This window comes from Pseudomonas sp. ANT_H4 (assembly GCF_008369295.1).
Taxonomy (GTDB): Bacteria; Pseudomonadota; Gammaproteobacteria; order Pseudomonadales; family Pseudomonadaceae; genus Aquipseudomonas.
Window position 1 is genome coordinate 1 of the sequence record NZ_VOBG01000025.1, and the last position, 56326, is coordinate 56326.

Annotated in this window: 54 protein-coding genes and 12 pseudogenes (1 of these 66 cut by a window edge); 33 read left to right on the forward strand and 33 right to left on the reverse strand. The window is 55.9% G+C overall.

What is annotated here, in order from left to right; all coding sequences use genetic code 11:
- Together tnpB and FQ182_RS31050 are read right to left on the reverse strand one after the other, a co-directional pair.
- On the reverse strand, positions 1-262 hold a 262-nt coding region (gene tnpB / locus FQ182_RS23775; RefSeq protein ID WP_149494042.1), incomplete at its 3' end, for an IS66 family insertion sequence element accessory protein TnpB.
- On the reverse strand, positions 259-636 hold the full coding sequence (locus tag FQ182_RS31050) for a transposase (RefSeq protein WP_158636783.1): 378 nt from the start codon (positions 634-636) through the stop codon (positions 259-261). The genes tnpB and FQ182_RS31050, both read right to left, overlap by 4 nt.
- 66 nt (positions 637-702) lie before the next feature.
- On the opposite strand from FQ182_RS31050, the pseudogene FQ182_RS23785 reads away from it, so the two are divergent.
- Positions 703-1081 (forward strand): annotated as a pseudogene (locus FQ182_RS23785) (integrase); the annotation flags it as partial.
- Positions 1082-1375: 294 nt separating this feature from the next.
- Complete coding sequence (tnpC, locus tag FQ182_RS23790; RefSeq protein ID WP_115128413.1) at positions 1376-1732, forward strand: Tn3 family transposase post-transcriptional regulator TnpC; 357 nt, start codon at positions 1376-1378, stop codon at positions 1730-1732.
- A gap of 165 nt (positions 1733-1897) precedes the next feature.
- On the opposite strand, the gene copD is transcribed toward tnpC, so the two are convergent.
- From copD to FQ182_RS23810, 4 genes are all read right to left on the reverse strand, one after another.
- On the reverse strand, positions 1898-2842 hold the full coding sequence (gene copD / locus FQ182_RS23795) for a copper homeostasis membrane protein CopD (RefSeq protein WP_115128414.1): 945 nt from the start codon (positions 2840-2842) through the stop codon (positions 1898-1900).
- Between the two features lie 3 nt (positions 2843-2845).
- Positions 2846-3229, reverse strand: coding sequence for a copper homeostasis periplasmic binding protein CopC (gene copC / locus FQ182_RS23800; RefSeq protein ID WP_048388142.1), 384 nt, complete (start codon positions 3227-3229; stop codon positions 2846-2848).
- Between the two features lie 360 nt (positions 3230-3589).
- Positions 3590-4978: a heavy metal sensor histidine kinase gene (locus tag FQ182_RS23805; RefSeq protein ID WP_115128415.1), complete on the reverse strand. Its 1389-nt coding sequence runs from the start codon at positions 4976-4978 to the stop codon at positions 3590-3592.
- Complete coding sequence (locus FQ182_RS23810) at positions 4975-5664, reverse strand: heavy metal response regulator transcription factor (protein ID WP_115128416.1); 690 nt, start codon at positions 5662-5664, stop codon at positions 4975-4977. The genes FQ182_RS23805 and FQ182_RS23810 overlap by 4 nt, the downstream gene beginning before the upstream one ends.
- A gap of 209 nt (positions 5665-5873) precedes the next feature.
- Here FQ182_RS23810 and FQ182_RS23815 point away from each other — a divergent pair, with 209 nt between their 5' ends.
- The 5 genes from FQ182_RS23815 (at position 5874) to FQ182_RS23835 (ending at position 10824) form a co-directional block, all read left to right on the forward strand.
- The gene (locus tag FQ182_RS23815) at positions 5874-6227 is read left to right on the forward strand and encodes a co-regulatory protein PtrA N-terminal domain-containing protein (protein ID WP_092239348.1); all 354 of its coding nucleotides are present in this window, start codon (positions 5874-5876) and stop codon (positions 6225-6227) included.
- A 169-nt stretch (positions 6228-6396) separates the two neighbouring features.
- On the forward strand, positions 6397-6933 hold the full coding sequence (locus tag FQ182_RS23820) for a plastocyanin/azurin family copper-binding protein (RefSeq protein ID WP_092239346.1): 537 nt from the start codon (positions 6397-6399) through the stop codon (positions 6931-6933).
- A gap of 97 nt (positions 6934-7030) precedes the next feature.
- A complete protein-coding gene (locus tag FQ182_RS23825) occupies positions 7031-7285 on the forward strand; it encodes a DUF2933 domain-containing protein (RefSeq protein ID WP_092239429.1) in 255 nt (84 codons plus the stop codon).
- A 2-nt stretch (positions 7286-7287) separates the two neighbouring features.
- Positions 7288-9624: a heavy metal translocating P-type ATPase gene (locus FQ182_RS23830; protein WP_115128418.1), complete on the forward strand. Its 2337-nt coding sequence runs from the start codon at positions 7288-7290 to the stop codon at positions 9622-9624.
- Between the two features lie 156 nt (positions 9625-9780).
- On the forward strand, positions 9781-10824 hold the full coding sequence (locus FQ182_RS23835; RefSeq protein ID WP_092239342.1) for a cytochrome D1 domain-containing protein: 1044 nt from the start codon (positions 9781-9783) through the stop codon (positions 10822-10824).
- 592 nt (positions 10825-11416) lie between these two features.
- On the opposite strand, the gene FQ182_RS23840 is transcribed toward FQ182_RS23835, so the two are convergent.
- The 5 genes from FQ182_RS23840 to FQ182_RS23860 form a co-directional block, all read right to left on the reverse strand.
- Positions 11417-11599 carry a DUF1289 domain-containing protein gene (locus FQ182_RS23840; protein ID WP_092239337.1) on the reverse strand — a complete coding sequence of 61 codons (183 nt, stop codon included), beginning with the start codon at positions 11597-11599 and terminating at the stop codon, positions 11417-11419.
- A gap of 2 nt (positions 11600-11601) precedes the next feature.
- A complete protein-coding gene (locus FQ182_RS23845; protein ID WP_092239335.1) occupies positions 11602-11976 on the reverse strand; it encodes a hypothetical protein in 375 nt (124 codons plus the stop codon).
- 113 nt (positions 11977-12089) lie between these two features.
- Complete coding sequence (gene dmeF, locus FQ182_RS23850) at positions 12090-12998, reverse strand: CDF family Co(II)/Ni(II) efflux transporter DmeF (protein WP_092239333.1); 909 nt, start codon at positions 12996-12998, stop codon at positions 12090-12092.
- A 19-nt stretch (positions 12999-13017) separates the two neighbouring features.
- The gene (locus FQ182_RS23855) at positions 13018-13293 is read right to left on the reverse strand and encodes a metal/formaldehyde-sensitive transcriptional repressor (protein WP_092239330.1); all 276 of its coding nucleotides are present in this window, start codon (positions 13291-13293) and stop codon (positions 13018-13020) included.
- Positions 13294-13703: 410 nt separating this feature from the next.
- Positions 13704-13943, reverse strand: a complete 240-nt coding sequence (locus tag FQ182_RS23860; protein ID WP_092237208.1) for a hypothetical protein — start codon at positions 13941-13943, stop codon at positions 13704-13706.
- Positions 13944-14570: 627 nt separating this feature from the next.
- Between FQ182_RS23860 and FQ182_RS23865 the strand changes: the two genes are divergently transcribed.
- Positions 14571-14771 carry a heavy-metal-associated domain-containing protein gene (locus FQ182_RS23865; RefSeq protein ID WP_034114911.1) on the forward strand — a complete coding sequence of 67 codons (201 nt, stop codon included), beginning with the start codon at positions 14571-14573 and terminating at the stop codon, positions 14769-14771.
- Positions 14772-15040: 269 nt separating this feature from the next.
- Here FQ182_RS23865 and flgB read toward each other — a convergent pair whose 3' ends face one another.
- The gene (gene flgB / locus FQ182_RS23870; protein WP_092237211.1) at positions 15041-15454 is read right to left on the reverse strand and encodes a flagellar basal body rod protein FlgB; all 414 of its coding nucleotides are present in this window, start codon (positions 15452-15454) and stop codon (positions 15041-15043) included.
- A 399-nt stretch (positions 15455-15853) separates the two neighbouring features.
- Between flgB and FQ182_RS23875 the strand changes: the two genes are divergently transcribed.
- From FQ182_RS23875 to FQ182_RS23890, 4 genes are all read left to right on the forward strand, one after another.
- Positions 15854-16060, forward strand: a complete 207-nt coding sequence (locus FQ182_RS23875; protein WP_034114927.1) for a co-regulatory protein PtrA N-terminal domain-containing protein — start codon at positions 15854-15856, stop codon at positions 16058-16060.
- 218 nt (positions 16061-16278) lie between these two features.
- Positions 16279-18150, forward strand: a complete 1872-nt coding sequence (locus FQ182_RS23880) for a copper resistance system multicopper oxidase (protein ID WP_115128420.1) — start codon at positions 16279-16281, stop codon at positions 18148-18150.
- Between the two features lie 12 nt (positions 18151-18162).
- Complete coding sequence (locus FQ182_RS23885) at positions 18163-18435, forward strand: hypothetical protein (protein WP_139273583.1); 273 nt, start codon at positions 18163-18165, stop codon at positions 18433-18435.
- On the forward strand, positions 18407-19507 hold the full coding sequence (locus FQ182_RS23890; RefSeq protein ID WP_169850847.1) for a copper resistance protein B: 1101 nt from the start codon (positions 18407-18409) through the stop codon (positions 19505-19507). The genes FQ182_RS23885 and FQ182_RS23890 overlap by 29 nt, the downstream gene beginning before the upstream one ends.
- Before the next feature lie 198 nt (positions 19508-19705).
- Here FQ182_RS23890 and FQ182_RS23900 read toward each other — a convergent pair.
- Positions 19706-20559, reverse strand: a pseudogene (locus FQ182_RS23900) (IS5 family transposase).
- An 18-nt stretch (positions 20560-20577) separates the two neighbouring features.
- On the opposite strand from FQ182_RS23900, the gene FQ182_RS23905 reads away from it, so the two are divergent.
- Together FQ182_RS23905 and FQ182_RS23910 are read left to right on the forward strand one after the other, a co-directional pair.
- Positions 20578-21234: a cytochrome c gene (locus tag FQ182_RS23905; protein WP_083272243.1), complete on the forward strand. Its 657-nt coding sequence runs from the start codon at positions 20578-20580 to the stop codon at positions 21232-21234.
- Positions 21224-21691 (forward strand): DUF411 domain-containing protein, encoded by a 468-nt coding sequence (locus FQ182_RS23910; RefSeq protein ID WP_069553036.1) that lies wholly within the window; start codon positions 21224-21226, stop codon positions 21689-21691. The genes FQ182_RS23905 and FQ182_RS23910 overlap by 11 nt, the downstream gene beginning before the upstream one ends.
- Before the next feature lie 29 nt (positions 21692-21720).
- Here FQ182_RS23910 and FQ182_RS23915 read toward each other — a convergent pair.
- A pseudogene (locus tag FQ182_RS23915) lies at positions 21721-22857 on the reverse strand (MFS transporter).
- A gap of 350 nt (positions 22858-23207) precedes the next feature.
- Between FQ182_RS23915 and FQ182_RS30485 the strand changes: the two are divergent.
- The 5 genes and pseudogenes from FQ182_RS30485 to FQ182_RS23940 form a co-directional block, all read left to right on the forward strand.
- Positions 23208-23549: a hypothetical protein gene (locus FQ182_RS30485; protein ID WP_080758782.1), complete on the forward strand. Its 342-nt coding sequence runs from the start codon at positions 23208-23210 to the stop codon at positions 23547-23549.
- Between the two features lie 100 nt (positions 23550-23649).
- A complete protein-coding gene (locus tag FQ182_RS23925; protein WP_034114905.1) occupies positions 23650-24906 on the forward strand; it encodes a TolC family protein in 1257 nt (418 codons plus the stop codon).
- Positions 24903-26378 carry an efflux RND transporter periplasmic adaptor subunit gene (locus FQ182_RS23930; RefSeq protein WP_034114904.1) on the forward strand — a complete coding sequence of 492 codons (1476 nt, stop codon included), beginning with the start codon at positions 24903-24905 and terminating at the stop codon, positions 26376-26378. The genes FQ182_RS23925 and FQ182_RS23930 overlap by 4 nt, the downstream gene beginning before the upstream one ends.
- The gene (locus FQ182_RS23935) at positions 26375-29533 is read left to right on the forward strand and encodes an efflux RND transporter permease subunit (protein ID WP_149414636.1); all 3159 of its coding nucleotides are present in this window, start codon (positions 26375-26377) and stop codon (positions 29531-29533) included. Before FQ182_RS23930 ends, FQ182_RS23935 begins: the two co-directional genes overlap by 4 nt.
- Positions 29534-29745: 212 nt before the next feature.
- A pseudogene (locus FQ182_RS23940) lies at positions 29746-30099 on the forward strand (ATP-binding protein); the annotation flags it as partial.
- Between the two features lie 595 nt (positions 30100-30694).
- Here the strand turns inward: FQ182_RS23940 and FQ182_RS23945 are convergent.
- Together FQ182_RS23945 and FQ182_RS23950 are read right to left on the reverse strand one after the other, a co-directional pair.
- A complete protein-coding gene (locus FQ182_RS23945; protein ID WP_034114902.1) occupies positions 30695-32023 on the reverse strand; it encodes an OprD family porin in 1329 nt (442 codons plus the stop codon).
- 215 nt (positions 32024-32238) lie between these two features.
- Positions 32239-32577, reverse strand: a complete 339-nt coding sequence (locus FQ182_RS23950) for a DUF2790 domain-containing protein (protein ID WP_034114901.1) — start codon at positions 32575-32577, stop codon at positions 32239-32241.
- 935 nt (positions 32578-33512) lie between these two features.
- On the opposite strand from FQ182_RS23950, the gene FQ182_RS23960 reads away from it, so the two are divergent.
- The 3 genes from FQ182_RS23960 to FQ182_RS23975 all read left to right on the forward strand — a co-directional run bounded on the left by FQ182_RS23960 (position 33513) and on the right by FQ182_RS23975 (position 37091).
- Complete coding sequence (locus FQ182_RS23960; protein ID WP_226926058.1) at positions 33513-33902, forward strand: DUF305 domain-containing protein; 390 nt, start codon at positions 33513-33515, stop codon at positions 33900-33902.
- 839 nt (positions 33903-34741) lie between these two features.
- Complete coding sequence (locus FQ182_RS23965) at positions 34742-35665, forward strand: NAD(P)/FAD-dependent oxidoreductase (protein ID WP_092230476.1); 924 nt, start codon at positions 34742-34744, stop codon at positions 35663-35665.
- A gap of 445 nt (positions 35666-36110) precedes the next feature.
- Positions 36111-37091: a hypothetical protein gene (locus tag FQ182_RS23975; protein ID WP_146427313.1), complete on the forward strand. Its 981-nt coding sequence runs from the start codon at positions 36111-36113 to the stop codon at positions 37089-37091.
- Here the strand turns inward: FQ182_RS23975 and FQ182_RS23980 are convergent.
- Positions 37090-37221 (reverse strand): annotated as a pseudogene (locus FQ182_RS23980) (OprD family outer membrane porin); the annotation flags it as partial. The gene FQ182_RS23975 and the pseudogene FQ182_RS23980 sit on opposite strands and share 2 nt — an antisense overlap.
- A 264-nt stretch (positions 37222-37485) precedes the next feature.
- A complete protein-coding gene (locus tag FQ182_RS23985) occupies positions 37486-37818 on the reverse strand; it encodes a DUF2790 domain-containing protein (protein ID WP_092230483.1) in 333 nt (110 codons plus the stop codon).
- Positions 37819-38066: 248 nt separating this feature from the next.
- Between FQ182_RS23985 and FQ182_RS23990 the strand changes: the two are divergent.
- Positions 38067-38617 (forward strand): annotated as a pseudogene (locus tag FQ182_RS23990) (IS5 family transposase); the annotation flags it as partial.
- A gap of 222 nt (positions 38618-38839) precedes the next feature.
- Positions 38840-38968, forward strand: a complete 129-nt coding sequence (locus tag FQ182_RS30490; RefSeq protein WP_256666354.1) for a hypothetical protein — start codon at positions 38840-38842, stop codon at positions 38966-38968.
- 35 nt (positions 38969-39003) lie between these two features.
- On the opposite strand, the gene FQ182_RS30495 is transcribed toward FQ182_RS30490, so the two are convergent.
- The 8 genes and pseudogenes from FQ182_RS30495 to FQ182_RS24025 all read right to left on the reverse strand — a co-directional run.
- Positions 39004-39291 (reverse strand): transporter, encoded by a 288-nt coding sequence (locus FQ182_RS30495; RefSeq protein ID WP_226926060.1) that lies wholly within the window; start codon positions 39289-39291, stop codon positions 39004-39006.
- Positions 39292-39316: 25 nt separating this feature from the next.
- Positions 39317-39640 carry a hypothetical protein gene (locus FQ182_RS30500; RefSeq protein ID WP_226926062.1) on the reverse strand — a complete coding sequence of 108 codons (324 nt, stop codon included), beginning with the start codon at positions 39638-39640 and terminating at the stop codon, positions 39317-39319.
- A 484-nt stretch (positions 39641-40124) separates the two neighbouring features.
- Positions 40125-40334, reverse strand: coding sequence for a hypothetical protein (locus tag FQ182_RS24000; protein WP_069553013.1), 210 nt, complete (start codon positions 40332-40334; stop codon positions 40125-40127).
- Between the two features lie 464 nt (positions 40335-40798).
- Positions 40799-40891 (reverse strand): annotated as a pseudogene (locus FQ182_RS30505) (peptidase S24); the annotation flags it as partial.
- A 509-nt stretch (positions 40892-41400) separates the two neighbouring features.
- Positions 41401-41484, reverse strand: a pseudogene (locus tag FQ182_RS30510) (DUF2514 family protein); the annotation flags it as partial.
- Complete coding sequence (locus FQ182_RS24015) at positions 41451-41771, reverse strand: hypothetical protein (protein WP_256666355.1); 321 nt, start codon at positions 41769-41771, stop codon at positions 41451-41453. The pseudogene FQ182_RS30510 and the gene FQ182_RS24015, both read right to left, overlap by 34 nt.
- The gene (locus tag FQ182_RS24020; RefSeq protein ID WP_149414638.1) at positions 41768-42061 is read right to left on the reverse strand and encodes a hypothetical protein; all 294 of its coding nucleotides are present in this window, start codon (positions 42059-42061) and stop codon (positions 41768-41770) included. Before FQ182_RS24020 ends, FQ182_RS24015 begins: the two co-directional genes overlap by 4 nt.
- Positions 42058-42264 (reverse strand): annotated as a pseudogene (locus FQ182_RS24025) (cell wall hydrolase); the annotation flags it as partial. The pseudogene FQ182_RS24025 and the gene FQ182_RS24020, both read right to left, overlap by 4 nt.
- Here FQ182_RS24025 and FQ182_RS24030 point away from each other — a divergent pair.
- Together FQ182_RS24030 and FQ182_RS24035 are read left to right on the forward strand one after the other, a co-directional pair.
- Complete coding sequence (locus tag FQ182_RS24030; protein WP_149414660.1) at positions 42210-43376, forward strand: cbb3-type cytochrome c oxidase subunit I; 1167 nt, start codon at positions 42210-42212, stop codon at positions 43374-43376. The pseudogene FQ182_RS24025 and the gene FQ182_RS24030 sit on opposite strands and share 55 nt — an antisense overlap.
- A gap of 14 nt (positions 43377-43390) precedes the next feature.
- Positions 43391-43611: pseudogene (locus FQ182_RS24035) on the forward strand (cbb3-type cytochrome c oxidase subunit 3).
- Positions 43612-43660: 49 nt separating this feature from the next.
- Here the strand turns inward: FQ182_RS24035 and FQ182_RS24040 are convergent.
- A complete protein-coding gene (locus tag FQ182_RS24040) occupies positions 43661-44155 on the reverse strand; it encodes a hypothetical protein (RefSeq protein ID WP_149414639.1) in 495 nt (164 codons plus the stop codon).
- A 126-nt stretch (positions 44156-44281) separates the two neighbouring features.
- Here FQ182_RS24040 and FQ182_RS24045 point away from each other — a divergent pair, with 126 nt between their 5' ends.
- Positions 44282-44974 (forward strand): aspartate/glutamate racemase family protein, encoded by a 693-nt coding sequence (locus tag FQ182_RS24045; protein ID WP_149414640.1) that lies wholly within the window; start codon positions 44282-44284, stop codon positions 44972-44974.
- On the opposite strand, the gene FQ182_RS24050 is transcribed toward FQ182_RS24045, so the two are convergent.
- The 3 genes from FQ182_RS24050 to FQ182_RS24060 all read right to left on the reverse strand — a co-directional run bounded on the left by FQ182_RS24050 (position 44971) and on the right by FQ182_RS24060 (position 47919).
- Positions 44971-45483 carry a GNAT family N-acetyltransferase gene (locus tag FQ182_RS24050; RefSeq protein ID WP_149414641.1) on the reverse strand — a complete coding sequence of 171 codons (513 nt, stop codon included), beginning with the start codon at positions 45481-45483 and terminating at the stop codon, positions 44971-44973. The two genes, FQ182_RS24045 and FQ182_RS24050, sit on opposite strands and share 4 nt — an antisense overlap.
- A 78-nt stretch (positions 45484-45561) precedes the next feature.
- Positions 45562-46707 (reverse strand): glycerate kinase, encoded by a 1146-nt coding sequence (locus tag FQ182_RS24055; protein WP_149494043.1) that lies wholly within the window; start codon positions 46705-46707, stop codon positions 45562-45564.
- A gap of 111 nt (positions 46708-46818) precedes the next feature.
- Positions 46819-47919: a sugar diacid recognition domain-containing protein gene (locus FQ182_RS24060; RefSeq protein WP_149414643.1), complete on the reverse strand. Its 1101-nt coding sequence runs from the start codon at positions 47917-47919 to the stop codon at positions 46819-46821.
- Between the two features lie 171 nt (positions 47920-48090).
- Here FQ182_RS24060 and FQ182_RS24065 point away from each other — a divergent pair, with 171 nt between their 5' ends.
- Together FQ182_RS24065 and FQ182_RS24070 are read left to right on the forward strand one after the other, a co-directional pair.
- The gene (locus tag FQ182_RS24065; protein WP_149414644.1) at positions 48091-49401 is read left to right on the forward strand and encodes an MFS transporter; all 1311 of its coding nucleotides are present in this window, start codon (positions 48091-48093) and stop codon (positions 49399-49401) included.
- Between the two features lie 120 nt (positions 49402-49521).
- Entirely contained in the window at positions 49522-50532 is a 1011-nt protein-coding gene (locus tag FQ182_RS24070) for an aldo/keto reductase (RefSeq protein WP_149414645.1), read from the forward strand.
- A 79-nt stretch (positions 50533-50611) separates the two neighbouring features.
- On the opposite strand, the gene FQ182_RS24075 is transcribed toward FQ182_RS24070, so the two are convergent.
- The gene (locus FQ182_RS24075) at positions 50612-51088 is read right to left on the reverse strand and encodes an Lrp/AsnC family transcriptional regulator (protein WP_149414646.1); all 477 of its coding nucleotides are present in this window, start codon (positions 51086-51088) and stop codon (positions 50612-50614) included.
- A 132-nt stretch (positions 51089-51220) separates the two neighbouring features.
- On the opposite strand from FQ182_RS24075, the gene rarD reads away from it, so the two are divergent.
- A complete protein-coding gene (gene rarD, locus FQ182_RS24080; RefSeq protein ID WP_149414647.1) occupies positions 51221-52102 on the forward strand; it encodes an EamA family transporter RarD in 882 nt (293 codons plus the stop codon).
- A gap of 66 nt (positions 52103-52168) precedes the next feature.
- On the opposite strand, the gene hppD is transcribed toward rarD, so the two are convergent.
- Positions 52169-53245: a 4-hydroxyphenylpyruvate dioxygenase gene (hppD, locus tag FQ182_RS24085; protein WP_149414648.1), complete on the reverse strand. Its 1077-nt coding sequence runs from the start codon at positions 53243-53245 to the stop codon at positions 52169-52171.
- Between the two features lie 273 nt (positions 53246-53518).
- Positions 53519-53839: pseudogene (locus tag FQ182_RS24090) on the reverse strand (EamA family transporter); the annotation flags it as partial.
- On the opposite strand from FQ182_RS24090, the pseudogene FQ182_RS24095 reads away from it, so the two are divergent.
- The 3 genes and pseudogenes from FQ182_RS24095 to FQ182_RS24105 form a co-directional block, all read left to right on the forward strand.
- Positions 53832-54170: pseudogene (locus FQ182_RS24095) on the forward strand (LysR family transcriptional regulator substrate-binding protein); the annotation flags it as partial. The pseudogenes FQ182_RS24090 and FQ182_RS24095 overlap by 8 nt on opposite strands.
- 122 nt (positions 54171-54292) lie before the next feature.
- Positions 54293-55834, forward strand: a complete 1542-nt coding sequence (locus FQ182_RS24100; RefSeq protein ID WP_149414649.1) for an EAL domain-containing protein — start codon at positions 54293-54295, stop codon at positions 55832-55834.
- Between the two features lie 197 nt (positions 55835-56031).
- A protein-coding gene (locus FQ182_RS24105; protein WP_149414650.1) for a histone-like nucleoid-structuring protein, MvaT/MvaU family crosses the window boundary here: on the forward strand, positions 56032-56326 show its 5' portion. It continues 71 nt past the right edge of the window; 295 of the gene's 366 nt are visible here — the first part of the coding sequence; the start codon lies at positions 56032-56034; its stop codon lies off the right edge, out of view.

The following is a 56326-nucleotide window of genomic DNA, read 5'->3' on the forward strand; positions in this document are numbered from 1 at the left end:
GCGACACGCTGCCGCTGGTTGCTTGCGGCCAGACGAAGCGCCCTTGTTCCAACCGTTTGCAAAACAGACACAAGCCGTCGCCATCCCACCACAACAGCTTGATCCGGTCACCGCGCCGTCCGCGAAAGGCAAATATCTGACCGGAAAACGGGTCGGCTTCCAACTGTGTCTGCACCAGTGCCGCTAAACCATCGAAGCCACGGCGCATATCCGTGACGCCGGCGGCGATCCAGATACGGGTTCCAGCGGGCGGGGCAATCATCGCAGCAACTGCTGCAAGACGAATTGCAGCGTCTGCGGATCGGGTGCGCCCATGATACGCAACTTGGCTTTTCCGACCTCAACTGCGATCTCGGAATGACACTCCGCCTGTGGCTGGACGACGTGCGGCAGATCGATTGGCGCCTCCATCACCTGGACGGGCAAAAGCGTTGCGCTCTGGCTGACGGCGCCGAATACCCCTTCCTGATATTGATGCCGCCAGCGAAACACTAGGTTGGCATTGACGTCATGCTCACGAGCGATCAACGACACGGAGGCGCCAGGCTGGAGGGTCGCCTCGACGACTTGGCGTTTGAACGCCAGCGGGAAGTTGGGGCGGCGGCCGGTTCGACGGGCTAGGGCAACGGTATCCAAGATAGTGTCCACTAAAAAATGGTGTCCACTATCTTGGCTAATTTGGAGGGCTGTCAGGAGAGGGTGCTGGCCGGACGGTTACCATACAGCCATCAGCCTTGGAACAAGGGTAAGCTTGTCGGGCAGAAAGCCCCGCTCCGAGTCAGAGATATCTGGCAGGCTCCAGCTCGCGGAGAAGACACGGGATCTGGCCCTCTTCAACTTGGCCATCGACAGCAAGCTGCGCGCCTGTGACTTAACCAAGCTGCGAGTACGAGACATAGCCCATGGGGAACATGTGTCGTCACGGGCCATCGTGATGCAGCAGAAAACTCAGCACCCAGTCCAGTTTGAAATCACTGAGCAAACCCGAACGGTTCTGGAGGCTTGGATGCATCAGGCCCTCCTCCGCAGTGAGGACTTCTTGTTTCCGACCCGGTTGCACGGCTCAGATCATCTCTCCACGGGGTTATGCCGAGATAAAGGAAAATCAGGACATTCGCTCTGTAATATTATGATATTGCTATGATTTAAATTTTTTCTGCGTTTCCTTTCCTCGTCCCAAGTTTAGCCGTCTATGCTGAAGGTTTTGCTTTTCCTTGAGGGACGAACTCCATGGCCTCTCTGGAGCGGACAGCCTATCCGAAGCTGCCGGCGAATCTGTCGTCGAAAGAGCTTCATCAGAGCTATTCGCTCTCAGAGTCTGAGCTCCAATGCGTGCGAAACAGATGCCCAATAGCAAAGTTGAGGAGGCGAACTAATGCACATCCCGCCGGTTTCGTTTCGAGTGACACCCTATGGGGACGTCGATGCCAAGGCACTCGATTCTCTGCGCGCGAGCTACGACATCTCTCAATTACTTAACTTGGTGGACCGGCTAGATGCCTGTCTTGCTGAAATTGGTGGGATCGGCTGCATTAAGGACGACTTTTTACATCTACATGCCATGGCCATGACGATATTGGAAGGCTCCCCTCTCGCCGTAGCTACCGCTGATGTTGACAGTATTTGGGAGAAGGCGATCGCCCTTCAAGGGGATATTTCTGCCTTATGTTTTTGCTTGCAAACAGGCTCTAAACACTTGGCTCCTTTGGTAGCACTTGCTCCTGACTATTAGCGGCAAGGGTGCGGATTTTACCCCCCGGAGTCAACATGCTGGTGACAAACGAGTTGTGGCTTGAGAACCGTAGCGTTACGACAACATGGACGTTTGGCTCAACGCTCACAAAATTTGCGTTTGGAGCGTAGGCGCTCCAGGTAGCTGTGGACATTATGCGGATTATTAATGCTGCACCGTGCTCATATCCATCCCCGGGCTCAGGGTTCCTAGCCAAGCGACAAGGCATACTATGACTACTGCAACGGAGAATTCAAGGATCATACTACGTCGTAAAGCATTGACGGCGACGGCATGGTCCCCTTCCTTGATTGAGCGTTCTAACAGTGGACTCAAATGGAATCGATTTAGCGTCGCTAATATAATCATCCCTGCGAAGAGCAAGACTTTCAAAAATAGCAGAGTGCCATAAGTAGTCATCATCACTTCGTCCAGGGTTGGGCCCACGATAAAGAGATAATTCACTACGCCAGTAATGCTTAAAGTCACAACAATTAGCGCGCCAGCTGATTCAAACCCAGTCAGGACTCGGGAGAGAACCCGTATTTCTTGTCCGCCATTTAGTCTTTTCGCACGCAGCAGTAAAGCGAATGCGGCCAGAGCTCCCATCCAACCGCCGGCTGCCAGAAGGTGAAGAATATCGCTAATGAAATGTATATAACGACGATTGCCTTCGTCCATTGCGCCATGCCCTGTCCACGCTAGGGTAGCGAGAGCAATAGCACCGAAGACGGTAACCGCCCAAAGACTGAGGGTTGGGAGGCGCTTGTTAAGTGTGATGGCGATACCTGCCAGCACCAGGGCTGCTATTCGGACCATCCAGGTGAGCCCGACGTCGGTACCAGTTAGAACCATTTCGAAGATGTGATGGTGAAGCTCCATAAATTCTGAAACGCCGCTCATTGCTTTCGCAAGTAACAACATAGCGGCAAGAGACAGAAGTACACCAACAACTGCGGTGCCGAAAAGGAGCGACTCAAAGTTTAAGACAGCGCCGGACACTCGCTCTTTCCCCCGTAGGCTATACAAACCAAAAATGGCCAATCCAAACAGCAGCATGAGGTCCATATAAAGAGCGAAACGAACGGCGATGTTGATTGAGTCGCTCATGGATCATTTCACTTTAAAAGAAAAATTGCCGGTAATGGGATGAGTGTCGGAAGAGACTGCCCGCCATTCGACCTTATAAGTACCTGTGGTTAGCGGAGCGGCGGGCGTGATAACCATCATTTTCGGATCGTCGCCGCCGGCGACACCAGCCTTAACACCCATAGGTGAATTCGGCATACCCGGCATGTCAGTCATGATCAGTTTCGCTCCCGAGAACTGAGTCGTGAGGTTCTCCGAGAAGTGCAGCTCGATCTTGGAAGGTGCCGCAGACGTCGAGCCTTCCACTGGGGTAGAAGACACCAGTTTTGGATGCGCCTGGGCGATAGCGCTCACGAGCAAACCGACGGTAAGTGCAACAGCTACGGTAGTAGTTTTAAAGAATGACATGCAAGACTCCTCACAGCATAAGCTGTTGGTTCGAGGTTGGGTTGGGGAGATCTAGTTTTTACTTCTCAATTCCGATTAAAACCACAGGCAAATACCAAGCGTATGCCGCGTACTTAACCCAGGTTCTGGATCAGAATGATCCGCGTTATAGAGCTAGGACACGATGCCACATGACTGCCGACCATTCGATTACATTTCAGTAAGCTTTACGCATGCCCTCTGGTCCATAATTGAGGGTTGTCGTCGTGGCTTTTTATTTTCCCGATGTGCACTACATTGGCTTTCTCTCTGAAGCCTGTCGGTCAATCCGTCTTGGAGCAAAGGCCGCGCCCCTTGCTCCAAGACGGCGCCTCAGCGAGGCTAGGCCCGTTTCGATCCGGCATTAGGAAATTCCATATGGAAGGCTGTTTTTCGATTGGATGAGGTACACCAGATCTTGCCTTCATGGGCTTCTACGATCGACCGCGTAATTGAGAGCCCCAGTCCAGCATTGCTGGGGCTCCCTTCACGCCGTGCCGGATCCGCGCGATAAAATCGATCGAAGAGCTTTTCAAGGTGCTCGGGTGCAATGGTTTCTCCTGGATTTTCCACGACCACAAATGTCGAGGTATTTCTCTGTTGGATATCGACATTGATGGTCCTCCCCTCCGGGGTGTACCGCAGCGCATTAGAAAGCAGATTCGAGACAGCTCTGTGCAGCATTAGTACGTCGCCCCGAACACTCCCTCCCCCTGAAACCGTCAGGTTGATGCCGCGCTCATCTGCCAGCAGGCGGTAGTATTCGAGCAGTTTCTCCACGACCTCCAATAGGTCTATCGGTTTGTTCTCATGGGGGATCAGGCCGTTGTCAGATTTAGCCAGAAAGAGCATGTCGTCGATCATCCGAGACATACGCTTCAAGTCATCCAGATTCGAATACAGATTGTCTTCGTAGTCCTCAATATCCCTTTTTCTAGAGAGCACCACTTCGGTATGGATCATCAGATTACTGACCGGTGTGCGCAGTTCGTGAGCAATGTCCGCAGAGAAATTTGATAACCGGACAAAAGCATCATCCAGACGTGACAACATCGCGTTGAACGACGACACCATCTGTTGAAGCTCTTTTGGAACAGACGCTAATGGAATGCGCTCTTTAAGTGATTTGGCCGACATCGACGCAGCGACCATGGTCACCTGCCGAATCGGACGCATGCCACTGCGGGCAACCAACCAACCCAGCCCCACACTGACGAGCGCGCTGATCACCAGCCCTATCCAGAACCATCGCTGGAGCGTCTCGAAGAAAAACATGTGCTCAGTAACATCAAAAACCAAGATCACGGTCAGCGGCTTGTCCCGACCGGTCACCATCGCTTGAGCAGTCAAACCACGGAACATCTGCTCTTGGTTCTGCCATTCCCAAAAATTATTGTTGGTGGTCGTGAGGAACTCCTCCGGAACATTGACTGGCCCTGGGTCAGCGAAAAGTAGCCTCCCGTCATCGCCTAGGATGACGGCTGTCAAATTACGGTGAGCCCCGAGCAGAGCCTGTAACTCGGGCTTTAACTCGCCGAATTGATCGGTGCTCTTCAGCTCCCCCAGGATTCTCTGGGTCGAGTGGAGTTTTTCGTTTAGAGCCTCTTGATCCAACATTTTGAAATGATGCTGGCTGAGGTGGTTAAAGCTGACTCCGGCGACGGTGAGCACAGCTGTTACCGCAAGCATGAACATCAGACTCATGCGTGTAGTCAGGGACAGACGGTTCATTTTGACTCCGAATCCGGTGCATCAAGCATGTAGCCCATACCACGTGCGGTGTGGATCAGCTTGACCTCAAAGCTGTCATCAATCTTCGCCCTGAGCCTGCGCACCGCAACCTCGATTACGTTGGTATCGCTGTCGAAATTCATGTCCCAAACTTGCGAGGCGATGAGCGACTTCGGCAGCACTTCGCCCCGGCGACGGAGCAGCAACTCCAGCAGCGCAAACTCTTTGGCCGTCAGGCCTATGCGTTTCCCCCCCCGAATGGCCCTGCGTTTGAGCAGGTCAACCTCTAGGTCGGCCAGTTTCAAATTGGTTGGCGAGGGTGCGCCATTACCGCGACGCAGCAGTGTTCTGACGCGGGCCAGCAATTCAGAAAATGCGAAGGGCTTGATCAGGTAATCATCCGCTCCGAGCTCAAGCCCCTTAACGCGATCTTCAACACGGTCTCGCGCAGTCAGAAATAACACCGGTACATCTTTCCCTGCCAAACGCACCTTCTGAAGCACTTCCCACCCATCCAGACCGGGCATCATGACGTCCAGAATCAGCAGGTCATACGCTTCGCTCAAGGCGTGTTGCAGGGCCTCAGTACCATTGGTGAAACGATCAACGTTGAACCCAGCCTCAGTAAGGCCCTGTTGCAAGTAGATACCTATTTTCGGTTCGTCTTCCGCAACCAACAGTCTCATGGGAGTGGCTCTCAAAGTGATGATGGGGCTGAGTTTGCAACGAATTAGCTCAGCCAACCAGAAACTGACAGAAATGTAATTCTGGCTTCAGGTTGATGTCAGCAAGCGTTGTCTAGGGTTTGCCCATGAACACCGTCAAGTGCTCATCCGACTCTCCAGAGAGAAAAACCCTCAGGAGTCGGACACCATTCCTATCAAGGAGCTGCCCCATGAGCTATCTCAAAACCGTGTTTCTGGCTGGCTCGATCCTGCTCTCGGCCTCGGCATGGGCTGAGGGCGGCGGAGACCGAGTGATGGAGCGCATGGAAAGTATGCGTAATAAAGCGGAAACCGTTCTGATTCAAGCCGAAAAAGCCCCTGCAGGCCAACGCCATGTGCACATGGCAGAGCACATGAAAATGCTTGGCGAGATCATGAGCCAACTCCATCAAGACCATCCCGATGCATCAATGTCGCCCCAACAGCATCTCGCCTGGATGGAGAAGCACGACAAAATCGTCGATGACGTTTTGAACCAAATGCAACGCGAACACAAACTAATGCTTTCAGAAAACCATCAGTAAATATCCTGCTTTCAAGGCTTTTCGCAATTAATTGCGATTACAAACGACGTCGCTTAGACGCCGTTGTTTATTTTAAAAACTGACAGAAATGTAGTGCTCAGGTCAGTTAACTGGTAGCTCAGTCACTTTAATATAGCGAGTGTTTTTCTCGCTCATCCTTGAGGTCACTATGAACGCTAAATTTTTTACCCCTGTTATCGCGACAATGGCTCTATTTTTCGGTGCTACAGCCATGGCTAGTGTGGGGCATGGCAAAGATGACATTGGTCAACCTGGAACCGCTGCCGAGGTTACCCGCACCGTTGAGGTGAAAATGGGCGACATTTTCTTCGCGTCCAAAAACATCAATGTCAAACCCGGAGAGACGGTTCGATTCGTCCTGCGCAACGAAGGTTCGCTGCTGCATGAATTCAATATTGGTAACGCAGCTGCACATGCTGCTCACCAAAAAGAGATGGCAGCCATGTTCCAGAACGGCACGCTCACGCCTATTGGGTCCGGGCAAGCCATGAGCAATATGGGGCATAGCATGGGGGAAATGAAGATGGTCGGGATGGAGCACAACGATCCGAACAGCGTCTTGATCGAACCTGGCGCAACCAAAGAGCTCATCTGGACGTTCGCCAAGAGCACGGGGCTGGAGTTTGCCTGCAACGTACCTGGTCATTACCAATCAGGAATGGTTGGTCAGTTTGAAGTGAAGTAAACGTGGCTTGATCGATATCACCGCCTCAAAGCGAGCGTTGACTACTCTCAGTCGCAGACGTCACCGCAACTTTTGCGAGGACAGTGGGGACTACATCATGACTAACCATCATCATTCGGTTGAAAACGCTCCTTCGTCTTTCTGGAGGAGCAAAACGGGCGTTGTACTGATCATGCTGGTTGCGATTGGTGTCTTTTACCTGGTTCGGGAGCACTTCAGCCATGTTTCGCCTTATTTACCCTATCTGATCCTGTTGATCTGTCCTTTGATGCATTTTTTTGGACATGGCCATGGAGGGCATGGTCGAAATGCTGATCAGGCAGAAACCAACAAGAATGAGGACGGAAAATAATCATGGCCACCAACACGAGCCACCACGACCATAGTCACTCCCATCCATTAAACCCCCAAGGTGAAGGTCTACGTGATCTGGTGTGCGGCATGACCGTCACGGAGCAGTCTGTTCACAAGTTAACGCACGAGGGCCGGCCTTATTACTTCTGCAGCGCCAAGTGTCAGGGCAAGTTTGCGGCAAATCCGCTGCAATACCTCACGCCGGCACCACCGGCGGAGACCGCGCCAGCGGCCGTCGGCACCATCTACACCTGCCCGATGCACCCCGAGATACGTCAGGACCATCCGGGCAACTGCCCCAAATGCGGCATGTCGCTGGAGCCCTTGCTGCCGGAACTCGACGACGATGAGAACCCCGAATTGCGCGATTTTCAGCGCCGCTTCTGGTGGACCTTGCCGCTGACAGGCATGGTCTTTGTTCTCGCCATGTTCGGCCACCGTTTCCAGTGGATGGACATGACCGTGCAGAGCTGGGTCGAACTGGTGCTGTCGATCCCCATCGTCCTATGGGCCGGATGGCCGTTCTTTACGCGCGGGTGGCAGTCCGTGGAGAACCTCAGTCCGAACATGTGGACCTTGATTAGTCTGGGCACCGGTGCGGCTTTCGTCTATAGCGTGGTCGCCACGGTCACGCCGCAGGTGTTCCCGGCCTCGTTCATCTCCATGGGCCGCGTCGCTGTGTACTTTGAAGCGGCCGCCGTGATCATCTCGCTCACGTTGCTGGGCCAGGTGCTCGAACTCAAGGCCCGGTCGCAGACCTCGGCGGCCATCAAGTCGCTGCTGGGCCTGGCGCCCAAGACCGCCCGCCGCATCCGGGAGGACGGCACCGAAGAGGATATCCCGCTGAACCATGTACATGTGGGCGACTTACTGCGCGTTCGCCCTGGGGAGAAGGTGCCAGTGGACGGCGTGGTGACTGAAGGCGGCAGCTCGGTCGATGAATCCATGCTCACGGGCGAGCCGATACCGGTCACCAAGCGCGTGGGCGACAAAGTGATCGGCGCCACGCTCAACACCAGCGGCGCACTGGTGATGCGCTCTGAACATGTAGGCGCGACCACAATGCTGGCCCAGATCGTGCAAATGGTGGCGCAGGCCCAGCGTTCCCGTGCGCCGATGCAGCGCATGGCCGACGTCGTGGCGGGCTACTTTGTCGTCACCGTGATGGGGATCGCCCTGCTGGCCTTCCTCGGCTGGGGCCTGTTCGGTCCCGAGCCGCGTTGGGTGTTCGGCCTGATCAACGCGGTGTCGGTGCTGATCATTGCCTGCCCCTGCGCGCTGGGCCTGGCCACGCCGATGTCCATCATGGTCGCCACCGGTCGCGGTGCAACGCACGGCGTGCTGTTCCGTGATGCTGCAGCGATCGAAAACATGCGCAAAATCGACACCCTCATCATCGACAAGACCGGCACCCTGACCGAGGGGCGTCCGACGTTCGAGCGCGCCGTGCCTGCGCCCGGCTTTGATGCCGACGAGGTGCTGCGCCTGGCCGCCAGCCTGGACCAGGGCAGCGAGCACCCGCTGGCCGAAACCATCGTGCGCGCCGCCCGCGAGCGCGGCATGCTGTTCGACAAGCCCGAGAATTTCGAGTCCGGCTCGGGCATCGGCGTGCGTGGGCAGGTGGCAGGGCGTCAACTGGCGCTGGGCAACACCACGCTGATGGAGCAGATCGGCGTCTCGGTCGCTGCCCTGGTGCCGCAGGCCGAGGCCTTGCGTGCAGAAGGCGCCAGTGTGATGCACCTGGCAGTCGATGGCCAACTTATGGGCCTGCTGGCCGTGTCCGACCCGATCAAAGCCAGCACGCCGGAAGCCTTGGCGACGCTCAAGGCTTCGGGGCTGCGCATCGTGATGGCGACCGGCGACGGCCTGACCACGGCCAAGGCTGTTGCAGCCCGCCTGGGCATCGACGAGGTGCATGGCGAGGTCAAGCCGGCCGACAAGCTGCTGCTGGTGGAAAGGTTGCAAAAGGAAGGCCGCGTGGTGGCCATGGCGGGCGATGGCATCAACGACGCGCCGGCGCTGGCCAAGGCCGATGTCGGCGTGGCCATGGGCACCGGAACCGACGTGGCGATGAACAGCGCCCAGATCACGCTGGTCAAGGGCGATCTACGCGGGATTGCGATTGCGCGCGCATTGTCGGAAGCCACGGTGGGCAACATGAAGCAAAACCTGATGTTTGCCTTTTTGTACAACGCGCTGGGCATCCCGATTGCGGCCGGCGTGCTGTATCCGCTGACCGGCTGGCTGCTGTCGCCGCTGATTGCCGCGCTGGCCATGAGCTTGAGTTCGGTGTCGGTGATCGGCAACGCTTTGCGGCTGCGAAACAGACGCGTATGACTCCGCTGTTTTGGTGGTATCGACGGCGGCGGCTGTCACGGTTAAGGAGGTGAATCACAAGATTCGAGGCGACGTGGCCGGTAATGGCATCCAAGACGGGCCGCCGCAGGCTGAGGCCTGACGATAGAAGTTTTATTTTCTCAATAAGGATTAATCATGATGACAAGTAAAGGTAAGTGGTTTTTAACGGCAATACAGGTCGGGCTGCTGGCCTGGTCCGGCACTACATGGGCCGCTGACAAGGTGTATGTGGCCAATGAGGGCGCTGACACGGTCAGCGTGCTCGATGCCGCGTCGTTCAAGACACTGGCAAGCGTGCGCGTCGGCAAGACACCGCACAACGTGCAGGTATCGCCTGACGGAAAGGTCGTATGGGTGACCAATAACGGCGAGCCTGATCAGGCGGCTGGCTCTGCGCATAAGGAAATGGCCAAAGGTGAACACAGCACGATGGCGACGGTAGGAGCCGTTTGGGCCATTGATACCAGTAGTGACGCGGTAATCGCCAAGGTGCCGGTCGGCATGCACCCGGCCCATGTGGTGGTGTCGCCAGATGGCCGCCTTGCCTACGTCACCAACGGCGGCGACGACATGGTGAGTGTGATTGACACATCGGAGCAGCGTGTTGTCGCCACGATTCCTGTCGGTAAGTTCCCCCACGGTCTTCGCATCAGTCCGGACGGCAAGCAGGCCTACGTCGCCAACCTCAAGGGCGGCACGGTGTCGGTCATTGATACCGCCAGCCAAAAGGAGATCGCGCAGGTGCAGGTAGGCAAGGGTCCGGCTCAAGTCGGCTTCACGCCGGACGGTCGTCTTGTCTTGGTGTCGCTGTCGGAAGAAAACGCCGTCGCCGTGATAGACCCGGCCACGCGCCAGGTGATTCGCAAGGTTGCCGTCGGAACGGTGCCTATCCAGCTGTACGTCACGCCGGATTCGCGCACGCTGCTGGTGGCCAACCAGGGCACGCCGAAGAAGCCTGGCAAAACCGTCAGCCTGATCGACCTGGAGAGTTTCAAGGTCGCCAAGACAGTCGTGACTGGCGCCGGTGCTCATGGCGTGGTCGTCGACCGTGACGGACGGTACGCATACGTTACCAACACCTACGCCAACTCGGTCTCCGTGCTCGACGTGAAGGACCGCAAGGTCACGAAGACCGTACCGGTCGGCAAGGCCCCCAACGGCATCAGCGTGACGCCTTGACGGTTTGACCGTCGCGTGCAGCCCAGGGAGCGAGACCCAAGCCCTGGAAAAAATCCGCGAAGCCTGCAACGACGCCTGCGAGCAGGCGTTTAGCCTGCTGTTTCAGAACCTCGTCATGTTCGACACATAGCGATCGCTCACGAAGTGAATCGGGTACCTGCGTACCCAGTGCAAGGTCTAGCATGCGTACGATCCCCGACCCTGACGGGTGACGCCTGATTGAGGTGTGCTCGGGGTCATGCCGAGATAAGGGAAAATTAGGACATTAGACCTGTAACTGAATGATTCACTTAGCTTTTTTCAGAAGGATTCGAATCTTGCGTTTTGTTTGTGTGAAATGACGATCCTGTCGGCTTTCCGGCCTCAGTCAGCCCTTGGGTTGCGCGCTCCAGGTAGACGGTGTTCCACAGCGCTACCGGGCCAGCGGCCTCAGCCTGGTAACCGCCGCGATTGTGCTGTGGAACACCGAAGACGGCATCACTCACTGATTTTAATTGTTATGCCATAACATCCTGTTCGGCCTGTATGTTGACGGCAATCCGTGAATTCTGCTTTTAGCGAGCCTTTCATCGAATGTCGGGAACAATCCCAGCTATCCCTGTGTTTTCTTCAATCCTTTCAGACGCATGTTCGCCCTTTGGACAGCAGCCATCTTTTCGGGCCGCTTCATTCGTTTCCATTTCCTAATGTCTTCCTTGCTTCGCCCGCAGCTCACACAAAGATCGCCACTTAGCTGGCAAACTGAAATGCATGGACTTTCGATTTCTTTAGCCATCGTCAATAACCCTTTGTCACGCGTGATTGCGCCAACCGCTTCTGCCAATCGCCACCATGACTTCGTTGGCACTCCTCCTCAGAGTCGAACCGTACATTGTGGTCTGATGGGCGCAGATCAATGTTTGCGCCGTTCAGCGCCATGGCAGTCAGCTCAAAGATGCGCACCTTCTGCGCGCTAGACTGGGCAAGCTTTTTGTCTGCTAACGTTTCGAAAACCCAGATCACTTTTAGAGTTTCAGGAAGCGCGTTTAAGTCAGCTTCGTGGGTGAGCCAGGAAAAGCCTTTGATTTCAGATTTTGCCGTTTCGCAAGCTTCGGTGAGAGTTGCAATTAAACCGCGTTCGATCCGCGCAAGTTCACGTTTGCCTAAGGGCATTGCGGGCTCCTTTGGAGGCAATAGATGGGGGGCGCCCTGCAACGGGCGGGTTCAACAAAGCGAGTTAGCGAAGGGGCTCAATTAGAGCCCCTTACCAGAGGAATCAGACTGAATCAGACAGGTCGAAATTCGACAGTCAGATGGCTGACCTCGTGAACAGGCTTGAGACGTTCACGAATGATTTCGGCGTTCGCAGTGGCTTCGCCAAGGACGCTTACGATAGCCGCATGCGCTTCTGGTCCAACCCGCCAGACATGCAAGTCTGTAATGGTTGCATCGCCTGGCTTCTCAACCAGCTCACGGATTTCCTCTGCAACGTGCTCATCAGTTTGATCTAGCAGTACAGCAGAGGTCACACCCATCAAGCTCCACGCCCAACGCGCGATAACGATGGCACCAACAATACCCATTACCGGATCCAGCCATACCCACCCGAGATACCGGCCAGCGAGCAATGCAGCAATTGCCAGCACGGAGGTCAGTGCGTCCGCTATTACATGGACGTACGCTGATTTCAGGTTGTTATCCCCGTGATGTCCATGATCATGATCATGACTGTGGCCGTGGCCAAGCAGAAGCGCGCTCACAATGTTTACGATCAAGCCAACAATCGCAATGAGCGTAGCGGTCCCGAATTGAACCTCCGTTGGCTGGAGGAGGCGCATTACTGACTCTACGCCGATTACCAGGGACACCATGCCGAGTATGAGCGCCGATGCAAACCCACCCAGATCTCCAACCTTACCGGTACCGAAGCTGTAACGATTACTGGACGCGTGGCGTTTTGCGTATCCGTAAGCAGCCGCTGCGATGCCCAAAGCGCCCGCATGGGTCGCCATGTGAAAACCATCGGCAAGTAAAGCCATCGAGCCAGTGATATAACCGGCGGTGATTTCGCCAACCATCATCACCACCGTAAGCGCCACGACCCAAAGGGTACGTTTGGCATTTTCTTCGTGCGCTGACCCAAGGAATACGTGGTCGTGTATGTGATTAATTTCGATATTGGTGCTGCTACTCATGAACTTGTACCTGGTTTCTTCACTTTGAATAGCGGCGAATGGCTTCAATAAGTTCTTCGACACCCTTGTTGCGCTCTTCATCGCTGAGCGCTGGGTTCGCTACATGCTCCCTGGCGTGGTCCTCAATAATTTCGTCCATTAATCCATTGATGGCCCCGCGTGTGGCGGCGACAAGATGCAATGTTTTTGCGCAATCGAGATCCGATTCCAAAGCACGTTCAACTGCCTGGATTTGTCCTGCGATGCGTTTAACTCGTTTGAGAAGAGCGTCTTTGTTTGAAGCTGTGTGACCCATGGTATACCCCTCCTACCTATGCAAGTCGCATGATAGGCATACCTAGTACCCCTATGCAAGCGTCGTATGACGGAGAGGCCGCCCGCAGTGCCTTGCTGGAAAGCGATGCTTCAAGTGTGGAGGGTCAGGCCGAAGGGGGTAATCGCAGAAAACGGAGATGTTTGTACGCTAAGCCATGCTGCTCTGCTGCAAGCATTGTTCGGCACTGTTGCGTCCGGTTGAAGTACGCCTCAACCCGGCGTCAGGCCGACCAACAGGGATCTCAAAACGCATGCCTCCTCATTTCTTAACTACAATGATGGGAGCTGAAGGATCAGCTCCCATCAACAAAAATCCCGTCAGTCATGACGGTTTTTTTGTTTTCAGTCCGCATCGCTGAACAGATGACCAGTAAATTGCGTTCGTACAGATCATGGTGAGCTGATGCGGGTAGGTGTTGTTATGGTGGTTTGATCGCACTCCATGTTCAGTCTTTCGCATTCCGCATCTGCTTCTATCCGTGTCGAGTAGGTGAACTGCAATCGCTGCTTACCTTGATTGTCATAAATATCAAAACCAGCCGGAACTGTAGTGGAGTGAAAGCGAGCTCCATTGCGAACCGATCCTGTTTCGGTGGGGATCGCAGGAACAACAACGAATCTCTGGATCATCTTCGCGTCCTTGTGTTGAGTGAACCTTAACTAATAGCGACAGCCCGCCACTTCTTCAAGTTTTGAGAAGTCCTATGACAACCAAACAACCCGAGGCGGTGGCCTGTCAGGTTGAGCTCATAGAGGTTTGTAGGGAAACGTCAGGAAAAGCCGAAATAGACCCTACCTTGACGTACCTCCGTCGTCCGGCCTGACGCCGGGTTGAGGCGTACTCCATTCGGACACAGACTGCACAACGCAAGGGCTTACAGACTGTCAGCAGGGGCTTATCGTACGATTTTTTCCGTTTTCTCTATGCACCCCAGACAACGCGATAGGCGTGCGCGGATTGTCCGAAGTCGCCAGCCATTCAGGAGGACTTGAGGTGGATTGCACGCAAGCCTTTATAGAACAACCGCATGCGAAGCAAATGTCCTAATTTTCCCTTATCTCGGCATGACCCCTGCTCCAACCGGACATAGGCCGTGTCACAAAGGCTGAAGCCGGTCGGTTGTCGCTTAGTGTGCGGAACTCCTTTTTTTGCGATCTCCCCAAACCAGGGTGCAGGCAAGACTTGACCTTGCCATCATGTCAACGTTTATGCTGTGTTTGCGGCTAAAGAAGCCGCTCAATACGAGAGGAATAACTATGTTCGTCTTAGATGTGTCCGGCATTGGTTGCGGCAGCTGCATTAGCAAAATCACCAAAGCTATTCACGCGTTGGATAGCGAGGCAAGGGTTTTGGTGGATCGTGCTGCCGGCAAGGTCAACGTTGAAAGTAGCGAAAACCCTGAGCGAGTCCGCGCAGCTGTGGAAACATTGGGTTTTCCTTCCAAAATCAGCGCCTGATGGTGCTGATCCGCTCCAGCTTTAACGCTCCCATATACAGGCTCTCCCTGGGCTCATTTCAGATATGAGCCCAGGGCCGAGATAAGCTGATCAAAGTCTTCTTAGCGCTTTCCTGGAGTAATAGCTTCAGCACCTATCCAGCCCGCCTCAATGGTTCAATGAGCACAATGTGGTAGGCAATGGGTCGAAGTCTGCTGACATTGACTTTAGGGCAACCAGGGCAGAGATAACCGGCCTGTTCTATAGTGCAAGTACTTGTTTTTTGGCAATTACTCCCCACGAAGAGCCTTAATCAGGCCTTTAAATGAACCATTGAGTCGGGTGAACGCTGCCTCGAAATGAATTTCATTTTCCGTATACTTCGCAAGCTCGACTTGCTGATCCACGGTATTTTGGTCCAGGGACGGTTGATTTGGAATTCTGTAAAGTAAAGCTCTCTCATCAATTTCGGCTGCTGATCCGTTCCCAGCAATGTGCTTTAGGTTTGTTGTTTGTAAAGAAAACTGAGCATCCGTCATTCGCTTTGACTGGCTTGCAAGCAAGGCAGGAAAGTCCAAGTCGCGGGCCTTGAAATTTGGCGTATCGGCGTTAGCTATATTATTGCTCAGCACCTCCGCTCTTTGGCTGCGATAAATTAACGCTCTTTCCGCAGAACCAACGGCTTTTTCAAAATTAATACTCACGTCTAATCACCTTTGTGGAATTACCAGTCCCGACGCAATACGCATATCGAACACTCAAGGTTAAATACAATGCATCAGCGTCGGCGAATTTCAGATCCTGTTCAGCTGTTCAAAAACCGTCGAATCTCTTTAAAAATGACAGGAAGCTTACAAAATTGTCATATATAAATTTTAATCGGTTAAATACGATGCAGTGTTACTTGGATGAGTGAGAGCTTACGAATTAATCCGCCTGCTATTCAATAGAAAAGTGGCAGCCTGACACAACTGTAATATTCACCTAAGGTTTCTGACAGGGGATGAGTCCTAAAGTTATATCGAGCCTTGAGCTCAGCCCCCAAGAATCATTTTTCAATGTGGATTCAACGGGATGACCAAAACTTATTCGAGGATACCCCCATGAAATCCATTAAAACCCTGTTTGTCATAGCCGCTTTGACCGTCTCTTCTCTGGCGATGGCCGAAGGTGGCGGTGACCGGACGTTCGCGCGCATGGAGGCTGCAATGAAGAGGTCAATGGACGCGTACCAAATTGCCCAAAAGCAAGGCACTCAACCCCCAGTAGCCGAGAGCAAAGCCAACGCTGTCGACCAAGCCAAATATTGAACGGCTCGATGCACTCCCAAGCTGACAGAAATGTAATCACCTCGGTGGTTAAAATGTGGCAATTTCTGAGCTCGCCTGCCCTATGAGTTTAGTCCTTTGCGGCGGCGGGCAAGGTTCATAGAGATTCGAGACGAGCTCCTGAGAGCCCGCTAACCTATAAGCATAATCCACAGCGTGTTTCACACGGTTTCCCTTTCGACTGACTGGATATAAACGGCATGCATTCCAAAACCTCTAGGCGGACATTCGTTAAAGGCTTGGCCGCTGGTGGCATTCTCGGCGGCTTTGGCCTTTGGCGCACTCCTGTATGGGCAGTGACCAGTCCTGGTCTGCCGAGCGTACTCACCGGCAACGAATTTGATCTGTTTATTGGTGAAACCCCGGTAAACATCACCGGCTCGCCACGCACGGCCATGACCATCAATGGCTCCTTGCCGGGACCATTGCTGCGCTGGCGCGAAGGGGAAACGGTCACGCTGCGGGTAAAAAACCGCCTGGATCAGGACACTTCAATCCATTGGCACGGGATCATCTTGCCGGCCAACATGGATGGAGTGCCGGGCTTGAGTTTCCACGGCATCGCCCCCGATGGCATGTACGAGTATAAATTCAAGGTGCATCAGAACGGTACGTACTGGTACCACAGCCACTCGGGCTTTCAGGAACAAGCTGGCGTATATGGCCCCATCGTGATCGATTCAAAAGAGCCGGAGCCTTTTCAGTACGACCGCGATTACGTGGTGATGCTGACCGACTGGACCGATGAAGATCCTGCTCGCGTCATGGCCAAGCTCAAGAAACAATCGGACTACTACAACCACCACAAGCGTACCGTGGGCGACTTCATCGACGATGTCAGCGAGAAAGGCTGGTCCGCGACAGTGGCGGATCGGAAGATGTGGGCCGAAATGAAAATGAACCCCACCGATCTCGCGGACGTCAGTGGGGATACTTACACCTACCTCATGAACGGCCAGGCCCCCAACGGTAACTGGACAGGTATTTTTAAGCCGGGAGAGAAGCTGCGCCTACGCTTCATTAACGGCTCGGGTATGAGCTATTTCGACGTCCGTATCCCAGGCTTGAAAATGACCGTTGTGGCCGCCGACGGCCAGCACGTCAACCCGGTCAGCGTCGACGAATTCCGCATCGCCGTGGCAGAGACCTATGACGTGATCGTCGAGCCTGCCAGTCAAGAGGCGTATACCATTTTTGCCCAGTCCATGGATCGAACCGGTTATGCGCGCGGAACCTTGGCCGTGCGCGAAGGATTGAAGGCGCCGATACCGGCGATTGATCCTCGCCCTCTTGTGACCATGGATGACATGGGGATGGGCGGTATGGCCGGTATGGACCATGGCAGCATGGCGGGCATGGATGGCGGCGCTACGAAGCAAGGTGGCATGTCCGGTATGGCCGGCATGGATCACAGCAAAATGACCGGCATGGGCCAGGATGACATGTCCAATATGACCGGTATGGACCACAGCAATATGGCAGGTATGGACCAGGGTGACATGTCCGGTATGGCAGGTATGGGCGGCATGGGCGGCATGGGCGGAGAGATGCAGACTCACCCCGCCTCCGAAACCAATAACCCCCTGGTTGACATGCAAGCCATGACCCCTACGCCGAAGCTCAACGATCCGGGTATTGGCTTGCGCAACAATGGCCGTCGCGTGCTTACCTACTCTGACCTTAAGAGCACTTTCCAGGATCCGGATGGCCGCGAGCCCAATCGCACCATTGAGCTGCACCTGACCGGTCATATGGAAAAGTTCGCCTGGTCATTCAACGGCATCAAATTCTCTGACGCCGAACCATTGCGCCTCAAGTATGGCGAGCGTCTGCGCATTACGCTGGTGAACGACACCATGATGACTCACCCCATCCACCTCCACGGTATGTGGAGTGACCTTGAGGATGAGAACGGGAAATTCATGGTGCGCAAACACACGATCGACATGCCACCAGGAACCAAACGCAGCTATCGAGTCACCGCTGATGCGTTGGGTCGCTGGGCCTATCACTGCCACCTGCTATTCCATATGGAAATGGGCATGTTCCGTGAAGTACGGGTTGATGAGTAAAGGAGACGGGTTATGAACACATATCTGAATCGTAAGTCGCTGATCGGTTGCGCCCTCGTCATTGGCCTATTAGGGGGAGTGCCCGTTGCACTGGCAGGAGAAAGCGGTGGCGATCATTCCCATCCAACTCCTGCATCATCAACGGACAAGCCAGAGTCAACCCAAAAACCCAAGACCAATGAATCCAAAACCGATCACAGTTCCATGGACCATGGCTCGATGGATCACAGCAAAATGAGCGATGAGTCGATGGATCATGACCAAAAAACTAAAAAAGCGGATTGAGATCATGACCAGTAATTTTTTACGCCCAACCCTGCTGGCACTGACCGTCTCCATCAGCCCCGCTTTTTTTGGCTTGGCGAACGCCGCTGAGGCAATGGATCCGTCGATGACCATGCCCTCGAGTTCGGACTCGAAACCCTCGGGGGTTCAAAAGTCGATCCCCGCCAAAGACAGCCAGATGGACCATTCCAAGATGGATCATGGTTCGATGGAGCCTATGGACCACAGTAAAATGAACATGGGCCAAGGCCAAGAAAAGCCGATGGACCATAGCAAAATGAATCATGGGCAAATGGATCAAGGCCAGATGGAAGGCATGGACCACAGCAAAATGAGTATGGATGCAAGGGCGACTACCACGAGCCGAACCCCTATTCCGGTACTGACCGACGCTGATCGTGAAGCCGCCTTTCCTCCGGTGGCTGGTCATGGCCTCTCTGACAAAAGCCTCAACACGTTCTTTCTCCTCGATCAGTTCGAGTATCAGGACGCTGACAACGGCAGTGCCCTGAGCTGGGACGCTACGGGATGGATCGGTGGGGACGTTGATCGTCTGTGGCTGCGTTCGGAAGGTGAACGTACCAACGGTGTAACCGAGAGCGCCGAACTCACAGCACTGTGGGGGCACTCGATCAGTCCGTGGTGGGACGTTGTTACCGGGGTGCGTCAAGATTTTAAACCAGGCTCGCCACAGACTTGGGGCGCTTTGGGTATCCAAGGGATGGCTCTCTACAACTTTGAAGCGGAAGCCACCGCATTCATTGGTGAGAACGGGCAGACCGCGGCTCGGTTAGAGGGCGATTACGACATTCTGCTTACCAATCGCTTGATCTTGCAGCCCACAGCCGAAATGAATTTTTACGGGAAAAACGACCCGCAACGCGGCATTGGTTCTGGTTTGGCCAATACCGAAGTAGGTTTGCGGTTGCGCTACGAGCTTGTCCGCGAGTTTGCCCCCTACATCGGCGTTACCTGGAGTCGCTCCTATGGCAAGACCGCAGACCTCGCTAGCGATGAAGGAGAGGATACGAACGAGGCGCGATTTGTCGTAGGTATTCGGATGTGGTTTTGAGAACCTTATATGAAAAGAACAATAAAAACGTTGGCTGCTGCCGGTGTGGTTGCAGTCATCATGGGGGCCGGCGTCGTGCATTTTGGTGTGTTCAACGTTGGGGCCGATGAACCCCACTCCGATCCCGTTTACGCACTTCTGTCCACTGCTCGGGATCGCTCGATTGCAGTGCGTTCACGCGACATTAAAGTCCCCGACCTAGGCTCTGTACGTAAAGTATTGTCGCAAGCACCGCATAGCGCAGGCCAATGAGACCATCGCCGCAAAACTTGTTGCGAGCTTGTCGAAGTGCGTCACGATGCGACGGTTCTCCTTCAGCCAGCCAAACATGCGTTCGATGATGTTGCGCTGCCGATATTTGGGGCGATCAAAAAGTCGAGGCAATCCTGGCTTGGTTTTGCGCTTCATGCTTCGCAACGGAATGACTGGCTGCATGCGATAACGATCACAATACTGGCGCAGCGCTTCAGCGTCGTAACCCTTGTCAGCCAGCAACCAGCGGCAACGCTTGCGTGGGCGACCGCGCAGGCTGGGTATGCAAGCCTGATCGAGTAGCGGTTGGGCATAGGCTATATCGCTGGCTTGTCCGCCTGACAACAGGAAACGCAGAGGCACACCATTGGCGTCGCACAGCATGTGAATCTTGGTCGTCAGGCCACCCCGGCTGCGCCCGAGCGCGTGGTCTTGCGGTTCTTCAAATCCCCTTTTTTCCCGGCACCTGATGAGGCCCGGGTTGCTCGTACGGCAGTGGAGTCGATCATCCATGTTTCCAAGTCAATCAAACCCTGCTCATTCAATCGGATATGAAGACGCTTGAGCATCTGATCAAAAGCTCCGCAATCACGCCATCCTCGGAACCGTTGATAGATCGTTGACCAAGGGCCGAATCGTTCGGGCATGTCTCGCCAGGCTGCGCCAGAGCAAAGCACCCAGAGAATACCGTTTAGCATCAGGCGATCATCGGCCCGAGGGCGCCCGGTGCGCTGATTTTTGGTGAAGATATCTGCAACCAGATCCCAGGCTGCGTCGGGGAGTTCATACCGCTTTGCCATCTTGGCCTCCTGGCTTTAATGGCGGTGTATTTTACAGAAAATCGTATTTCTTGGGTTTACGTACAGAGCCTAAGCGATGAAGCTCTCATTCGTGCAGGTGCAGGCAATTACAACTCAATGTGCATTGGCTGCCACCTCGCTCCGAGTGTCGCTGGAACCGAGTTGAGTAAAAGCCTTTACCCGGCACCTCCAAATCTTTCAAAACTGGGCGTTGATGGAAATCCAGCTGCCGCCTTCTGGATCATCAAGCACGGTATCAAGTCCACAGGCATGCCAGCCTGGGGCAAAAGCATGGCCGACCCCTACATCTGGGGGATGGTTGCTTTTCTTCAGCAGCTTCCCGCCTTGGATGCAGAGCAATATAAGGCCCTGACAGCAAGCAGCGATGGCCACCAACACGGTGGCGGCGAGACCAAAATGCATAACCATGAAGGACAGCATGACGGTCAAAAAGAGGCTGCCGCTGGACATCATGATGCAGGCGGCGCTGAAGAAGTAGCTGAGTCCGACGATCATCATGACGACAAAAATAGTGCGCATCTTCATGATGAAGACGCAGCACCCTCTCAGGATGAAAGTACTGAGCATGCTCATACTGAGGGTGCAGATGCTCCTGCGGATCAGCCAAAAACTCATACCCATGCTGATGGGAAGGAGCATACCCATGCGAAATAACTTTCTTCGTCCTGGCCGGGCACTTCGCCTCGCTGCATTCGCGGCTCTGTTTATCAGTTCCGCTGGTCATGCAGCAGAATCGATGACGATCGACGTCCATCGTGACGCTAACTGTGGATGCTGCAAGAAGTGGATGCAGCACCTTGAAGCTAACGGCTTCACCGTCGTTGATCATGTAGAAACCAACATGAGCGCGGTCAAGCAGGGCCTGGGTGTTGCTCCGCGTCTCTCGTCATGCCACACCGCGGTGATCAACGGCAAGTTTGTTGAAGGCCACGTGCCTGCCGAGCAAATAGTTGCTTTGAGCAAACGCGACGACCTTATCGGGATAGCTGTGCCGGGCATGCCGGCAGGCTCGCCTGGCATGGAGGTCGGTGGGAAGCAGGATGTTTATCAGGTCATCGGCCTGAGCAAAGCAGGTACTGACCAAGTGATTGCCGAGTACATGGCAAACTAAGTTTCAAACTTTCCTTGATTCTTGCATGATCACTGCCCGTGATCATGCAAGCGATGTGTGCTCTTGCTACGTTGTGCTATCAGCAGTATGAGCGCTATCGCAGAAAAAACCGCGCCGGCATAAAATGTCATTGCTGAGCCATACGTTTGCCAAAATAACCCCGCAATCCCGCTTGCCAGCAACATGGATACACCACTCACCAGGTTGAAAATCCCGAAAGCGGTTCCTTTCAATTCTGCCGGTGTCGTGTCAGCGACAAGCGCAGCCAGTAGCCCCTGACTAAATCCCATATGAAGTCCCCATAGGGCGACGCCGAGTATCAACATTGAGACGGACTCGGCACTGGCTAGAACCAGATCGGACAAGATCAGCAATATCAACCCGACCCTGAGGAGACTTGTGCGACTTACACGGTCAGAGAGCTTCCCCACAGGGTAGGCCGAGAGCGTGTAGAACAAGGCCATCACCACCATTACTATCGGCACCCAGGTTGCAGACAACCCTGCTTGCTGAGCGCGCAAGCCCAGGAAGGCCTCACTAAAACGTGCCAGGGTGAACGAAAGCGCTGAGCTGAATGCTCGTGTTCGGACTCATCGACGCCAATAAAAATCAGACTGACCGCTACCAACGCCGGTATCACCGCGATCCATAACACCAGTGGAATGTTTTCACTGAAGGCATACATCAGGCGGATGGCTACTGCTGGCCCGAGGAAGGCCCCTATCGTATCCATGGATTGACGTAAGCCGAAGCAAGCGACGGATATGCGGTGGCGATACATCAGCGACCAGGGCATCACGTGGAGCGCGGCGAATACCTTTGCCGATCCGATCCAGAAAGCGTGCGGTGAACACCATTTCTGCAGAGTGAGCCAATGGAAAGAGCGGCTTGGTGAGTGCCGCAAGACCCTAGCCAACCAGCAGCAAGCCCTTGAGACGACCGACGTAGTCGCTGATCGCCCCTGAAAACACTTTCACTATCAGGGCCGTCGCCTCCGCAATGCCCTCGATCAGACCCAGAGTGATTATGCTGATGCCTAGAGTGCCCACCAGAAAGATAGGCAGCAAGCTATGAACCATTTCTGAAGAAAAGTCCATGAACAGGCTGACGAAACCTAGCGCCCAGACCGTACGGGGAATGCTATGTGTAGCTATTGTCTCGGACATATTCCAGTTTCCTTGGCTGTCGTCCGCAAGTGTATCTACAGCGTCCAGTGATTCTGTTGCGGCGAGCTCATATTGAGCTATCTGCTCAACAAACTTATAGGCGGTAGGATAGTAGGTGTTTGGCGGGTATCTATCTGTTGTTGAGCGCTGTTCTCGGCACGGTCCACTGGTTCTACCCATTTCGGTGATCCTTATCGTGGCATTACCGACTCACGAGACAATCATTTACGAAGCCTGACCTATCAGCATGCGTATAGACAGGCCGCTAAATTAAGGAGCGCCGTTGCTGCTGGTTCTACCTGACAGATTCGTAATGGTATCGCCCGTCGCCAGCGACTAAACTTCCTCGCATGAAACGCTATCTGCGGTTGTTCCTCATTTTTCTGATCAGCTTGGCGCTTCCCCTGAGCGGGATGGCGGGCATTCAGTCACCGACAGAACCTTGCCCGACGAACACGACGGGTATGACCATGATGGATGATATGAACCAGGACTGTTGCGGTGATATGAGCAGCTCCGCCGATCATGGCAAACCCTGCAAACCTGGTCAGGAATGCAGGAGCGCCAGTCTGCTACAAGTGTTGTTGGGGAAACCTGCCACCCGTTTGTCCAGTCCGCAAATACTAACAATCTTCAGCGACTCCCTGTCTACTCAGGCTCCCTCCGGGGTGTGGCGACCGCCTCGCGCTTGATTCCTGTACCCCACTGAGCCTCATCCCGCCCTGGCGCGGGATGGCATATCTGCGCGCGAGCCCAAGACACGCGCAGTGGATCATCACAGGAATCGTGAACATGAATCCCAAGTGCTACTGCACCGGTTGGCCCCTCGTGGCTGCCCTGGCGGCAAGCGTGCTGGCATTGCCAAGCCTTGCTGCACCCCTGACACTCGACGAAGCCTTACGGTTGGCTGAAAACAATGCACCATCGCTGACCGCCCAAGCGGCCAAACTGCAAGCGGCCAGCAGCGCCGCCATTCCAGCTGGAGAACTACCCGACCCGAAGCTCCTGCTGGGCATACAAGACTATCCCATCGGTGGCCCTGACCGCTGGCGCCTCGAGCAGGACGGTATGACCATGCAGATGGTCGGCGTCATGCAGGAGGTGCCCAATCGTGACAAGCGTAGGGCGCGTATCGAAGTTGCCGAGGCGGCCGTAGATCGAGCCGCGGCCGAAGGCCGTGTCGAGCGGCTGAACGTTCGTCAGGCCACGGCATTGGCCTGGATCAGCAGCTACTCCGTCGAGCGTAAAGAGGTGCTGTTTCAGGATTTTTACCGGGAGAACCGTCTGTTGGCCGATACCGTCCGGGCGCAGATCGCCGGTGGTCGTGCCCAACCTGCCGATGCAGTAACGCCGAAACAGGAGGCGGCTCAGTTGGCGGAACAACAGGACGAGTTAATTCGCCTGCGTGCGCAAGCCCGAGCGGCCCTCAAACGCTGGATTGGCCCAGCGGCCAATGACCAGCCCGTCGGCAGCTTGCCCGAGTGGCCCATCGATACCTCAGGTTATTCCCATAAGCTGCAATATCACCCCGCATTGGCGGCATACGCGCCAATGACTCGCGAAGCGCAGGCCAAGGTCCGTGAAGCAGAGTCCGAAAAGCAGTCCGACTGGAGTTGGGAGCTTGATTACCAGCGCCGCAACCGTCAGTTCGGCGACATGGTCAGCGTGCAGTTCACGTTCGACTTGCCACTGTTCCCCGAGTCCCGACAGAACCCGAAGATCGCCGCCAAACACGCTGAACTGAATCAGTTGGAGGCCGAGCGCGAAGCTCTCGTACGTGAACACACCCAGCAACTGGAGGACGATCTGGCCGAATACGAGCGTCTGAACCGTGCCGTGTACCGCAGCCAGGACAGTCTGTTACCCCTGGCCAAGGAAAAAGTCGGGATGACCATGGCCAGCTACCGGGCCGGTAAAAGCGACCTGGCACCTGTCATCACTGCCCGACGTGAACTCATCGAGGCCCGCCTCAAACAGATCGACTTCGAAGAACAGCGAGCCCTCACCAGTGCTCGCCTGTATTTCGCCTATGGGGACACCAATCAATGAGTACTCGAATCTGGAAAGGGGCTTTGCTGGCAGGTCTCTCGATTACCTTGGGCGCTGCCGGCGGTTACTGGTTCGCTCAACAGCGCATGCCTGATAGCGCAGCCGAACAGGCCCCTAAAGCCCAAGACGAACGCAAAGTACTGTATTGGTACGACCCGATGTCCCCGCAGCAGAAGTTCGATAAACCAGGCAAGTCTCCCTTTATGGATATGGAGTTGAAGCCCCGCTACGCGGATGCTGCAGCGGACAGTGCGGCCATCAGTATCGACCCCAGCCTGACCCAGAATCTCGGTTTGCGAGTGGCCACAGTCACTCGCGGCGTGCTTACTTCCAACTTGGACGTGGTCGGTGTGTTGGCATTCAACGAGCGGGATGTTGCAGTGATTCAATCGCGTACTGCTGGCTTTGTGGAGCGAGTGTACGCCCGTGCTCCAGGCGATGTGCTCAAAGCCCATGCGGCTTTGGCCGATATCCTGGTACCGGAATGGGCCGCTGCTCAGGAAGAGTTTCTCGCACTCAAACGCAGTGGCGATGCCGACTTGCTGGCGGCAGCACGCCAGCGCTTGCGCTTGACCGGGATGCCAGCACCGCTGATTGCTCAAGTGGAGCGAAGCGGCAAGACCCAGCCGGTCCTGACGCTCACCAGCCCCATTAGCGGTGTACTGCAAGAGTTGGATGTACGCTCGGGTATGACCGTGGCGGCCGGCGAGACTCTGGCTCGAGTCAATGGATTGAGCAGCGTCTGGCTGGCAGTGGCCGTACCAGAGTCGGAGACTGGATCGATCATCATGGGGCAAGCGGTAGAAGCACGTTTGCCAGCCTTTCCGGGAACAGTGCTCAAGGGCACAGTCAGTGCGATTCTGCCCGAAACCAACCCCGACAGCCGAACTGTGCGTGTCCGGGTCGAACTGCCCAACCCTGATGGGCGACTCAGGCCGGGCATGACGGCCCAGGTGCACCTAAAACGCTCTACCGAACAAAGCGTGCTGTGGGTGCCGAGCGAGGCAATCATTCGCACCGGCCGACGCGTCCTGGTGATGCTCGCCGAAGACGCGGGTCGCTACCGCCCCCTAGAAGTGCAACTCGGGCAGGAAAACGAAGGCAAAACGGTGGTATTGAAGGGGTTGGAAGAAGGTCAGCAGGTAGTCAGCTCTGGACAGTTCCTGCTCGACTCTGAGGCCAGTCTCAAGGGCATTGTTGCGAGCACGCTGGAAATGTCACCACCCAGCGCAGCAGCCTCCAGCTTTCATGAGGCGGATGGGCAGATCGTCGAGATCAATAACCAAGACGTAACAATCGCCCTTGGTCCGTTCAAGACGCTGGGCATGCCTGGTATGACCATGACCTTCCCATTGACTGACCCTGCTCTCGTTCAAGGTCTCAAGACGGGAGACAAGGTTAGGGTATCGGTTAGCCAAACCGATGATGGTTTACGCATTGAACGCCTGGAAAAACTAAGGGGTCAGCCATGATCGCCGCCCTGATTCGCTGGTCAGTGGCCAACCGATTTCTAGTGCTGCTGGCGACGATCTTCGTCACGGTCTGGGGCGTCTGGTCGGTTCAGAGCACGCCGATCGATGCACTTCCGGATCTCTCCGATGCTCAGGTAATCATCCGCACCCCTTATGCGGGACAAGCGCCGCAGATCGTTGAGAACCAGGTGACCTACCCGTTGGCCACCACCATGCTCTCGGTGCCAGGGGCCAAGACCGTACGCGGCTATTCCTTTTTCGGCGACAGCTTCGTTTACGTGCTGTTCGAAGACGGTACCGATTTGTATTGGGCCCGCTCCCGGGTGCTGGAATACTTGAGTCAGGTCCAAAGCCGACTGCCGACTTCCGCCAAACCGTCCTTGGGGCCAGACGCCACAGGCGTGGGCTGGATCTATCAGTACGCACTAGTGGACCGCAGTGGCGGACACGACCTGGCGCAACTGCGCGCCTTGCAGGACTGGTTCCTCAAGTTCGAACTCAAGACCCTGCCCAACGTTGCGGAGGTGGCCACCGTGGGTGGCATGGTCAAGCAGTATCAGGTCCAACTCGATCCACTCAAGCTGGCCAGCCTCGGTATCACTCAGGCTGAGGTAACCGACGCTATTGGCAAGGCCAATCAGGAAACCGGTGGTGCGTTGCTGGAGATGGCGGAGACCGAGTTCATGGTGCGCGCCTCCGGATACCTGAAGACGCTGAATGACTTTCGTGCCATTCCGCTCAAGCTCGGTGCTGGCGGGGTGCCAGTGTCCCTAGGCGACGTGGCGACGATCCAGCTGGGGCCGGAGATGCGCCGCGGCATCACTGAACTCGACGGCGAAGGCGAAACCGTCGGCGGCGTGGTGATTCTGCGCAGCGGCAAGAACGCTCGCGAAACCATTGCGGCGGTCAAGGCCAAACTGGACGACCTGAAAAGCAGTCTGCCGACCGGGGTGGAAATCGTCACCACCTACGACCGCAGCAAACTGATCGACCGCGCAGTGGAAAACCTCAGCTACAAACTGCTTGAGGAGTTCATCGTCGTCGCGTTGGTCTGTGGGATATTTCTCTGGCACCTACGTTCATCCCTAGTGGCCATTATCTCTTTGCCGGTGGGGGTGCTCATTGCCTTCATCGTCATGCGGCATCAAGGAATCAACGCCAACATCATGTCCCTTGGCGGGATTGCTATTGCCATCGGCGCCATGGTCGACGCCGCCGTGGTAATGATCGAGAACGCTCACAAGAAGATCGAGGCTTGGCATGTGGCCCATCCTGGGGAGGAGTTGAAGGGCGAACGTCACTGGCATGTGATAACCGAAGCGGCGGCGGAGGTGGGGCCGGCGCTGTTTTTCTGCCTGCTGATCATCACCCTATCGTTCATCCCGGTGTTCACCCTGGAGGCTCAAGAGGGTCGTCTGTTTGGTCCATTGGCCTTCACCAAGACCTATGCCATGGCGGCGGCGGCCGGACTCTCGGTAACCCTGGTGCCGGTACTGATGGGTTACTGGATTCGTGGTCGGATCCCCAAAGAGGACCAGAACCCGCTAAACCGCTGGTTGATCAGGATCTATCAGCCGGCCCTTGATGCGGTGTTACATCGACCCAAAGTCACCCTATTAATCGCGTTAATGGTTTTCCTCAGCGCGTTGTGGCCGATCTCTCGTTTGGGTGGCGAGTTCCTTCCTGCAATGGACGAGGGCGATTTGCTCTATATGCCTTCGGCTCTGCCGGGGTTGTCGGCACAGAAAGCGGCGCAGCTGCTGCAACAGACCGACCGCTTGATCAAGACGGTACCCGAAGTCGAACACGTTTTTGGTAAGGCTGGTCGTGCCGAAACCGCTACCGACCCGGCGCCGCTGGAGATGTTCGAGACCACTATCCAGTTCAAACCACGCGAACAGTGGCGTCCTGGTATGACCCAGGAAAAATTGGTGGAAGAGTTGGATCGAGTGGTGCGCGTCCCTGGGCTGACTAATATTTGGATACCACCGATCCGCAACCGCATGGACATGCTCGCCACTGGGATCAAGAGTCCGATTGGAGTGAAAATTGCCGGCACAAACTTGACGGAAATCGACGCGGCGACTCAGGCGGTCGAGCGCGTAGCCAAAAACGTGCCCGGGGTCAGTTCGGCTCTGGCTGAACGATTGACGGGCGGCCGCTACATCGATGTGGATATCGACCGCAAAGCCGCTGCCCGCTACGGGTTGAATATCGCTGATGTGCAGTCGATCGTCGCCGGTGCTATTGGTGGTGAGAATGTTGGCGAGACCATTGAAGGGCTCGCCCGTTTTCCGATCAATGTGCGCTATCCCCGAGAGTGGCGTGATTCGCTTGGCGCCCTAGAGCAACTGCCGATCTACACTCCGCTAGGGAGCCAGATCACCCTTGGCACGGTGGCGAAGGTCAAGGTCAGTGAAGGCCCGCCGATGCTCAAGAGCGAGAACGCCCGACCTTCCGGGTGGGTGTATATCGACGTACGTGGCCGGGACATTGCCTCAGTGGTTGCCGATCTGCGTCGTGTTGTCAATGAGCAGGTCAAGCTGCAGCCAGGCATGAGCCTGAGTTACTCGGGGCAGTTCGAGTTTCTTGAACGAGCCAACGCACGGCTCAAGCTGGTAGTGCCGGCCACGCTGATGATCATTTTCGTGCTGCTGTACCTGACGTTTTCCCGATTCGACGAGGCTTTGCTGATCATGGCCACCTTGCCGTTCGCCCTTACTGGTGGGGCATGGTTCCTCTACCTACTCGGCTTTAGCCTGTCGGTGGCTACCGGCGTCGGATTCATTGCTCTGGCGGGTGTGTCTGCCGAATTCGGCGTGATCATGCTGCTCTACTTGAAAAACGCCTGGGCCGAACGTGTAGAGGCCGGCGACAGTACCGAGCGAGGGCTAATAGCAGCAATTAGCGAAGGAGCCGTGCAGCGGGTTCGACCCAAGGCCATGACGGTGGCGGTCATCATTGCTGGCCTATTACCGATCCTATTGGGCAGCGGTTCCGGTAGCGAAATAATGAGCCGCATCGCTGCGCCCATGGTCGGTGGTATGGTTACCGCGCCCTTACTGTCCCTATTTGTCATCCCGGCAGCTTACCGATTGATGCGCCGACGACGCCTCGCGGTTGAATCCATACCCTCGGAAGGAAGCAGGCCATGAAGTGATTGTGTCCGCCACTGCACGCCCCATGATTGTTTGTGCAACGTCATCCAGCAGTCTGATTTTTTGGTCTGGCAGGGGGCGACCTTTATAATCAATCGGTGATCGAACTCTATCGGAACTGCGTCAAAACACGGCTGATAGAGATCGACGCTGGTGGCAGTGCGTTGGGCTGAACCTGATCATGGCGACTCCAAGGGCGTGGGTACAACGGCTACAGAGTGCGCTACCTGCGCCTGCCACACCTGCTGGAAGACCTCTTCGCGAAACTGATGGACAGCTACGCCAAGACCGATCTGCTGATCCTCGACTGGGGGCTTGTGCCGCTTACCGCCGAGCAACGGCGCGACATGCTGGAGTTGCTGGATGACCGCTCTATGCCGGTGGACAAATGGCATGAGCTTATCGTCGATCCGACCTTGGCCGATGCCATTTTGGATCGGCTGGTGCACAACGCTTCCTGCCTACTGACAAACAGCGTCAGCGAGTTTGGTTCCGTTGATGTGTCGCCTGCGGTATCTAAGCGCCCAGACCGGCCCTCGGAGCTTCCGGCTCCTACCTCCTGATGGTCTCGACCCCCGCTACGCGGAGTTTCTGCTTTACGCTCTGCAGAGATCACACCCGACTATCCACTCATGGCAGGTTCAGCCCTTCATTGCTCCGGTTTCGAGCAGCTACTACGGCCTCTGTTGACTTCTGTCGCCCATCCCGTCATCTCGCGATGCCGGTAGCACATGGCAGGCTAAACAGATCTCCCAGGGTAATTCGCGCGACCTTCCTGCTTATGCCTGTCGGATTTACGTCACAGCGCTCCGTGCAAGTATTGGGCTTGGGCAATTATGGCTACCTTACCCCGCTGTGCCGCCTAATCCGCTTCCTGTTCGTCAGGCCAGCATTTTGCCTCGGGCTTCCTTCAGATTCGCGGTCACCCGCGACACCCTTGCCTCTGGCTAACACTTCCCCTTGCCGGGTGTGTAGAGGACTTTCACCTCCAAGTCACCAGTGTGGCCACCACAGCCAAACTGGTTGCGCTTGCGCGCAACGCGCCATGCCTGGCGCACCATAAAAAAAGGCGCCACAAGGGCGCCTAAGCCGCCTCCCAACCAAAGGAGTAACAAAGAGACGGGTTGTACCTGGTGAGCTAGGTAGCTAATGCTCGATTTAGAGAATTTGCAGCGGGTACTCCACAATCAGACGAATCTCATCCAAATCTGATTCGAAGGCGGTAGCCCGAGTCGTCGCTTGGCGCACACGGAAGGACATGTCTTTCAGGGAGCCGGCTTGAATGATGTACTTAGCCTCGATGTCTCGCTCCCAACGCTTCTGGTCCTGCAGTGGAGCGCCATCAGCTCCTCGGCGCATATAGACGCTGTTCGCATTCGAGTAGTCAGCATCCCAGCCCTTCGCGTAACGAGTCATGAAGCTCAGGCCAGGAATGCCAAAGGACTGCATATTCAAGTCATAGCGTAGCTGCAAGGATTGCTCTTTCGGGGAGTTGAAGTCGCTGTATTGGATAGAGTTATCCAGGAAAATAGAATCAGATTGGCGCAGGTAATCAAAATCGTCATCCCCATTGCTGCGCTGGTAGCCAACGGTCAGCGTGTGGGCACCAAACTGGATACCGGTCTTACCGCTCCAGATGTTGTTATCGAAGCTGCCCAGCAGTTTTTTTCCCTCGTCGACTGCTCGGTAGTAGTTCAGGCCACCAATCAGCGCGACAGTCTCGGAAAGTGGGTAGCTTAACGTGGTGCCAGCGTAATACTGGTTCCACACATCTTTGAAGCGGCTGGTATAGAGACTCACACCGATATGTTCGTTAACGGTGTAATCGCCACCCAAGTAGGCGATCCAAGGCGCGTCTACAGATCCTGCATAGAACGTAGCGAAACCATCGCGCATGCTGCTTGAATTCGGTTGGCTCATCGCATGCAGGCGACCACCCTGCAAGGTCAGGCCTTCAATGCTGGTGTTGGCAAACGTGGCGCCACGAAAGCTCTCAGGCAGCAGTCGTGAGTCCCCATACGCCACAACAGGCGTGGAAGGAAATACGTCCCCAACCTTGACGACCGTATCTAGCAAGCGAAGCTTGGCTGCTCCACCGACTTTTGAATAGGTATCCTCAGGCTGACCCTTGCTGTTGTAGGGCATGATGTCTACTGTGCCACCGGCTCCAGAACGGCCATCACCCGAGTCAAGCTTGATCCCCTGCATTGCGAATGCATCAATGCCGAAGCCCACAGTGCCCTGTGTGAAGCCTGACTCAAAACGTCCGATAATTCCGTGAGCCCACTCTTCGGAGTAACCGTTCCCCGTTCGACTGGACTGACCGTTGCGAAAGTCGCGATTGAAGTAGAGATTTCGGTTGAGAATGTTAAAACTGCTCCCCTCAATGAACCCCTCTGGCTTTTGCTCAACGGCCACTGCAACCTGCCCCAGACTCATGCCAAGGGCAATGAGGGAAAGACCATAAAAGTTATTATTATTATTCATGTAATACCCCAGGCTTTTGCTTGGCAGAGTTTTAATGTGAAATATTTATGATTATAAGCATGCAGGTGAACACCCTGCGTGCAGCAGCATAGTTTCACATCTAAAATAACGCTAGCATGACCTAAAAATTACTTTTTTGTCAGCGGAATGTAATTATCCACTTGGTGCTCCATAAATAAACCTTAGTTTCTCTAATGCACTTGGACCGTAAGCGATCAGCCACCATGAGGGCAATTACTGACCAGCACTTGGTACTCGAGGGTATTCAACTTGCCACTCGAGTCTTCGTAGGTCATACGCGAAGGGGCCAACCCACAGTATCTAGATCCTGTGGTTGGGGTCATACTGATAACTTTTGCGATATCAAGGTTCAAACCATACTGGTAATGAACAACCTCAGGTATGGCCTTACCATTTTTGATGGCATATTGCTCCATCGCCTGCTGATTTTCTTGCATCATCCGACCAAAGACGCGATCCCCTCCACCCTCAGCTATGGCAAAGGACGAAACTGCCAATACCGCAATAGCGATGACTGCCTTCAATGATTTCATGACCCTCTCCTAACTCTAATTCACTGATGGTTAGAGAGTAGCTAATGATACCTGTCAGAAAGCTGCCGTTAACATTACATATCTGTCAGGCAAGGTCTTTACTCAATTAATGGCATGCTTAACAGCGCGCCTATAATTTGTGTTTCGACCGTTATTAGGTGACGTTCGGTACTAAACTCAATTCGCAACGAAGTGTTAACCAACCAAGAGCTGACAGAAATGTAATTTTAATTTCAGTCGACTGTCCGCCGAGCGTGGTCTAGGGTGAAATATGAGCCCTTGGCCCTTGGGTATGCACTTACTTGAATGCTATTTAACAGCATCTTGCTCGCGTTACGCTTGGTGCTTGTCTGCAGTATCACTCATCCGCGATCAGTCTGAAATGATCAGTTGTTTTTAATAGAAATTATCGAATGCCGCTGGTCTCAGCACCACTGCTAGTGTTGTCTTTCCTTGGATGCAATGGAGAACATAGCTATGAGCGACACCCCGGTTACCTCTCACAGAAACACTCACCAATACCTGCGGCCTTGCGTTGAGGCGTGTAGCGACTGCCACAAAACCTGTCTGAATACAGCGATGACCCATTGCCTTGAGGCGGGGGGTAAACACCTTGAGGCCGAACATTTTCGCCTAATGATCAACTGCGCCGAGATCTGTCAGACGTCGGCCAATTTCTTGTTGAGTGGTTCCACCTTTCACCACCACGTTTGTGGGGTTTGCGCCGAGATCTGTGATGCTTGCGTGAAGAGCTGCGAACAGGTCGGTGGTATGGAAGATTGCGTCAGGGCCTGCCGTGAATGCGCAGAGATCTGCCGAAAAATGGCTGGCGAACAGAGTTAGTCAAGCCCCATGCAGTACAGAAATAGCAATTTCCGTGTTCGGGGGCCATGGCATGCATGTGCCAACCCTTCGGCGCTAATAGGAGATTCACAATGTCACAGCATATCAAGCACAACAGCTCTAGCCGGTTCACTTTGTCGATGAGGGTGGTAGCGATGGCTGTCGCGGTAATGGCAGCAGCGCCGACGTGGACTAATGCCGCAGAACCCACGAAAAGCGAAGCGATGCAGATGCCTTCCGAGCAGAAGGATCATTCGAAGATGATGAAACAAATGGGCGGCATGTCCATGACTGGTGACGTGGATTATGACTTCGCGGCCAACATGCGCATGCACCACCAAATGGCAGTCGAGATGGCGCAAGCCGAACTCCAGAACGGAAAAAATCCAGAGATGCTCCGTATGGCCAAGGACATAATTGCCGCACAGAAGAAGGAAATCGCCGTATTCGATCAGTGGATTAAAGCGAATAAAAAGCCATGACTATGGTGATGCCGAAGTCGATCTGTGCGCCGTATCTTTGAAGGAAATAACCGCGCCGGTTTGGACGGTAATTCGCTGCCGGCGCATATCACGGTGAACTGGTACTGGACGAAAACTATGCTGCGCTTGGTCCATGGATTTCCAAAACCATTCGAGATAGGCCAAAGACCTGCAAGCAAAGGCACTATTTGAGTCCGAGATGATCTTCTTCCTCTGTCACTGCGCGTTGAGAAGCAAAATCGTTTGAGAGCAGTAGAGACATTGCGAGACCAGAACATGGGCCAAAGCGTTCTGTTCGAGCTAATTTCGATAACTGCATGATGGCCGGTATTGTCCTGCTCGTGGCGCGGATGAGCCGCGTGGTCGGCGGAGCGATTATACCCCGTGCAATGTGTTGGATATGACCGCTCCGCGCTTTGGTACCGCCAGATACGGTCTGATCGGGGCGCCGCGCAAGTACGCTGGCTGGGCGTCTCGAAAATGGCCAACTTTAGAGGGACCGAGGCTGCGCTTACGCCAAAGTGATCGTACGCGGTCAAAAATGACTAATCGGTTGCCGGAAACGACGGTTTTACAGTCGTCCGGCGACCCGTTCGTGGTCGTGGCGCGAGACGGCGAGATGCTTGCGTCTGCCGAGGCCAACACCGTTAATTATCAGTTTCGGACAACGCTACGCAGTGACTTAGACAGCGTTTCAGCTCGGTAAATGAATGATAGATACCAAGTTGGCCGGTGGTCTGACCGCCTGAAACAGTAGTTTTTGGAGTTAGAACTGGGCGCCTCAATTCACTGCCAAATGACTCTGGCTCCGGCAGCGTCGGCAATAGAAGGAAAGCCGGATGACAAGCAAGCAGGCTCAATATCATGTGGTGGATTGCCTTATCGTCGGTGCAGGCCCTGCCGGGCTGACGGCGGCTATCTATTTGGCGCGCTATCGCCGACAGGTTCTCCTGGTTGATGCCGGCCAGAGCCGTGCGGAGCTGATCCCGATCACGCACAACTATCCCGGTTTTCCTCAAGGTGTTTCGGGCGCCGAGTTGTTGGCTCGGCTGCGCAATCAGGCAGAGCGCTACAATGTTTATGTCCGACGAGCCACCGTGAAAGCACTATCAAAGCGAGGAGACGACTTCATCGCCGACATCGACGATGACCGCGTTGTTGCGTCAACTGTGATTCTTGCCACCGGCGTTATTGATAAGCCTCCTGAGATACCCAATCTACGTGAGGCCACTCTCGGTGGCTATGTGCGTTGGTGCCCGATTTGCGACGGATACGATGTCATCGACCAGGACATTGCTCTTCTCGCCTCCGCCGAGGAAGGTTTCAAGCATGCGCTATTTCTCCGTACCTACACCCGCCAGCTCACACTTATTGTGCAACCGGGCGGCAGAGAACTAGACAACGACGAACGTCTCAAAATTGCACAGGCAGGCGTCCGTCTCATCGAGGAACCGATCGAGCAAATCCGCAAGATCAAAGGGCATCGTGTGGCGCTACGCTTGGCTAACGGCGACGAACTCAGTTTCGACACCCTATACCCGATGCTTGGCTCCAACGCACGGACCGAATTGGCCAAAAGCCTCGGCGTAACTTTTGAGAGCGATGGCGAGTTGGTGGTGGACACCGACCAGCGCACGTCAGTCCTAGGGTTGTACGCGGCGGGCGATGTAGTCAACGCGCTCAATCAGATGAGTGTTGGAGTCGCCCATGCGGCGACTGCGGCGACCGCGATACACAACGCCCTCAAGGACAACTATCGCTGATAAGTTAATCTCGAAGAACGGTCTGCTTCGGCCATACACTGATAGCAGCCCACGACATTACGTGCTGGTGAGAGGCAGCTCGGACTGAGCAGCGACCTTTATTTCTGCTCATTAGCAGTAGGGATTTAGTCGGTAATGCTGCGCTGCATGGGGATAGCGTTAATACCACCCAGGCGACACGAGCCTGAGAGGCAAGGCTACGGGAGATGAGCACAGCCACAGCCTTCGCCGCGGGTCGGCTACGAGCGCTTACCGTGCCGGAGCAGACTTTCTCGAGATCAAGCGTCAGGTGGCTGGCGGCGCGATGGCACCGTATACGGCTATATCGAGGGGCCGAGGTACCGGCGCTGCTCGATGAAGCAGAACCGAAGACCCCAATCTGCCGCGCTATACGGAGATCGTGGTTATTGTGCATACATCGGTAGGGAATACTCGGAGTCAGACGATGCCGTTGATCAAAGCAAGTACGCTCTTATCCGCCTTTTTTGCATTCACGACGACGGGCTGCCAACCCCCCAGCGTTCAGCCATTATCAATCACTGGGGATGCCGTAGCGCGACCTCAATCGGCGTGTCAAAAGGAGGACTTCATCTGGAAAAACAAGATTGTGCCTTCCCTCTACGGCTCTGAACTCCCAGCGCTGACTGCGCCAGGCATCGGCGATACCTTAACCTTGGCAATGCCGAGTTTTACGGTTAAGTCGCTGACTGCGCAAGGCGATGAGCTGGAGCAAGGGCGGCGCAAATTGGTGCATGCATTTGGTGCAGAGGCGCGCTTCCGGTTTGTGGCAAACCGTGGAGTGGCGAGTCGCTATACCGGCATCTTCCAAAGTGGCGCCGACTGCGTGATCGGCCGTCTTTCGGTGGCGACTAAGCCGACGGATACGCACTCTGTGCCGGCCTTAGCTTTGAAGTTTTTCATTGACGATAATCACCCGTCGGTCAATCTACAGGTTATGAACTCCATCGACGGCCAAGAGGGATACAACTTCTTCGAAAAGACTTTCAGCAACATCATTCCACCCGCAACCTCTTTTGCGACGCGCTTACTAGCCGGTTTCTTTGAATGGGCAGCCATACGTTTTGGGGCTAGAGATTCAGATCCTGGTCACTTGACCGTTGAGCACCTGGCCGGCATTAACATCGATGGCTCTAAAGTGGCTGCGCCAAGGGCGCCTTATCAACTTATTTTTAAGCCACGGCCGGCAGCTGTTGCTCGCTTCAACGGGGTGACAATGCAGGATGACTTTCGGATAAAGCTGACTGACTTCCCTGTCGGAGAGGTGCTGTACGACGTTTACGCCTTGGATAAAGGCGAGACGGTCGAGCAGGCTAAACTTTTAGGCCAGCTGGTTCTAAATTCCAAGATCGTGGCATCTCGGTATGGCGACGAAAAGCTCTACTTTCAACACAATATGCAAAGATAGTTCGACTGGACTGACCGTTGCGAAAGTCGCGATTGAAGTAGAGATTGCGGTTGAGAATGTTAAAGTTGCTCCCTTCAATGAACCCCTCTGGTTTTTGCTCAACGGCCACTGCAAACTGCCCCATACTCATGCCAAGGGCAATGAGGGGAAGACCATAAAAGTTTTTATTATTCATGTAACACTCCAGGCTATAGCTTGGCAGAGTTTCTTTATGAAATATTTTATCGTTATAAAAACCCTCCGGCACGTGAGAGTTTCTTCTACGCGCCGGCAGACATGACTCCATACAAAAGATAACTCAAGTGCGGCCTGAAAATTACTTTTATGTCAGCTAGCCGTAAGCGCGATTAAACAATCAAACCAAATAATATGACGCAGACATGGCTCCTTTGGACTAGCCTCCGTGCTGGCATTTGGTACCCATAACTATGTACTCCAAGGTATTGAGTTTGCCAGCAGAGTCCTCATAGGTCATGCGCGAAGGCGCAACGTCACAGGATTTGTTGGCTTGGGTGACACTAACTACCTTCTGAACATCCAGGTTCATACCATATTCATAATGAACAATCTCAGGTATGGCTTTACTATTTTTGAGAGCGTATTGCTCCATCGCCTGTTGATTTTCTTGCATCATCCGACCATAAACACGATCTCCTCCGCCTTCAGCCATGGCAAAGGATGAAACTACCAATATCGAAATAGCGATGACTGCATTCAATGTTTTCATGATTCTACGAGCTCTAATTCACTGGTGACTAGATAGTAGCTAATGATACCTGTCAGAAAGCTGCCGTTAACATTACATGTCTGTCAGGCAAGGTCTTTGCTCCGTTAATGGCATACTTAAGAGAACTCTGAAAAAGACTTCCAGCTCTGGTGAAATAACGAACATGACGGTTTTACCCCATGAAACAGATGTCCTTCGCTGATGCCTAGTACGCCGGCAAACGTAAGCAGACCCGCCGCGAGCGCTTCCTGATTGAAATGGATCAGGTCGTGACCTAGAAGGGCTTGATTGCCTTGATCGAACCGCATTATCCGAAGGGCGAAGTCGGTCATCCAGCGTATCCGTTGATGGCGATGCTGCGGGTTCATCTGATGCCGAACTGGTTCGGCTCCAGCGATCCGGCGATGGAAGAGGCACTGTATGAGACCACGATCCTGCGCCAGTTTTCCGGCCTACATCTGGATCGAATTCCCGATGAAACCACGATCCTGAACTTCCGCCGCCTGCTAGAAAAACATGAACTGGCGGGCAGGATTTTGCAGATCATCAACGGTTATCTGGACGATCGTGGCTTGATACGGCGCCAAGGCACCGTGGTCGATGCGACGATCAGTCATGCCCGAGCCCGAGCTCGACCAAGAACAAGGACGGCAAGCGCGATCCGGAAAGGCATCAGATGAAGAAGGAGAATATGTATTTCTTCGGGATGAAAGCGCACATTGGCGTCGATACCGAGTCCGGTTTAATGCATAGCCGACGAGGGCTGTTGACAAATAGCGATCTTGAAAGAGTTCAACGGCGGGCTTCCTGAGGAGCTCATCACCAATTATTTTTGACCGTAAAAAATAAGAAATTAATAAATAACAGTAGGTTATTGACGAATCGAATGACCCCCCTTATCTAGGCATATCTCTCACTTGGCCTTTGACTCCGAAAGTTGACTGGAGAGCACCGCGTTATCTTGCAGGAGGAGCTGCTTGTCTGTGGTCAACTCGGTCAGTTGGGTTTTAGCTCGGGTTAAATGTTCCGTCAGCAGGGCACGCTCCCGTTCGCTTACGGCCAGGTTCGTCTGCGTCTCTGCCAAAGACTGCGCGCCATGCCCATGGCGCTGTTCCAGAGCAAGATGGTGTTGGCGCCGATGCCGAATTGATCCACGCGCCGACTAAAGACTGACCCAAGTCCAATCTAACGAAATGCAGCACTGGCATTGGTTCGCAAGAATTCAGAGGGGCTCAGTAAAATCTCGGCACGTGGGTCAATTCGGCATCGGCGCAAACACCCAAGTTCAGGCTTGAATGACCAGCGATTGTTGCCGAGATTTACCAGCCTGCTAGCGTCGTATTGGCCGAGCGGCGCCGTGATCGCCAGGCTGGCGCCGATTATCACATCCTGTTGATAGCTGGGGAACTCCGTCAGGGACATCGCCGGGGCGCCATATAAGTTGACCGAGAAGCGGAATCTTGGATCGATCAACCCTGTAACATTACGATCCTTGGGTTCACCGGCGAGCAGAGCCCGTCAATCTTGCCTCAGGCACCACGATATCGAACTTCCCGGAGCGGCCCCAGACGTCCAGAGATTTGGCAAAAGCAAGCACGACAGTCTTTATATTGAGCTTGGCATCTTGGAGCGGGATTGAGGGGTGGGCCGTCACGCTGCCGTTGAGATCGCTGTAGCCCATGAGCAGGAAATTGATACCGACCGGCGTATTGGCGTAGGACCTGGGTTCGAGATCCTCTGCGACTGCACCGGGGCTACTATGATGAGCGAAGCGGATGCGAACCGAACCAACCTGACGACGCAGAGTTTGTATTTCATTCACATTCGCTCGCTTCCTGTGAGGACCCCAGAGTTCTATGTATTGTTGTAGCGCATCAGCATTCGTTTGGCACTGACAGCTGCCACCAGCACTGTGTGGCCGCACTTCGATCGGATACTCTTGGCCGATCCTCGATTGACCAAAGCATCACGCACTTCCTTGAACCGCTTCCGGATGATGCCGGCGGCCTGGCATTGCAGTTTCCAGTCCTCATACAGGACTAGCACCTCATGATCTGCACGCCCCTATCGCGCCAGCACCAATAGCGCCTGCCCCCCATCACCAAGGTGACAGTCAGCCAAGCGGCAGGCACTATCAGCATCAACAAGGCTGCATTCGACTTGAGCACTTGAAGTGCTGGACGACGGAAACGTCTGAGCAGATACCGGTGCAGTGGGGGGTGTAGTGGTCAACTGCCGTGCAAATAATTTTTTTAAACGATAAATCGAGAGATTAATGCCGCAGATAGCAACGACGCTCCGTGAGTTTAAAACGGGTCTGGCCCCGGCTCTACACCAGTGAAGGTGATCTCAACGGGGTCACTTTCGCGCTGCCACGCTAGCTGATAGACCAGCCACTGGTGCTTTCCTTCTTTACGATCAGCCACCAACAACAGCGTCCATCCTGCCCTCAGCAACTGGTTGGCGTTTTCCTCGCTGCGAGTGCTGATCAACCTCTTCGTTTGGTCTATCGCCATTGCCAATTTCCGTAATGTGCCATCGTTATAGAGGCGTAAAGGCTAGCAGGCCATTTGATGATGAGCCCCTATGCGCAATCCCTTCAATGCGTATGTATTGGTAGCAGAGCTTAGGCGACAACTGGGCGGATTGTGTTGCCATGACGTTTTCTTATAGATCAAAACTAATCAGCTGAAGGTGGTCAAATCGAATGCAAATGTGGTGGTCAATTAGCATGCAATTTCCAATCTCTAGTTTTGTACCAAGCTCAACCGTTAGAAAATCATCAGCCAAGTCGCGTCCTGCAAGCCGGTTTTAGGTTTGAACAATAGACAAGTTTCTGATCAGAGCAAACCTACCGAAATATGTTGACTAGACATTTATTGACTTAAATTTACACATCTAAACATATGAGCGCTGCATACAACCACCACTCAAGCCTTGAGCTTTCATAGTCGACATATGTTCCCCATTATAAAACAAGAGCCGGCGATGGAAAGCCCGCAGGCACCCGAAAAGAGCAGAAAGGCAGCTTCGTGCCGCCCTCGGATATAGGACCTAAAATGGTAAAGCTCATGACGCGGCCCTTCACAAGAACTGTACGAACATACAGTTAACTTTGTAGGGCGCTTGCGGTCAATTTCTCTGTAGGGGATTTCGACAGTCGGTCAGCGCGCAATACTCCTGACGTACGCCTTCAGGTCGCAGAGCGATCAACCTGCCGACCATAGCTTCTTGACGAGTAAGTCTAAGAATATGGCCCAGAAAATTGCTAACACAGCTGTTAATGCAAGCCACCGTAAGTCCATGATCAAAAATCCAAAAACCGCCCTGTTGTGGACTTTTTATCACTCAAAGATGGGCAGATATATGAGACCATTCCTAAAATTATTATTTAATGGCAATAGCCCTCACATACGCCTGACTTGGTTGCCGCTATCGGTGATGGCGACAATTCGTTGAGCATCCGCGGGGATCGATCTACTCGCCGAATGGCGCCAGACTTTACTTGGTCTACACTCCACCAATCGAGCTACCACTCCCCCTAGATGCTCGACTTCGGCCCGCCATGTGCGGGCTTTTTCATTAGCCTCTAAACCTGAGGCTTTCATAACTCCTCTCGCAAGTCAGCCCGGCTATTCGGGCTCTGTCATACGCAACCGCCATCTCTCCCGCTCTTTCATCAGCGCGCTTGAGCACGTCGGCAAGCACCATTGCGGCGCGACCAACTGCCGCTCATACCCGATCCGCTGCCGACGCTCTGCCAGCAAAGCCCGGACCTTCACTTCTAGGCTGTCGGACATCTTCAAGCCAGCGGCGGCCCAGGGCGGCACCGCCACCTCCTGCGTTTTGCACAGCACCAGCACCGGCACCTCGACCCGCACAGCGCGGACCTCCGACTCCCAGGTCGCGCATTCAGCCAGCACCAGCATCGCCCCCATCACCAGCCACCTCATAGCCCCAACGCCTGATCAATGATCGACTCTGCCGCTTGGACTGGATCGCCGCCGCTTCGCTCCCGCAACTCCCCCGCCTGCACTAGCTCGCCCAGTTTCTTGCCCTGCTCACCGGCCAGCACTTCCAAGTTGTCGCGGCCGTTTTTGGCCGTGGACAGATCACTGTTCGCGGTATCGAGCAGTGGGCGGTAGTGACCGGCGGCAAGCCGCGCACCGCCGGCCGCACCAACGGCCAACAACAGGAGCACCGCCAGGCCAATACCTGCAAGCCGCCACGCCGCGGAACTCATGGCACATCCTTGAAAAATACGTGGTGCCCGAGTTTCAGCGTCTGCTTGGCACCTTTCGCCCAGGTCGGCGGCTTTGGCATGGTGGTCGCGTAGTAGTGCGTGGCCCCGCCAGTTGGATCTGGTACCGAGCCCGACATCACCTGGTCAGCTGCGCGCTGGGCCTGGGCGAACTGCCTGGCCGGGATCGGTTTGGCGCGACAAAGTCGTCCGCCAATTCGTTATCGCAACCGTGGTATGGGGTGTCATCGGCATGGCCATGGGGGTGTGGATCGCCTCGCAACTGGTGTGGCCAGAGATGAACCTGGACTTGCCCTGGACCACCTTTGGCCGCTTGCGGCCCTTGCACACCAGCCTGGTGATTTTCGGCTTTGCCGGCAGCGCGCAATTCGCCGCCAGCTATTACGCGGTGCAGCGGACCTGCCAGGTACGGCTGTATTGCGACACCTTGGCAGCCTTTACCTTCTGGGGTTGGCAGTCGGTGATCGTGATCATGTTCATCACCCTGCCCCTGGGCTACACCACCACCAAGGAATACGCGGAGATCGAGTTCTCCGGCGCGGTGTGGATGACCGTGGTGTGGGTGGCTTACGCCATTGTATTTTTCACCACCGTGGTGCAGCGCAAGACCAAACACATCTATGTCGGCAACTGGTTCTTCGGCGCGTTTATCGTGGTGATTGCCATGTTGCACGTGGTCAACCACCTGTCGATTCCGGTGGACTGGTTCAAGTCCTACCCGGTGTATTGCGGCGCCACCGATGCCATGGTGCAGTGGTGGTATGGGCATAACGCCGTGGGCTTTTTCCTCACCACGGGTTTTCTGGGGATGATGTATTACTTCGTACCGAAACAGGTCGGTCGGCCGGTGTATTCCTATCGCCTGTCCATCGTGCATTTCTGGGCGTTGATCACCCTGTACATCTGGGCCGGGCCCCATCACTTGCACTACACGGCGCTGCCGGACTGGGTGCAGTCGTTGGGCATGGCGATGTCGCTGATCCTGCTGGCGCCAAGTTGGGTCGCGATGATCACCTTCGGCTCGCTGTCCCACATGATCCCGAAAATTTACGGCCGCGCGCAGATGCACAGCATCCCGTTGATCAACCTGCACTTCTGGCTAGCGACCATCGGCACGGTGTTGTACATCGCCTCGATGTGGGTCAACGGCATTACTCAGGGCCTGATGTGGCGGGCGATCAACGACGACGGCACCCTCACCTATTCGTTTGTCGAAGCCTTGCAGGCCAGCCATCCGGGATTTGTGGTGCGGGTGGCGGACTTGAAGGTCGCGCAACTTAATGCGCAGATCGCCTGAAGGAGGCATTGGGCATGTGGGACATAGCGCTGAATCTGCTGGCGGTGGTGTGCCTCTACGGCGCCGTTGAATACTGCCTGCGTGGCCAGTCGCGGGAGGCGCTGGATGAGGCCAGCCTGATTCCGTTTGCCAATGACCCATAGGTGGCACGGCGCGTGGAGCTGGCGACCGGTAGCAGGTCAAGGCGGTGGCGCCGCAAGAGGCGAAACCAGGCTGGGGCAATGTCGAGCTTTAGATTTTTGTAGGAGCGAGGGGACGCCTAGTTCTTGCTCGCTCCTGCACGATCAACCGCGCTCGCGGGGGATCAGGCTCTGCAACTGCAAGGCCAGGAAGTTGGCATCGAAGGCGAAGGTGTCCGGGTCTTTCAGGCCGTTGGTTTTCTTCCACAGCCAGTCGTTTTTACCCGGCAGCAGCACCAGGGAAATACTGCCGTAGCGGGCGGCGGTCAAGCCCATCACTGATAGGGAAATCAGGCCGCCGGCGCCCATCACATCCGGCACGAACTCCACCGGTTTGCCGGCGATGTGGATGGTCAGCTTCTCGGTCTTGAAGGTCGATACTTCAGCGAGAACAGCCGGGCTGAACGCCACATACGCTTCACGCTGCACTTCCAGCAAACCGACGGTTTTCACTGGCTCCAGCCACTGCTGGATCTGGTCGAACAACTCGCCGATCTTTTGCGTCCAATGGGCCGATTGCACCTCAAATTGCTGCTGCTTGTGCGCTTCGCTATCGGCGTAATGACGAAGCATCTCGCCCAGTTGCTGTACATCGTCCATTGCGGTGTTCCTTGGGTGACCCATGTTGCGAGCCTGAATCATGGCAGATGCCGGCAGCGGGCGTATGACTAAAGCGTGGCCATTGGGTAAGGTGGGTAACTCGCCCACCTGTTTCAGGAGCTTTGCATGCGTACCATTGGCCTAATCGGCGGCATGAGCTGGGAGTCCAGCGCCGAGTATTACCGGATCATCAACCAGCGCGTGCGCGATCAACTCGGCCCGCTGCGCTCGGCGCAACTGTTGATGTACAGCGTCGACTTCGGCCCTGTGGAACAGGCCCAGCACGCCGGGCGCTGGGATGACGCGGCACTGATCCTGGAAGATGCGGCCCGCCGTCTGCAGGCCGGTGGCGCCGAGTGCATCGTGCTGTGTACCAACACCATGCATCGGGTGGCGCCACGAATTGAGGCGGCGGTGTCGATACCGTTTCTGCATATTGCCGACGCCGCTGGTGCCGCGGCGGTGCAAGAAAACACCCTGACCGTCGGCCTGCTGGGCACCGCGTTTACCATGGAACAGGACTTTCTCAAGGCACGCCTGGCGGCCCAAGGCTTGACCGTGCTAGTGCCAGACGCGCAAGAACGCCAGGCAGTGCACCGGATCATCTATGAGGAGTTGTGTGTCGGGGTGATCAGCGAGGCGTCACGCCAGGTCTATCAACAGGTGATCAAATCCCTGGCAGCTCGCGGCGCCCAGGCCATCATCCTCGGTTGCACGGAAATCGGCCTGCTGATCAAGCCCGAGCATTGCGACCTGCCGCTGCTGGACACCACCGAGCTGCATGCGCAGGCTGCGGTGGCGTTTGCCTTGGAGGACTAGGCTGACTTGCGCAGCCGCGCCATGGTCAGGGCATCGACAAAAACGCCGTCACGCAGGGCGTAATCGCGCAACCGGCCTTCGGTCTCGAAGCCGAACGTGTGATACAGGCGCTGGGCGGCTTCGTTGTCGCCGTACACCGTTAGTTCCACCCGGTGCAGGTTCATCCAGTTGTCGGCCACCTCCAGCGCTGCGCCCAGTAGTTTGGAGCCTACGCCCTTGCCTTGCCAGGCCACCGCAACGCCCATGCCGAGTGAGCCAACATGGCTTTGGCGAACGCGCAAGTACTGTTCCATCCCGAGTTGGCCGATCACCTCACCGGCATGCAGCGCCACCAACTGTAGCCGCCGCTCGTTATCCATCACCAGGCGTTTGCGCCAGGCCTCGACGGACTGGAAAGGCATTTGCAGCACCTGACGGCATACGGCCGGGTCGTTGTAGAGCGCGGCGACGCCTTCAAGATGGGCTTCGGTAAAGCGCTGAATGACGATCTGGGGTTCGGGGGCGTGCATTGTGTTTCATCCTTTGAAAAACAAATGGCCGACCAGTGTAGAGGGCATGCTCACAGGAAGGCGAGCCCAACGCTGCCGTCAGTTGGAACGCTGGGCCGCCAGGCGCCACACCCGCGCAATATCCGCCGCGCGCTCACGCAACAGTCGCGGCGCGTCGCTGCAGGCTTGTTCCAGGGTCATCGGCGCAGACGGCAAGGCAAACGCCGCATCCACACCGTGGGCGTACATCTGCTCGTAGCCATCGCCCAGGGTACCTGCGATGACGATCACCGGGACGTTGTGCTGCTTGGCGATGCGGGCCACACCAAACGGCGTTTTACCGCGCAGGGTCTGTGCGTCGAAACGGCCTTCTCCGGTGATCACCATGTCGGCGCCGCGCACGGCGGCTTCCAGGCCTACCAGTTCGGCGACCACTTCAACGCCTGCACGAAACTGCGCGCCGAGGAAGGCCTTGGCGGCGAAGCCCAGGCCGCCTGCTGCGCCGCTGCCGGGTTCGTCGCGTACATCCTTGGGCAGGACCTGGGCGCAGTGATCGGCAAAGTGGCCGAGGGCTTTGTCCAACTGTTCGACTTGCTGGGGGTTGGCGCCTTTTTGCGGGCCAAAAATTGCCGAAGCGCCGTGAGGACCGCACAGGGGATTGTTGACGTCAGCGGCGATTTCAAAGCGTACCTGGGCCAGGCGCGGGTCCAGTTGCTCCAGGTCGATATACGCCAACTTCGCCAGCGCCAGGCCGCCACGGGCCAGAAGCTCGCCGCTGGCATCACGCAGTTGCACACCGAGCGCCTGCATCGCCCCAGCGCCACCATCATTGGTGGCGCTGCCGCCAATCGCCAGGATGATGCGTTGGGCTCCGGCATCCAGAGCGGCACGGATCAATTCGCCGGTGCCAAAGGTGCTACTGGAACAGGCATCGCGCTTGCCCGGCGCCACCAGTTGCAAGCCGCTGGCTTCGGCCATTTCGATAATTGCGGTGTGGCTTGCGGCCAACCAGCCCCAACGTGCCTCTACCGTGCCACCCAACGGATCTTGCACCCGATTGCTACGCAACTCACCCTCGCAGGCCGCGAGCACCGACTCCACTGTGCCTTCACCGCCATCCGCCATCGGGCATTTGATCAACTGCGCGTCAGGCCAGACCTGTGCCAGACCTTGGGCAATGGCCTCGGCAACGCCTTCGGCACTCAGGCTGTCCTTGAACGAGTCGGGGGCGATGATGATCTTCATGGGCTTTCTCCGGTGTTTATGACGCCCATGCTGCCAGTTGACACAGGCAATAACGCCGGTCCTTTGCACAAGTTCCGGTGAGGTTTGTTGTTCATTTCTACAAAACCGCTCCTACACAGGCTGGGGGAGCAACTGTACGCCCAGGTACAACGCCAGCATTCCATCCAGGGTCAACGGATCGACGCCACTCAGCTCGGCGATGCGCTCCATGCGGTAGCGCAGGCTGTTGCGGTGAATGCCCAGGGCATCGGCGCAGGCCTGGCTCTGGCCATCGTGTTCGCACCAACTACGCAGCGTCGCCAGCAATTGGCCGTTGTTGTCCTTGGCCAGTACCTTGCGCAGGGGGTTGAGCAGCTCGTCGAGGGCATCATCGTTGCGATGGCGCCAGAGCATTACTGGCAAGCGGTAGCGCGTGAGGGTCAGCAGCCTCGACTGAGGCAGCACATCACGCCCGTAGGCGAGTAGATCGCCCACCCGTCTATAACAGCGGCGCAATCCAGACAGCCCATCGGCCTGTCCGCCCACAGCAACCCGCAGGATGTTCCAGCCCAGGCCTTCAAGTTTTTCCAGCAGGCGCGGGTTGTCCACCAGCACTGACGCCGGCCGGCACCACAGTAAAGAGAACTGCGCTGAGCTGACGCACCAGCTGTCCGGGTAGCGCGACGCCAGCCAGGCGCTCAAGGCGTCGGCCGTCTGCCCAGGGCCCAGCTCAAACAAATACGGCGTGCGGGCCAGTTGCGGCTTGAGACCCAGTTGCTGCGCTTCGTCCACCAGACGCGGCGAGTCGCCGCGCTCGGCCAGCAACAGGGCGAGCAAATCATCACAACGCTGGCGCCGCCATTGTTGCTCGGCCTGCTGGTGGCGCTGGCTGACCAGCATTTCAGCGGTCATGCGCACCAGTTCGGCGTAGGTGCGCAACAGCTCCGGTTCGCCGGTAATGCCCAGCACGCCGATCAAGCGCTGATCATGCAGCAGCGGCAGGTTGATCCCCGGCTGCACGCCCTTGAGGTGCTTGGCGGTCTGCCCGTCGATCTCCACCACCCGACCGTTGGCCAGCACCAGTTGTGCGCCTTCATGGCGGGTGTTGATGCGCTCCGGTTCACCGCTGCCGAGGATCAGGCCCTGGCTGTCCATGACGTTGACGTTATAGGGCAAAATGGCCATCGTCCGATCGACAATATCTTGCGCCAGGTCATGATCCAGTTCGAACATGGGGCTAAATTCCTTGGAAAGCGGTTTCTTTGAGCGGTTGTTCAAAGGCACAGCGCAAACGATTAATTGCTGTGCGCGGGCACAAAGACACCCACGATGGGGTGGCCGACACTCTGGGGGCGATCAACGTTACCCCCGCATTGCAAAAAATCATAATAAAGAGAGAACGCTATGTCACAGAGCGCCACCGCTACCCTGGCCAACGATGACGACAAAAACGCCGTCTACAAGCGCATCACCCTGCGCTTGATTCCCTTCATTTTCATCTGCTACCTATTCAATTATCTGGACCGCGTCAACGTCGGCTTTGCCAAGCTGCAGATGCTCGACGCCTTGAAGTTCAGTGAGACGGTATACGGCCTCGGCGCCGGGATCTTCTTTATCGGTTACGTGCTGTGCGGCGTGCCGAGCAACCTGGCGTTGACCAAGTTTGGTCCACGGCGCTGGATTGCGCTGATGATGATCGTCTGGGGCACCCTGTCGACGTGCCTGCTGTTCGTCACGACACCCACTCACTTCTATACCCTGCGCCTGTTTACCGGTGCCGCCGAAGCCGGGTTCTTCCCTGGCGTGGTGCTGTACCTCTCGCAGTGGTTCCCGACCTTCCGCCGTGGGCGGATCATGGCGCTGTTCATGTCGGCGATCCCGGTCTCCGGCCTGCTGGGCGGCCCGTTTTCCGGCTGGATCCTCAACCACTTCGCCGTTGGCCAAGGCGGGCTTGCGGGCTGGCAGTGGATGTTCCTGCTGCAAGGCATTCCAACGATCATCCTTGGCGCCCTGGCGTACTTCCTGCTCAGCGACAGCTTTGCCAACGCCAAGTGGCTCACCCCGCATGAGCGCTCAGTGCTGGAAGCCGACCAGGCGACGGACTTGGCCAACAAACCGAAAACCACCAGTGACTCCCTGCTGGAAGTATTCAAGAACCCAGCGATCTGGGCGTTTGGCCTGATTTACTTCTGCATTCAGAGCGGCGTATACGCCATCAACTTCTGGCTGCCGTCGATCATCAAGAACATGGGGTTCTCGGATAATCTGGTGATTGGCTGGCTCAGTGCAATCCCTTACCTGCTGGCCGCCGTCTTCATGTTGCTGGTGGGCCGTTCCGCTGACCTGCGCAAAGAGCGGCGCTGGCATCTTGTAGTACCGATGCTGATGGGTGCCATCGGCCTGATAATCGCGGTGAACTTCGCTACGACTCCGGCCATTGCCATCCTCGGCCTGACCATCGCCACCATGGGCGCCCTCACCGGCTTGCCAATGTTCTGGCCGGTGCCGACGGCCATGCTCAGTGCCGGCGCCGCAGCCGGTGGTTTGGCGTTGATCAACTCCATGGGGCAGATGGCGGGTTTCCTCAGTCCGTATTTGGTCGGGTTTGTGAAGGACGCCACCGGGTCTACCGATATGGCGCTGTATCTGCTGGCGGCGGTGATCGTGGCAGGTAGTGTGTTGGCGTTGCGGATGACGCGCACGCTGAAGGTGTAACGCGCTCGGTGCGGGCTTGCTCGCAAATGAAGATTCACGTGAACACAGCCGCTGGGCTTGTTCCAGAGCCTCGCTCTCTGGTATTGCATAGCCCACGTCATCCCTTATGAGGAGTTCACCATGATTTACCGCACACTGGGCCAGTCCGGGCTCAAGGTCAGCGCGCTGACCCTGGGCAGTATGATGTTTGGCGAGCAGACCAGCGCCGAGGACTCCTTGCGCATCATCGACAAGGCCTGGGATCAGGGTATCAATTTCATCGACACCGCCGACGTCTATACCGGTGGGCGTTCCGAAGAAATCGTCGGTGAAGCCATTGCCCGTCATCGCCAGGATTGGGTGGTGGCGTCCAAGGTTGGCTTCGGTCCGGCTGACGGCCCGCCCAACCGCAGCGGCTTGAGCCGCAAGCGAATGTTCAATGCCCTGGATGCCAGCCTCAGCCGCCTCGACACTGATTACCTGGACATCTACTACCTGCATCGCGAAGACCACCACACCCCACTGGAGGTGACGGTGTCAGCCATTGGCGACTTGATCCGCGAGGGCAAGATCCGCTATTGGGGCCTGTCCAACTATCGAGGCTGGCGCATCGCCGAGGTGATCCGCGTGGCCGAGCGCCTGGGGGTAGACAAGCCTGTCATCAGCCAGCCGCTGTACAACATCGTCAATCGCCAGGCCGAGGTGGAACAGATTACCGCTGCTGCTGCCTACGGCCTTGGCGTTGTTCCCTACAGCCCATTGGCTCGTGGCGTACTGAGCGGCAAGTACGCGCCGGATGTCACACCCGACGTCGGCAGCCGTGCCGGGCGCCAGGACAAGCGCATCCTGGAAACCGAATGGCGGGTCGAGTCCCTGCGCATTGCTCAGCAGATCCAGCAGTACACCCAGGGCCGGGGTGTCGGGATTGTCGAGTTTGCGATTGCCTGGGTGCTGAACAACACGGCGGTCAGTTCGGCCATTGTTGGGCCGCGCACCGAGGCGCAGTGGGATGCCTATACCCAGGCGCTAGCGGTGAAGATCAGTGCCGAGGATGAGGCATTCATTGATTCGCTGGTGACGCCAGGGCATGCCTCGACGCCAGGGTTCAATGATGTAGGGCATTTTGTGTCGGGGCGGATTGCTCATCCTTGATGAGCACCCTAAACCCCGTGGGAGCTGTCGAGCCTTGGCGAGGCTGCGATAGCTCCCACATTTTGATTTGTATTGTCAGTTAATCGAGCGGCACGTCCAGGCTCACCTTCACCCGGTCCATCACCACGATGCTGCGAAACCATTTGATGTTGCGGTTCTCATAGAACAACTGTCGCGCCAGGGTTTCGTAGGCCTTCATGGTTTCCACCACAACCACCAGCATGAAGTCGGCGTCGCCAGTGACGTAATAGCACTGCTGCACTTGAGGGATCGACATCTGCGCCTTGAGCACGTCGAGGTCTTCGATGTGGGTTCGTTCGGCATGCACCTCCACCAGGATGGTGATGGGCTTGCCCACCGCCTCCTGATTCACCACTGCCGTATTGGCAGTGATCGCCCCGCTCTGCTCCATGCGCTTGATCCGCCGTTGCACCGCAGCGGTAGACAGGCTGACCTGCTCGCCAATCACCCGCAGAGCCGTGGTGTTGTCATGCTGCAGGTGCTTGAGGATCGCCAGGTCGAAGGCATCGAGGGGTGGTTGTAGGTTGACGGGCATCAGGGCAGACCTTGGGGTGAGAAAATTTCTCATAAGATGCCGCAAAACAGAGCAAACGTCTCACAGCAAAAGCAATATATTCCCACCTTGATTTCCCCCCTCTCTTGTATGAATCGTCTTCGCGAGGACAGCGTGTCTAAAGGTGTTGCTCTATCGGTATTGGCCTCGGTGTTGTTTGCCGTGATGTATTACTTCACATCCTTGCTCACACCCTTGAGTGGCCTGGAGATTTTTGGTTGGCGGATGCTGCTGACAGTGCCGTGCATGACCGTGTTCATGGCAGTCAGCGGCGAATGGCGACGGGTGCTGGAGTTGGTCCGACTGCTGGCGGGCAAACCTCGGCTGATCGGAGGGATTTTGTTGTCTTCGGTATTGCTTGGGGTGCAGCTGTGGCTGTTCATGTGGGCGCCGCTCAACGGCCGCAGCCTGGATGTGTCCCTCGGTTACTTCCTGCTGCCGTTGACCATGGTCCTGACCGGTCGCCTGGTGTATGGCGAACGGCTGTCACGCCTGCAACAGATTGCGGTATTTTTTGCCGCCGCAGGCGTACTCAACGAACTGTACCAGGTGGGTGGTTTTTCCTGGGCGACACTGTTGGTGATCATTGGTTACCCAACCTACTTTGTTCTACGTAAACGGCTGGCTACCGACCATTTGGGCGGGCTGTGGCTCGATATGGCGCTGATGCTGCCGGTGGCGCTGTGGTTTGTGCAAAGCGGCGAACAGGGCTTTGCGGTGCTGGGTACCCACAAGGGGCTGTACGCGTTGATTCCCATGCTGGGGCTGATCAGTGCAGCAGCGCTGGTGAGCTATATCATTGCCAGCCGCTTGTTGGCGTTCAGCCTGTTTGGATTGCTCAGTTATGTGGAACCGGTGCTGTTGCTGGGGGTGGCCCTGTTACTGGGGGAAAGCATCGGGCCGGGAGAATGGTTGACGTATATCCCGATCTGGCTGGCGGTGGTGGTGCTGGTGTTTGAAGGGTTCAAGCATTTGGTGCGACAACGCAAAGCCTGATAACAGGCAAAACAAAGCCCGGCCGAGGAAGTCCTCGACCGGGCTTTTTTACAGCCTTGTCATCGATCAGTCAGCGGTCAATACACCACGACGCACCTGATCACGCTCGATGGATTCGAACAGTGCCTTGAAGTTGCCTTCACCGAACCCGTCATCACCCTTGCGCTGGATAAATTCGAAGAACACCGGCCCCATCAGGGTTTCCGAGAAGATTTGCAGCAGCAGGCGCCTGTCGCCTGCAACCGACGAACCGTCCAGCAGGATGCCCCGCGCTTGCAGTTGATCCACAGGTTCGCCGTGGTTTGGCAGGCGACCTTCGAGCATTTCGTAGTAGGTCTGCGGCGGCGCGGTCATGAAGCGCATACCGATCTTCTTCAACTGATCCCAGGTCTTGACCAGGTCGTCAGTGAGGAAGGCCACGTGCTGGATACCTTCGCCGTTGAACTGCATCAGGAACTCTTCGATCTGCCCGGCGCCCTTGGACGATTCTTCGTTGAGCGGGATGCGGATCATGCCATCCGGGGCGCTCATGGCCTTGGAGGTCAGGCCGGTGTACTCACCCTTGATATCGAAGTAGCGAGCTTCACGGAAGTTGAACAGCTTCTCGTAGAAGTTGGCCCAGTAGGCCATGCGCCCGCGATAGACGTTGTGGGTCAGGTGATCGATGACTTTCAGGCCGGCGCCCGGTGGGTTGCGATCAACGCCTTCCAGGTAGACGAAGTCGATGTCATAGATCGAACTGCCCTCGCCGAAACGGTCGATCAGGTACAGCGGCGCACCACCAATGCCTTTGATGGCTGGCAGGTTCAATTCCATCGGGCCGGTTTCGATATGGATCGGCTGGGCGCCAAGTTCCAGGGCGCGGGCGTAGGCCTGTTGGGCGTTCTTGACCCGGAACGCCATGCCGCACACCGACGGGCCATGCTCGGTGGCGAAGTAGGAGGCTACGCTGTTGGGTTCGTTGTTGAGGATCAGATTGATCTCGCCCTGACGGTACAGGTGCACGTTTTTCGAACGGTGGGTCGCGACTTTGGAAAAGCCCATGATCTCGAAGATCGGCTCAAGGGTGCCAGGGGTCGGCGATGCGAATTCGATGAATTCAAAGCCCATCAGGCCCATTGGGTTTTCGTATAAATCTGCCATGGTTTGGCGCCTCATCATCTTCTTAGAATTAACGGATATCGTTAGTTGCCAGCAAGGATGAGGGCGGCAGGTGGTGCACAGGAGATGCCCCGCACGCTGCGGGCGAGGAAGTCACCATAGATGAGTGGGGACCCGAGTAGCTTCATGGTTGGATCATTCTCTTACGGGCGTCTCTGACGGACGAGGCTTGCGTGAATGCAAGCACTTATTCTTGTATGCGTAAACCGATTCTACACAGCGTAACCAAGTTTGTCCGTATTCCCTATCAAAACCCTATGCCCTGGCAGGTGCAAGGGGTTTATTGCACAGATAAATCCCCACCAGGATCACTGCGCCTCCCAGATACATTGGCGCAGTCAGTTGTTCCCCCAGCAACAGCGCACCACAAATCACTGCCGTCAGCGGATTAAGGGCAATAAACACCCCAGAGCGGGTGGCGCCGATGCGCCGGATGCCATCGTAGTAACCAATGTAGGCCAGGGCCGATCCCAACACGCCGAGGTACAGCAGGCTCAGCAGTTGTGGCAGATGAATGGCGCCCAGCGCTTCAACCGTCAGCCTGCCCGTCACAAGGGTGGTGGTTGCAAGCATCAGCCTTCGGGCCTTGTGCGACGACCCGTTTATCCTGACCGAGGCTGGCTCTTCGCAACTGGTATCGCGTTTGTTCGTCGGCGCCGGACTCAAGCCGGATATCCGCTATCGCTGCCCGCAGTTGCTCAGCACCCTGGACACCGTGCGCCGTGGCGACGGGGTGACCCTGGTCGCCGAGCTGTCGCTGCCCGATACGCCACAACCGGGCTACCTGAAAAAGCCCCTCAAGCCGGCAGTCAAGCGACAGGTTGGGCTGGCGGTGTTGGATCAACGACAGTCGTCGCCGGCGACGCTGGCTTTTATCCGACTGGCCACACGTATCAATGCTGACTGAGCAGGCGCAGATGCGCGGCGCCATCTATCATGGCCCTGACCCACACTCTTTTTTGCACGGCTCCTGTTGTCCCGCCCGCCTTTGAGAGCCCTATCGCCGCTACCCGCTACAGGTCCGCGCCAATGCCACTGACCGTCAAAGGCCCACGAAAAAGCACCACCCGCCACCTGATCACCCTGCTCAGTGGAGTGTTGCCAATTGTGTTCGGCGTAGTGATCCTGTACTTGCAGGCCGAGCGCACGCTGGAACAAAGCACCGCCGAAACTGCTGGGGAAGCGGTGCGCCAGTTCGACCTGATGCTCGACAACACCGCCCTTGCCGCCCAGGAACTGCTGCCGCTGGCCGGTCATGAATGTGACAACCAGACGCAGTTGGCCCTGCGCGAACAGGTCACCCGCCGCCCCTTCGTGCGCGCTACCACCTTGTCGTGGCAAAAGAGCATTTATTGCAGCTCATTGTTCGGCGGCAATTACGTGTCACCGGTCAATCCGGACGACTACGTCAACGGCCGCCTGTGGTTGATGAATGGCAATCCGGTGACACCCGACACGGCGTTGCTGGTGTACCGGCTCACGCAAGGCGATCAGGGCGCCTTTGCCTCCATCGACGGCTACCACCTGACGAACGCTTTGCGCCTGATCAGCCGCTACGCGGACCTGCTGCTGCAGGTCGGGCCCAACTGGCTGGCGTCCGACGGAAAAGTCCATGACACGACCCCCCCTGTGTTTGCCGTGGCCCATTATCAACTTGACTCCAAACGGTACGTCTACAGCATCGAAGCCGGCATGCCCGAAGGTGAGGTGTGGCGCTACATGGAGGCCCGATATCCGGCGCTGTTCAGCCTGGTGGTGTTCTTCGGCGTACTGGCGGGCATCCTCGCGCACTGGTTGCAAAAGCGCTCATCCTCCCCTACCCGCGAGCTGCAACGAGCGTTGGGAGCCAACGAGTTTGTGCCTTACTTCCAGCCGGTCGTTCGCGGCGATACACGCCAATGGGCCGGCTGTGAAGTACTGATGCGCTGGAAGCACCCCAAGGAAGGCCTGGTGCGTCCTGACCTGTTTATCCCCTTGGCCGAACATTCGGGGCTAATCGTCCCGATGACCCGTGCATTGATGCGCCAGACCGCCGCGCAGTTGGCGCCACACGCCGATTCATTGATTGCCGGCTTCCATGTGGGCATCAATATCACCGCCAGCCATTGCCACGACCTGGAGCTGGTAGAGGACTGCCGGGAATTTCTCGCCGCCTTCCCTCCGGGCCAGGTCACGCTGGTGCTGGAGTTGACCGAACGGGAGCTGATCGAGCCCACCGACATCACTCGCCAACTGTTCGAAGCCCTGCACAACCTGGGAGTCATGATTGCCATTGACGACTTCGGTACCGGCCATTCCAGCCTGGGCTATTTGCGCAACTTCAACGTCGACTACTTGAAGATCGACCAAAGCTTTGTGGCGATGATCGGGGCCGATGCTCTATCGCGGCATATACTCGACAGCATCATTGAACTGTCCGCCAAGCTTGAGCTGGGCATCGTCGCCGAAGGGGTCGAAACAGACGAACAATGCCAGTATCTTGCAGCGCAGGGTGTGGATTTTTTGCAGGGTTATCTGTTTGGGCGACCCATGCCGTGTGCTGAGTTTATTCAAAGCCTGCACAGCCATTGATAGCCATCTACCCTCTGAATGAAATATCGTTATTTATACAAACGTCATGATTTACTCTTAACGAATTAACTACTACAATTTTTCCTGCCTGTGCAAAACTGACAGGAGGGTCACTTTCGTTGAGTCACCTTAAGGCTCTTGGCTTATAGCTTTGTATGCAGTTGGTATCAGCCAAATACACTATTGGAGTACAGATTTTGTCCAGACTCGCCGAATTTCGCGCAGCAGAAAAAGCCCTTCAAGAGCAGCTCGCCCAGCTGGAATCCCTGAAGAACGACGCCGGCCTGAAGAAAGAAATCGAATTCGAAGAAAAGCTTCAAGGCCTGATGAAAACCTACGGCAAGAGCCTGCGTGACATCATCGCCATCCTTGATCCAAACCTGGGCAAGTCTGGCATTAAAGTGGCGACCGCACCAAAACAGCGCCGCGCACGCGTGGTCAAGGTCTATCACAACCCGCACACCGGCGAGTTGATTGAGACCAAAGGCGGCA

Bases quoted from the DNA above. Each gene is read 5' to 3' on its own strand.
- tnpC (WP_115128413.1), top strand. From the start codon at position 1,376: ATGCACATCCCGCCGGTTTCGTTTCGAGTGACACCCTATGGGGACGTC.
- copD (WP_115128414.1), bottom strand. From the start codon at position 2,842: ATGAGCGACTCAATCAACATCGCCGTTCGTTTCGCTCTTTATATGGAC.
- copC (WP_048388142.1), bottom strand. From the start codon at position 3,229: ATGTCATTCTTTAAAACTACTACCGTAGCTGTTGCACTTACCGTCGGT.
- FQ182_RS23805 (WP_115128415.1), bottom strand. From the start codon at position 4,978: ATGAACCGTCTGTCCCTGACTACACGCATGAGTCTGATGTTCATGCTT.
- FQ182_RS23810 (WP_115128416.1), bottom strand. From the start codon at position 5,664: ATGAGACTGTTGGTTGCGGAAGACGAACCGAAAATAGGTATCTACTTG.
- FQ182_RS23815 (WP_092239348.1), top strand. From the start codon at position 5,874: ATGAGCTATCTCAAAACCGTGTTTCTGGCTGGCTCGATCCTGCTCTCG.
- FQ182_RS23820 (WP_092239346.1), top strand. From the start codon at position 6,397: ATGAACGCTAAATTTTTTACCCCTGTTATCGCGACAATGGCTCTATTT.
- FQ182_RS23825 (WP_092239429.1), top strand. From the start codon at position 7,031: ATGACTAACCATCATCATTCGGTTGAAAACGCTCCTTCGTCTTTCTGG.
- FQ182_RS23830 (WP_115128418.1), top strand. From the start codon at position 7,288: ATGGCCACCAACACGAGCCACCACGACCATAGTCACTCCCATCCATTA.
- FQ182_RS23835 (WP_092239342.1), top strand. From the start codon at position 9,781: ATGATGACAAGTAAAGGTAAGTGGTTTTTAACGGCAATACAGGTCGGG.
- FQ182_RS23840 (WP_092239337.1), bottom strand. From the start codon at position 11,599: ATGGCTAAAGAAATCGAAAGTCCATGCATTTCAGTTTGCCAGCTAAGT.
- FQ182_RS23845 (WP_092239335.1), bottom strand. From the start codon at position 11,976: ATGCCCTTAGGCAAACGTGAACTTGCGCGGATCGAACGCGGTTTAATT.
- dmeF (WP_092239333.1), bottom strand. From the start codon at position 12,998: ATGAGTAGCAGCACCAATATCGAAATTAATCACATACACGACCACGTA.
- FQ182_RS23855 (WP_092239330.1), bottom strand. From the start codon at position 13,293: ATGGGTCACACAGCTTCAAACAAAGACGCTCTTCTCAAACGAGTTAAA.
- FQ182_RS23860 (WP_092237208.1), bottom strand. From the start codon at position 13,943: ATGATCCAGAGATTCGTTGTTGTTCCTGCGATCCCCACCGAAACAGGA.
- FQ182_RS23865 (WP_034114911.1), top strand. From the start codon at position 14,571: ATGTTCGTCTTAGATGTGTCCGGCATTGGTTGCGGCAGCTGCATTAGC.
- FQ182_RS23875 (WP_034114927.1), top strand. From the start codon at position 15,854: ATGAAATCCATTAAAACCCTGTTTGTCATAGCCGCTTTGACCGTCTCT.
- FQ182_RS23880 (WP_115128420.1), top strand. From the start codon at position 16,279: ATGCATTCCAAAACCTCTAGGCGGACATTCGTTAAAGGCTTGGCCGCT.
- FQ182_RS23885 (WP_139273583.1), top strand. From the start codon at position 18,163: ATGAACACATATCTGAATCGTAAGTCGCTGATCGGTTGCGCCCTCGTC.
- FQ182_RS23890 (WP_169850847.1), top strand. From the start codon at position 18,407: ATGACCAAAAAACTAAAAAAGCGGATTGAGATCATGACCAGTAATTTT.
- FQ182_RS23905 (WP_083272243.1), top strand. From the start codon at position 20,578: ATGGCGGTGTATTTTACAGAAAATCGTATTTCTTGGGTTTACGTACAG.
- FQ182_RS23910 (WP_069553036.1), top strand. From the start codon at position 21,224: ATGCGAAATAACTTTCTTCGTCCTGGCCGGGCACTTCGCCTCGCTGCA.
- FQ182_RS30485 (WP_080758782.1), top strand. From the start codon at position 23,208: ATGAAACGCTATCTGCGGTTGTTCCTCATTTTTCTGATCAGCTTGGCG.
- FQ182_RS23925 (WP_034114905.1), top strand. From the start codon at position 23,650: ATGAATCCCAAGTGCTACTGCACCGGTTGGCCCCTCGTGGCTGCCCTG.
- FQ182_RS23930 (WP_034114904.1), top strand. From the start codon at position 24,903: ATGAGTACTCGAATCTGGAAAGGGGCTTTGCTGGCAGGTCTCTCGATT.
- FQ182_RS23935 (WP_149414636.1), top strand. From the start codon at position 26,375: ATGATCGCCGCCCTGATTCGCTGGTCAGTGGCCAACCGATTTCTAGTG.
- FQ182_RS23945 (WP_034114902.1), bottom strand. From the start codon at position 32,023: ATGAATAATAATAATAACTTTTATGGTCTTTCCCTCATTGCCCTTGGC.
- FQ182_RS23950 (WP_034114901.1), bottom strand. From the start codon at position 32,577: ATGAAATCATTGAAGGCAGTCATCGCTATTGCGGTATTGGCAGTTTCG.
- FQ182_RS23960 (WP_226926058.1), top strand. From the start codon at position 33,513: ATGTCACAGCATATCAAGCACAACAGCTCTAGCCGGTTCACTTTGTCG.
- FQ182_RS23965 (WP_092230476.1), top strand. From the start codon at position 34,742: ATGACAAGCAAGCAGGCTCAATATCATGTGGTGGATTGCCTTATCGTC.
- FQ182_RS23975 (WP_146427313.1), top strand. From the start codon at position 36,111: ATGCCGTTGATCAAAGCAAGTACGCTCTTATCCGCCTTTTTTGCATTC.
- FQ182_RS23985 (WP_092230483.1), bottom strand. From the start codon at position 37,818: ATGAAAACATTGAATGCAGTCATCGCTATTTCGATATTGGTAGTTTCA.
- FQ182_RS30490 (WP_256666354.1), top strand. From the start codon at position 38,840: ATGTTCCGTCAGCAGGGCACGCTCCCGTTCGCTTACGGCCAGGTTCGT.
- FQ182_RS24000 (WP_069553013.1), bottom strand. From the start codon at position 40,334: ATGGCGATAGACCAAACGAAGAGGTTGATCAGCACTCGCAGCGAGGAA.
- FQ182_RS24015 (WP_256666355.1), bottom strand. From the start codon at position 41,771: ATGAGGTGGCTGGTGATGGGGGCGATGCTGGTGCTGGCTGAATGCGCG.
- FQ182_RS24020 (WP_149414638.1), bottom strand. From the start codon at position 42,061: ATGAGTTCCGCGGCGTGGCGGCTTGCAGGTATTGGCCTGGCGGTGCTC.
- FQ182_RS24040 (WP_149414639.1), bottom strand. From the start codon at position 44,155: ATGGACGATGTACAGCAACTGGGCGAGATGCTTCGTCATTACGCCGAT.
- FQ182_RS24045 (WP_149414640.1), top strand. From the start codon at position 44,282: ATGCGTACCATTGGCCTAATCGGCGGCATGAGCTGGGAGTCCAGCGCC.
- FQ182_RS24050 (WP_149414641.1), bottom strand. From the start codon at position 45,483: ATGCACGCCCCCGAACCCCAGATCGTCATTCAGCGCTTTACCGAAGCC.
- FQ182_RS24055 (WP_149494043.1), bottom strand. From the start codon at position 46,707: ATGAAGATCATCATCGCCCCCGACTCGTTCAAGGACAGCCTGAGTGCC.
- FQ182_RS24060 (WP_149414643.1), bottom strand. From the start codon at position 47,919: ATGTTCGAACTGGATCATGACCTGGCGCAAGATATTGTCGATCGGACG.
- FQ182_RS24065 (WP_149414644.1), top strand. From the start codon at position 48,091: ATGTCACAGAGCGCCACCGCTACCCTGGCCAACGATGACGACAAAAAC.
- FQ182_RS24070 (WP_149414645.1), top strand. From the start codon at position 49,522: ATGATTTACCGCACACTGGGCCAGTCCGGGCTCAAGGTCAGCGCGCTG.
- FQ182_RS24075 (WP_149414646.1), bottom strand. From the start codon at position 51,088: ATGCCCGTCAACCTACAACCACCCCTCGATGCCTTCGACCTGGCGATC.
- hppD (WP_149414648.1), bottom strand. From the start codon at position 53,245: ATGGCAGATTTATACGAAAACCCAATGGGCCTGATGGGCTTTGAATTC.
- FQ182_RS24100 (WP_149414649.1), top strand. From the start codon at position 54,293: ATGCCACTGACCGTCAAAGGCCCACGAAAAAGCACCACCCGCCACCTG.